This window comes from Paraburkholderia sabiae, from assembly GCF_030412785.1.
Classification (GTDB): Bacteria; Pseudomonadota; Gammaproteobacteria; order Burkholderiales; family Burkholderiaceae; genus Paraburkholderia; species Paraburkholderia sabiae.
The window spans coordinates 5,111,230-5,168,900 of record NZ_CP125295.1 but is presented as its reverse complement, the minus strand read 5'-3'; the positions used below and the strand labels follow the sequence as shown (position 1 = coordinate 5,168,900).

General features: G+C 63.7%; 46 protein-coding genes and 1 pseudogene (1 of these 47 running past the window's edge). 31 read left to right on the top strand and 16 right to left on the bottom strand.

Annotated features, from left to right (window positions below; translation table 11 throughout):
• The first annotated feature begins 2 nt into the window (after nt 1–2).
• A complete protein-coding gene (locus tag QEN71_RS23220) occupies nt 3–2,660 on the top strand; it encodes a mechanosensitive ion channel family protein (RefSeq protein WP_201657409.1) in 2,658 nt (885 codons plus the stop codon).
• A gap of 84 nt (nt 2,661–2,744) precedes the next feature.
• Here QEN71_RS23220 and QEN71_RS23215 read toward each other — a convergent pair whose 3' ends face one another.
• Nucleotides 2,745–3,377, bottom strand: coding sequence for a cysteine dioxygenase family protein (locus QEN71_RS23215; protein ID WP_201657406.1), 633 nt, complete (start codon nt 3,375–3,377; stop codon nt 2,745–2,747).
• 132 nt (nt 3,378–3,509) lie between these two features.
• Between QEN71_RS23215 and QEN71_RS23210 the strand changes: the two genes are divergently transcribed.
• Together QEN71_RS23210 and QEN71_RS23205 are read left to right on the top strand one after the other, a co-directional pair.
• The gene (locus QEN71_RS23210; RefSeq protein WP_201657403.1) at nt 3,510–3,992 is read left to right on the top strand and encodes an Lrp/AsnC family transcriptional regulator; all 483 of its coding nucleotides are present in this window, start codon (nt 3,510–3,512) and stop codon (nt 3,990–3,992) included.
• A gap of 135 nt (nt 3,993–4,127) precedes the next feature.
• Complete coding sequence (locus QEN71_RS23205) at nt 4,128–4,334, top strand: hypothetical protein (RefSeq protein WP_201657400.1); 207 nt, start codon at nt 4,128–4,130, stop codon at nt 4,332–4,334.
• A gap of 22 nt (nt 4,335–4,356) precedes the next feature.
• Here the strand turns inward: QEN71_RS23205 and QEN71_RS23200 are convergent, their stop codons facing one another.
• Entirely contained in the window at nt 4,357–6,783 is a 2,427-nt protein-coding gene (locus QEN71_RS23200) for an FUSC family protein (protein ID WP_201657397.1), read from the bottom strand.
• A gap of 198 nt (nt 6,784–6,981) precedes the next feature.
• Here QEN71_RS23200 and recC point away from each other — a divergent pair, with 198 nt between their 5' ends.
• From recC to recD, 3 genes are read left to right on the top strand one after another with little or no spacing between them, the layout of a single operon-like run.
• Nucleotides 6,982–10,347 (top strand): exodeoxyribonuclease V subunit gamma, encoded by a 3,366-nt coding sequence (gene recC, locus QEN71_RS23195; protein WP_201657394.1) that lies wholly within the window; start codon nt 6,982–6,984, stop codon nt 10,345–10,347.
• Nucleotides 10,344–14,069 (top strand): exodeoxyribonuclease V subunit beta, encoded by a 3,726-nt coding sequence (gene recB / locus QEN71_RS23190; protein ID WP_201657391.1) that lies wholly within the window; start codon nt 10,344–10,346, stop codon nt 14,067–14,069. The genes recC and recB overlap by 4 nt, the downstream gene beginning before the upstream one ends.
• Complete coding sequence (gene recD, locus QEN71_RS23185; protein WP_201657388.1) at nt 14,066–16,111, top strand: exodeoxyribonuclease V subunit alpha; 2,046 nt, start codon at nt 14,066–14,068, stop codon at nt 16,109–16,111. Before recB ends, recD begins: the two co-directional genes overlap by 4 nt.
• A gap of 24 nt (nt 16,112–16,135) precedes the next feature.
• Here the strand turns inward: recD and QEN71_RS23180 are convergent, their stop codons facing one another.
• Nucleotides 16,136–16,795 carry a VC0807 family protein gene (locus QEN71_RS23180; RefSeq protein ID WP_201657516.1) on the bottom strand — a complete coding sequence of 220 codons (660 nt, stop codon included), beginning with the start codon at nt 16,793–16,795 and terminating at the stop codon, nt 16,136–16,138.
• 127 nt (nt 16,796–16,922) lie between these two features.
• On the opposite strand from QEN71_RS23180, the gene arfB reads away from it, so the two are divergent.
• Nucleotides 16,923–17,330, top strand: a complete 408-nt coding sequence (arfB, locus tag QEN71_RS23175) for an alternative ribosome rescue aminoacyl-tRNA hydrolase ArfB (protein ID WP_201657385.1) — start codon at nt 16,923–16,925, stop codon at nt 17,328–17,330.
• A gap of 9 nt (nt 17,331–17,339) precedes the next feature.
• On the opposite strand, the gene QEN71_RS23170 is transcribed toward arfB, so the two are convergent.
• On the bottom strand, nt 17,340–18,614 hold the full coding sequence (locus tag QEN71_RS23170; RefSeq protein WP_201657382.1) for an EAL domain-containing protein: 1,275 nt from the start codon (nt 18,612–18,614) through the stop codon (nt 17,340–17,342).
• A gap of 327 nt (nt 18,615–18,941) precedes the next feature.
• Here QEN71_RS23170 and QEN71_RS23165 point away from each other — a divergent pair, with 327 nt between their 5' ends.
• The gene (locus QEN71_RS23165; RefSeq protein WP_201657380.1) at nt 18,942–19,232 is read left to right on the top strand and encodes a putative quinol monooxygenase; all 291 of its coding nucleotides are present in this window, start codon (nt 18,942–18,944) and stop codon (nt 19,230–19,232) included.
• 88 nt (nt 19,233–19,320) lie between these two features.
• Here the strand turns inward: QEN71_RS23165 and QEN71_RS23160 are convergent, their stop codons facing one another.
• The 3 genes from QEN71_RS23160 to QEN71_RS23150 all read right to left on the bottom strand — a co-directional run bounded on the left by QEN71_RS23160 (nt 19,321) and on the right by QEN71_RS23150 (nt 21,063).
• Nucleotides 19,321–19,578: a DNA-binding protein gene (locus QEN71_RS23160; RefSeq protein WP_201657377.1), complete on the bottom strand. Its 258-nt coding sequence runs from the start codon at nt 19,576–19,578 to the stop codon at nt 19,321–19,323.
• Between the two features lie 220 nt (nt 19,579–19,798).
• Nucleotides 19,799–20,035, bottom strand: coding sequence for a hypothetical protein (locus QEN71_RS23155; RefSeq protein WP_201657373.1), 237 nt, complete (start codon nt 20,033–20,035; stop codon nt 19,799–19,801).
• A gap of 341 nt (nt 20,036–20,376) precedes the next feature.
• Entirely contained in the window at nt 20,377–21,063 is a 687-nt protein-coding gene (locus QEN71_RS23150) for a YdcF family protein (RefSeq protein WP_201657370.1), read from the bottom strand.
• Nucleotides 21,064–21,359: 296 nt separating this feature from the next.
• On the opposite strand from QEN71_RS23150, the gene QEN71_RS23145 reads away from it, so the two are divergent.
• Nucleotides 21,360–21,674: a hypothetical protein gene (locus QEN71_RS23145; protein WP_201657367.1), complete on the top strand. Its 315-nt coding sequence runs from the start codon at nt 21,360–21,362 to the stop codon at nt 21,672–21,674.
• 328 nt (nt 21,675–22,002) lie between these two features.
• Here QEN71_RS23145 and QEN71_RS23140 read toward each other — a convergent pair whose 3' ends face one another.
• Nucleotides 22,003–22,272: a hypothetical protein gene (locus QEN71_RS23140; RefSeq protein WP_201657366.1), complete on the bottom strand. Its 270-nt coding sequence runs from the start codon at nt 22,270–22,272 to the stop codon at nt 22,003–22,005.
• 375 nt (nt 22,273–22,647) lie between these two features.
• Nucleotides 22,648–23,043: pseudogene (locus tag QEN71_RS23135) on the bottom strand (transposase); the annotation flags it as partial.
• Between the two features lie 420 nt (nt 23,044–23,463).
• Between QEN71_RS23135 and QEN71_RS23130 the strand changes: the two are divergent.
• The 9 genes from QEN71_RS23130 to truB all read left to right on the top strand — a co-directional run bounded on the left by QEN71_RS23130 (nt 23,464) and on the right by truB (nt 35,782).
• The gene (locus tag QEN71_RS23130; protein ID WP_201657363.1) at nt 23,464–24,366 is read left to right on the top strand and encodes a LysR family transcriptional regulator; all 903 of its coding nucleotides are present in this window, start codon (nt 23,464–23,466) and stop codon (nt 24,364–24,366) included.
• 101 nt (nt 24,367–24,467) lie between these two features.
• Nucleotides 24,468–25,703 (top strand): pyridoxal phosphate-dependent aminotransferase, encoded by a 1,236-nt coding sequence (locus QEN71_RS23125; protein WP_201657360.1) that lies wholly within the window; start codon nt 24,468–24,470, stop codon nt 25,701–25,703.
• 313 nt (nt 25,704–26,016) lie between these two features.
• Complete coding sequence (scpB, locus tag QEN71_RS23120) at nt 26,017–27,060, top strand: SMC-Scp complex subunit ScpB (protein WP_201657358.1); 1,044 nt, start codon at nt 26,017–26,019, stop codon at nt 27,058–27,060.
• Nucleotides 27,061–27,120: 60 nt separating this feature from the next.
• Entirely contained in the window at nt 27,121–28,950 is a 1,830-nt protein-coding gene (rluB, locus tag QEN71_RS23115; RefSeq protein WP_201657355.1) for a 23S rRNA pseudouridine(2605) synthase RluB, read from the top strand.
• Nucleotides 28,951–29,369: 419 nt separating this feature from the next.
• Nucleotides 29,370–29,828, top strand: coding sequence for a ribosome maturation factor RimP (gene rimP / locus QEN71_RS23110; protein ID WP_012401123.1), 459 nt, complete (start codon nt 29,370–29,372; stop codon nt 29,826–29,828).
• Nucleotides 29,825–31,300, top strand: coding sequence for a transcription termination factor NusA (gene nusA / locus QEN71_RS23105; RefSeq protein ID WP_201657352.1), 1,476 nt, complete (start codon nt 29,825–29,827; stop codon nt 31,298–31,300). Before rimP ends, nusA begins: the two co-directional genes overlap by 4 nt.
• 96 nt (nt 31,301–31,396) lie before the next feature.
• The gene (gene infB / locus QEN71_RS23100; protein WP_201657346.1) at nt 31,397–34,297 is read left to right on the top strand and encodes a translation initiation factor IF-2; all 2,901 of its coding nucleotides are present in this window, start codon (nt 31,397–31,399) and stop codon (nt 34,295–34,297) included.
• A gap of 165 nt (nt 34,298–34,462) precedes the next feature.
• A complete protein-coding gene (gene rbfA / locus QEN71_RS23095) occupies nt 34,463–34,828 on the top strand; it encodes a 30S ribosome-binding factor RbfA (RefSeq protein ID WP_036005647.1) in 366 nt (121 codons plus the stop codon).
• Between the two features lie 24 nt (nt 34,829–34,852).
• Nucleotides 34,853–35,782: a tRNA pseudouridine(55) synthase TruB gene (gene truB, locus QEN71_RS23090; protein WP_201657344.1), complete on the top strand. Its 930-nt coding sequence runs from the start codon at nt 34,853–34,855 to the stop codon at nt 35,780–35,782.
• Between the two features lie 599 nt (nt 35,783–36,381).
• On the opposite strand, the gene QEN71_RS23085 is transcribed toward truB, so the two are convergent.
• From QEN71_RS23085 to QEN71_RS23070, 4 genes are all read right to left on the bottom strand, one after another.
• Entirely contained in the window at nt 36,382–37,947 is a 1,566-nt protein-coding gene (locus QEN71_RS23085; RefSeq protein ID WP_201657343.1) for a DHA2 family efflux MFS transporter permease subunit, read from the bottom strand.
• 36 nt (nt 37,948–37,983) lie between these two features.
• On the bottom strand, nt 37,984–39,204 hold the full coding sequence (locus QEN71_RS23080) for an EmrA/EmrK family multidrug efflux transporter periplasmic adaptor subunit (RefSeq protein ID WP_201657341.1): 1,221 nt from the start codon (nt 39,202–39,204) through the stop codon (nt 37,984–37,986).
• 69 nt (nt 39,205–39,273) lie between these two features.
• The gene (locus QEN71_RS23075; RefSeq protein ID WP_201657339.1) at nt 39,274–40,782 is read right to left on the bottom strand and encodes an efflux transporter outer membrane subunit; all 1,509 of its coding nucleotides are present in this window, start codon (nt 40,780–40,782) and stop codon (nt 39,274–39,276) included.
• A gap of 56 nt (nt 40,783–40,838) precedes the next feature.
• Complete coding sequence (locus QEN71_RS23070) at nt 40,839–41,354, bottom strand: MarR family winged helix-turn-helix transcriptional regulator (RefSeq protein ID WP_201657337.1); 516 nt, start codon at nt 41,352–41,354, stop codon at nt 40,839–40,841.
• Nucleotides 41,355–41,668: 314 nt separating this feature from the next.
• Between QEN71_RS23070 and typA the strand changes: the two genes are divergently transcribed.
• The 6 genes from typA to QEN71_RS23040 all read left to right on the top strand — a co-directional run bounded on the left by typA (nt 41,669) and on the right by QEN71_RS23040 (nt 51,508).
• Nucleotides 41,669–43,495, top strand: coding sequence for a translational GTPase TypA (gene typA / locus QEN71_RS23065; protein WP_201657334.1), 1,827 nt, complete (start codon nt 41,669–41,671; stop codon nt 43,493–43,495).
• 363 nt (nt 43,496–43,858) lie between these two features.
• Complete coding sequence (locus tag QEN71_RS23060; protein ID WP_201657330.1) at nt 43,859–46,714, top strand: 2-oxoglutarate dehydrogenase E1 component; 2,856 nt, start codon at nt 43,859–43,861, stop codon at nt 46,712–46,714.
• A 142-nt stretch (nt 46,715–46,856) separates the two neighbouring features.
• Nucleotides 46,857–48,137 carry a 2-oxoglutarate dehydrogenase complex dihydrolipoyllysine-residue succinyltransferase gene (gene odhB / locus QEN71_RS23055; RefSeq protein WP_201657327.1) on the top strand — a complete coding sequence of 427 codons (1,281 nt, stop codon included), beginning with the start codon at nt 46,857–46,859 and terminating at the stop codon, nt 48,135–48,137.
• A gap of 138 nt (nt 48,138–48,275) precedes the next feature.
• On the top strand, nt 48,276–49,706 hold the full coding sequence (gene lpdA / locus QEN71_RS23050; protein WP_201657324.1) for a dihydrolipoyl dehydrogenase: 1,431 nt from the start codon (nt 48,276–48,278) through the stop codon (nt 49,704–49,706).
• A 97-nt stretch (nt 49,707–49,803) separates the two neighbouring features.
• Nucleotides 49,804–50,901 carry a cell division protein ZapE gene (gene zapE, locus QEN71_RS23045; protein ID WP_201657323.1) on the top strand — a complete coding sequence of 366 codons (1,098 nt, stop codon included), beginning with the start codon at nt 49,804–49,806 and terminating at the stop codon, nt 50,899–50,901.
• Nucleotides 50,902–51,058: 157 nt separating this feature from the next.
• A complete protein-coding gene (locus QEN71_RS23040; protein WP_201657320.1) occupies nt 51,059–51,508 on the top strand; it encodes a transposase in 450 nt (149 codons plus the stop codon).
• A gap of 129 nt (nt 51,509–51,637) precedes the next feature.
• Here QEN71_RS23040 and QEN71_RS23035 read toward each other — a convergent pair whose 3' ends face one another.
• Entirely contained in the window at nt 51,638–52,123 is a 486-nt protein-coding gene (locus QEN71_RS23035; RefSeq protein WP_201657318.1) for a DUF2147 domain-containing protein, read from the bottom strand.
• 347 nt (nt 52,124–52,470) lie between these two features.
• Between QEN71_RS23035 and QEN71_RS23030 the strand changes: the two genes are divergently transcribed.
• Complete coding sequence (locus QEN71_RS23030; RefSeq protein ID WP_201657313.1) at nt 52,471–53,184, top strand: DUF2968 domain-containing protein; 714 nt, start codon at nt 52,471–52,473, stop codon at nt 53,182–53,184.
• A 171-nt stretch (nt 53,185–53,355) separates the two neighbouring features.
• On the opposite strand, the gene QEN71_RS23025 is transcribed toward QEN71_RS23030, so the two are convergent.
• Entirely contained in the window at nt 53,356–53,526 is a 171-nt protein-coding gene (locus QEN71_RS23025) for a hypothetical protein (protein ID WP_201657311.1), read from the bottom strand.
• A gap of 270 nt (nt 53,527–53,796) precedes the next feature.
• Here QEN71_RS23025 and QEN71_RS23020 point away from each other — a divergent pair, with 270 nt between their 5' ends.
• Complete coding sequence (locus QEN71_RS23020; RefSeq protein WP_201657307.1) at nt 53,797–54,033, top strand: hypothetical protein; 237 nt, start codon at nt 53,797–53,799, stop codon at nt 54,031–54,033.
• Between the two features lie 54 nt (nt 54,034–54,087).
• On the opposite strand, the gene hfq is transcribed toward QEN71_RS23020, so the two are convergent.
• Complete coding sequence (hfq, locus tag QEN71_RS23015; RefSeq protein ID WP_201657304.1) at nt 54,088–54,534, bottom strand: RNA chaperone Hfq; 447 nt, start codon at nt 54,532–54,534, stop codon at nt 54,088–54,090.
• Nucleotides 54,535–55,037: 503 nt separating this feature from the next.
• Between hfq and QEN71_RS23010 the strand changes: the two genes are divergently transcribed.
• From QEN71_RS23010 to QEN71_RS22990, 5 genes are all read left to right on the top strand, one after another.
• A complete protein-coding gene (locus QEN71_RS23010; protein WP_201657301.1) occupies nt 55,038–55,187 on the top strand; it encodes a hypothetical protein in 150 nt (49 codons plus the stop codon).
• A 33-nt stretch (nt 55,188–55,220) separates the two neighbouring features.
• The gene (locus tag QEN71_RS23005) at nt 55,221–55,739 is read left to right on the top strand and encodes a sigma-70 family RNA polymerase sigma factor (protein ID WP_201657297.1); all 519 of its coding nucleotides are present in this window, start codon (nt 55,221–55,223) and stop codon (nt 55,737–55,739) included.
• A gap of 31 nt (nt 55,740–55,770) precedes the next feature.
• Nucleotides 55,771–56,565, top strand: a complete 795-nt coding sequence (locus QEN71_RS23000; RefSeq protein ID WP_201657294.1) for an anti-sigma factor family protein — start codon at nt 55,771–55,773, stop codon at nt 56,563–56,565.
• A 238-nt stretch (nt 56,566–56,803) separates the two neighbouring features.
• Nucleotides 56,804–57,307, top strand: coding sequence for a hypothetical protein (locus tag QEN71_RS22995; RefSeq protein WP_201657291.1), 504 nt, complete (start codon nt 56,804–56,806; stop codon nt 57,305–57,307).
• 69 nt (nt 57,308–57,376) lie between these two features.
• Nucleotides 57,377–57,671, top strand: the start of a protein-coding gene (locus QEN71_RS22990) for an FAD-binding oxidoreductase (protein ID WP_201657288.1). It continues 1,286 nt past the right edge of the window; only the first 295 of its 1,581 coding nucleotides appear in the window; the start codon lies at nt 57,377–57,379; its stop codon lies off the right edge, out of view.

Genomic DNA, 57,671 nt, shown 5'->3' with positions numbered 1-57,671 from the left:
CCATGAAGTCATGCCTTGCGCGGCGTGAATCGCGGGCTGCGCCGTCATCCGGCGGGCTTTTGGCGATTGACGCCGTTTTCCATATTGTTTTCGCATTCGTTTTTGCATTTTTTTCGCACGCCCGATCATTGCATCGCGCGGCGTCGGGCGCGTTCGCGCATGCGTTTCGCGTGTCCGTCTGTGTCTCGCTCGTAGTGGCGTGCGCGAGCTTCGGCCTGTCCGGCAGCGCGCATGCCGCCGGCGCCGCCAGCGGCACGCCGATGATTCCCGCGCTGCAAAGCCTGATCAACAGCGCAACGGTGTCGACGCCAGCGGCCGCGTCGGGCGCGTCGGCAGCCGATGCCGCGTCGGCGCCGTCGCCCGCGAGCCAGGCGGAGCTGGAAAAATCGCTCGACAGCGTGATCACCACGCTCGACAACGATCGCCAGCGCACCGCGCTCGTCACGCAGCTCAAGAAGCTGCGCGACGCGACGAAGACGGTCGGGCCGCCCGCGTCCGCGTCCGCGCAGGCGACTCCCGGATCCGGTTTGCTCGGCGCGATCGCGGCGGGCATCGCATCGTTCGAAACGGACGTGCATCAGGGCCGCTCGCCGCTCAACTACTGGTCCGGCCGATTCAACGCGGCGGGCAACGAGATCTACACGATCGTCACGAGCCAGGGGCGCGAGCATTTCGGCCGCGTGCTGCTGAACATGATTGCCGTGCTCGCCGGCTGGGGTGCGTGCGCGGCAGGGCTGATCTATCTGCAGCGCAGGATTCACACGCGCTTTGGCATCGTCGTGCGGCTCGATGCGAATCCGACCACGCGCGATCTTCTGATTTTCGCGCTGCGCCGCGTCGGTCCGTGGATCGTCGCGTTCGTCGCAGCGCTGATGTTCGTGCGCGCGATGCCCGATTCGCTCGGCCGCACGATCGCAATGGTGATCGCGTACGCGATCGTCGCGGGCGCGGTGTTTTCGGCGATCTGCCTGATCATGTTCTCGCTGTTCGGCTCGGGGCATCGGCGCGCGGCTGTGCGCGTGCTGATCGAGCAGGCGCGGCGGCTGCTGTTCGTGATCGGCATTTGCAGCGCGCTCGGCGATGCCGCCGTCAATTACGACGTCGCGCATGAACTCGGCACGAACCTCGCGGCGCTCGTATCGACGGTCTCGAACATGACGGCGGCCGCGCTGACCGCTTACTTCGCGCTGGCGTTCCGGCGTCCCGTCGCGCATCTGATCCGCAATCGCGCGTACGAGCAGCGGCACGACCACAAGGCCGCGACCGATGCGTTCGACGTGCTCGCGTCGCTGTGGCACGTGCCGATGCTGGTGCTCGCGACGGCGTCCGTGATCGCGACGATCGGCGGTATCGGCAGCGGCGAGAACGTGTTGCAGATCTCGGTGGTGACGGCGCTGCTGCTGGTGCTGGCGTTCTTCCTGTCGGCCGTCGTGCTGCGTGTGACGCGTCCGCGCAATGCGCGCCGCCGGCGCCGCTCGCCGTATCTGACGCGGCTGCTGCGTTTCGTCGGCACGCTCGTCACGCTGTTCGTGTGGCTCGCATATTTCGAGTTCGCGGCGCGGCTGTGGGATGTGTCGCTCGCGCAGATCATCGAGGAAAGCGTGACGGCGCGTGGCATCGCGCACGCGTTGACGGCGATCCTGATCACCGTGTTCCTGTCGTGGCTCGTGTGGATTCTGATCGACACGGCCATTCAGGAAGCCGTCAATCCGAGCAGTCCGCGCAACAAGTCGAAGAATCCGAGCATGCGCGCGCGCACGATGCTGCCGCTCGTGCGCAACGTGCTGTTCGTGACGATCCTGACGATTGCGGGCATCGTCACGGCGGCGAATCTCGGCATCAACGTGACGCCGCTGCTGGCGGGCGCGGGCGTGATCGGTCTCGCGATCGGTTTCGGCGCGCAGTCGCTGGTGAGCGATCTGATCACGGGTCTCTTCATCATCATCGAGGACACGATTTCGGTCGGCGACTGGATCGATATCGACGGCGGCCACGCGGGCACGGTCGAATACCTGTCGATCCGCACGGTGCGTCTGCGCGACGGCCAGGGGGCGATCCACGCGATTCCGTTTTCGCAGATCAAGATCGTGAAGAACCTGTCGCGCGATTTCGCGTACGCGGTGTTCGAAGTGCGCGTGCCGTTTTCCGCCGATGTCGACGAGGTGACGCAACTGATTCGCGCCGTCGGTGCGGATCTGATGGCCGACTTCCGTTACCGGCGCGAGATGCTCGGTCCTGTCGAAGTGTGGGGCCTCGATCGCTTTGATCCCAACTGGATGGTCGTCAAAGGACAGATCAAGACGCGGCCGCTGCAGCAATGGAGCGTGGCGCGCGCGTTCAATCTGCGGCTCAAGCGCAAGATGGACGAGGCGGGCATCGAGATTCCCGTGCCGCAGATGCGCGTGCATACGTCGCGCGGCGACGAAGTGGGCGAGGCGCTGATGGACGAAGATGTCGCGCAGCACGACATGGCGCATCACGAGGCGCACGCGCGCGAAGCCGCGACGGGCACGACGACGCCGTTCCGGCCCAAGACGGGCGGCGCGATGCCGCCGGCGCGCGACGTGTCTCACGAGCCGCGTCCGGCGCCACCGTCGACGGGACAAACGGCCTCCGTGCCGCCGCAGATTCCGACGGCGGGCGATGGAGGCAAGACGTGAAGAGGATCGGAGCTTGAAATGAAAAAGGCGTCACGCGTGAATGCGTGACGCCTTTCGTTTGATGCGATTACGACGGATGGGCGCTCAGGCAGGAACGGCTTGCACGTGATCGGCGACGCGTACTACGTCGTTCACATGCGTCGCGATCTGATTGCCCGATACGCCATAGATGTGCAGCGAGACAGCCGCCGCGCCGCTGCCATTGCCGAGCCGGTGAATGCAGTTGCGCCCGGCGCGCGTGAACGACACCGCGCCCGTTTCGCGCGAATGCTCACGCACGGGCACCGCGCAATCGCCGTCCGCCTGCCAGTCGTACAAGGTTTCCGTCAACGCGCCGTCGATCACCGCATAGCCGCACCACGTGTGATGCGCGTGAATCGGACTCGCCTGGCCGGGCATCCACACGAGCGCGGCGATCGCATAGCGGCCGTGCGGGTCGGCGGCGAGCAGATGGCGTCGGTAGCAGGTGGCGGACGGTTCGCGTTGATCGTCCGTGAGAAGCGCGGGATCGGCGGCGGCTTCGGTAAGCGCAGCGCGGACCGCGCGGGCGAAAGACGCATGCAGCGACGGATCGTGCGCCTCGGTGCAGGCATCGAAAGCGACGTCGAGGGCCGAGCAGAGCCGCGTGACAGCAGCCGCTTCGGGCGTCGTACAGAAAAAAGAATGCGTTTCGGCCAATGACGATTCGCTTGTATTGAGGCCGGTTGAAGGGTTCATGGAAGGCTCCGCGGGTGTTGTTCTTAGAGAACGGGACTGCCCTCATTTATACCGATTTGCGCGGAGAAAGAGTTTTCATATAATTCCTCCGTCTTGACGAGAAATAGAATAATTTTCTATCTGGGTGGGAAGATGGGAATGGACATCATTGACCGGCGGCTGCTCGAACTCCTGCAAGAGGACGCGACGATGCCGATCGCGGAACTCGCCGCGCGGGTGAATCTTTCACAGACGCCGTGCTGGAAACGGGTTCAGCGGCTCAAGGAAGCGGGCGTGATCCGCGCGCAGGTCGCGCTGTGCGATCCGCGCAAACTGGGCGTCGGCACGACCGTGTTCGTCGCCGTGCGTACGAACCAGCACACGGAAGCCTGGGCGCAGACTTTCACGCGCGCCGTGCAGGACATTCCCGAGGTGGTGGAGGTGTATCGGATGAGCGGCGAGACGGACTATCTGCTGCGCGTCGTCGTGTCGGACATCGACGACTACGACCGCGTCTACAAACAGCTGATCCGCGCCGTGCCGCTGTACGACGTCAGTTCCAGTTTCGCGATGGAGCAGATCAAGTACTCGACGGCGTTGCCGGTGCGGGCGGCCGTCGTCGCTGAAAGCCGCTGATCCCGGTCATGCTGGGAGCGCAGCTTGCTGCGAACTTGTTGCGGCTGCGCGCGCGGCGGACTGCAAGCCGCGCGCAAGGTGCGTCGGCGTAGAATGCCCGCTCCGCCGAATCAATCCGCCAGCAGAGCCCGACTCATGAACGATCCGCGCAAGAAGAAAAACCCGACGGTTGGCGTCGCTGTGTTTATCGTCGTTGTGGTGTTGCTGGTGATCGCGACGATTCTCTACAACGCGATCACCGAAAAGCACGAATACGAGCGCGACAATTCCGTCGATACGACAGCAACCGCGGCATCGGCAGCGGGCGCTGCCGTGAACGCTGCGAAGGGCGCGTCGCAGTAAGCGAGGCGCCCGCGTTCTCAACTCAGTTCTCCGGCAGGCGGATGATGCCTGCATCCTTGCGGATCTGAAACGACGCCGCCAGCATCTGCTTGCACTGATGCGCGAGCAGTTTCAGTTCATGCACGGCGTCCGGCGCATAGTCGGGCGAGCGTTCCGCTTCGACGACCATCGTGTCGAGTTCGCGCGTCAGCTGCTTTGAAATTTCCACCTGATCGGTGGGCGGCGGATTGCCTTCCTCGGCCTGGGTGAGGTTGTCGCGGATCAGCGTGAGCGCGCGTTGCAGCGGCTGATGCGACGGTCCGCCCAGCTGCTGGGACGACGTGCGCAGCAAAGGCGCAGCCGCCGTGATTTGCGAGGCGAGCACATGCGAACGCACGAGCAGATCGTTGAGTTCCGGCACGAACTTCTGCGCGGACTTGGGCTCGAGCATCATCCGTTGAAACGCCTGACCGAGATTGGCGAACGCGACGTGCACGTTCTTGCGGGCAAGCCGGTAGCGATAGTCGCGATCGAGTGCACTCGCGGCGGCAGCGGCGGCGGGTGTGGGCGCAGGCGGTTTGGCGGCTGCCGTCGCGCTGATCGAAACGCCCGCTGCCGACGCTGCTACTGCCGCTTCCGTCACGCCGTTCGCACCACTTGCCATGACTTCCGCGACGGCTACGGCAGGCGCGAGCGCGGCCGCTTCCGTCAGTGCCGCGGGCGCTGTGACGGAACTGGCGGCGCTGGTGGCCGGCTTGCCGCCCCACCACCAGCTCGCCTCCAGATAGCTGCGCATCGCCGCGATCATGTCGTCGACGAGCTTGCCCATCAGCCGGTATTCCCAGTACGGGAACAGGTGGCTCGCGGCGATCGCGATCGCGCAGCCGACGACGGTATCGATCGCGCGCTCGCCGATGATATGCAAGCTGCCCGGCGCGAGCAGATGGAACATCAGCAGCACATACGACGACGTGAACACGACGCTTGCCGTGTAGTTGAAGAGCAGCAGGCTGTAGCTCATCACCATCGACGCGAACATCACGACGATGAGCAAATGCGGCGACTTCACGCTCATGATCAGTGCGATGCTCGCCGCGCAGCCGATCAGCGTGCCGACGATACGCTGCCCGTTGCGCTGTTTGGTCAGCGAGTAGCCGGGTTTCAGAATGATGACGGTCGTCATCACGATCCAGTAGGCGTTCGTGAGCGGCAGCAGGCGTCCGAGCCAGAAGCCGACTGCGACGGCGATCGTCACGCGCAGCGCATGCCGGAAGCTCGGCGACGCCATCGTCAGATTCGAGAAGATCGAGCCGAACGGCACGCGTCGGCTGGACACGAAACGCGTGAGCGCCTGGTCGATACGCAGATCGGTTTCCTTCGAGCCTTCCTCGTTCGCGAGATTCTTGCGCATCCGGTCGATCAGACGCGTCGCGCTCCACACGCGCCTGAACGAAGCGGAAATGGTCGAATACGCTTCGGGGTTCTTCTTCGGCAGCTCCTGCTTGCGCATCAGCTCGATTTCATATTCGATCGCGCGCAGTTCCGCCTTCACGTTGATCCGCGCGCGCGGCGGCTCGTTCTGCAGCACGGCGAGGCCGATGTCTTCGAGATCGGCCGCGGCCTTGCGGATCAGATCGCGATAAAAGATCAGCAGATCGGAACCGCCGAACGTATTGCGCACGAGCGAGTAGTCGGTATGCGCGCCGACGAACTGTTCGTGCAGGTCGACGATATGAATGAACAGATTGAAGAGCGTCGCCCGGCGCGGCTCGAGCCGTCCGCTCTTCAGCTTGGGCAAGTTGCGCAGCACGATGTCGCGCGCGGCGTCCTGCATGGCCACGGCCGCGATCTGTTTGGCGACGAGGTTGCGATAGCACTCGTCGAGATCGTTGTCGAGATCGAAGAAGTCGGCGCGCGCGAGCAGGTAGTCGGCCAGCGCGAACACGCTTTCGGCGAGCGCCTGCTGCTCGATGCGGTACATCATCCAGTGACTCACGAAGGTCGACCAGTACGTGAACCACAGCCCGCCGACAAGCATCCACGACGCGTTGATGAGCGCCTGCAGCGGCGTGAAATGCTCTTCGAGCGTCATCACCATCATGAAGAGCGTCGCGAAGCTGATCTGCGGCCAGCGGTTGCCGTAGACGACGATCAGCGACAGCACGAACGTGAGCGGCACCACGGCGCACCACAGCGCGACGGGGTTGACCGTCGCGAGACCCGTGGCGAGCGCGGCGAGAAAGCCGATCACGCTGCACGCGAGCATCTCGTTGTGCTTGTACTTGAGCGGACCGGGCATGTCGACGACGCACGCGCCGAGCGCGCCCGTCGCGATGGTGAAGCCGAGTTCCCGGTTATGAAAGACGATCAGGCAAAGAATGGCGGGCAGCGACACGCCCACTGCAATGCGCAAGCCGCCGTAGAAGTACTGGCTATACAGAAACTTTTTGATTTCGACTGAATAGCGCATCGACCGCCTGATGTCTCTTGTCCATATGTTGATGACGCAGTCGGGCCGCTTTAAGGCTCGAACTGCCGTCGAGTCTAACTGATTTGCCCACGCGCGGACCATTGGCCGAACGGCCAGGTGTCGTGGCGGCGCATGCGTTTGCTATGCTGTCGCATCGTTTTTCCTGCACGGCTCGTGCGACGCCGTTCCTGCCGCTTTATGCTCCAGCTTTTCTATTCGAACCGATACGACGTGCTCGTCGGCGCGCTGCTCGACGGACTCGGCGAAACGCCTTCCAGTCCGTGGACGGCGCAACCTGTGATCGTGCCGAGCGCGGCCGTGCGGCGGCGTCTCGAACTCGATATCGCGGCGCGTCAGGGCGTGTGCGCGAATATCCACTTCGGCTATCTCGCGCAATGGCTGTGGACGCAGATCGGCGAGGTCATGGAAGACGTGCCGCAGCGCTCGCCGTTCGCGCCGGACCGGCTCGTGTGGCGCTGCTACCGCCTGCTCGGCGACGCCGACGAGGCGCAGCCGTGGAACGCGTCGCCGCGTCTGCGCAGCTACCTCGATGCCGCCGACGCGCCCATGCGCTACGAACTGGCGCGCCGTGTCGCGACGGTGCTCGACCACTATCTGACCTATCGGCCCGAATGGCTGCTGCAATGGCAGAGGGGCGGTTCGATCTTCGCGAGCGGCGCCGACGACACCGGCCCGCGTCTGACGGGCGCGAGCGCTTCGGAACGTGAAGACGAGCGCTGGCAAAGCGCGCTGTGGCGCACGCTGCTTGGCGAAGTCGCGGGCGGTGCGCAGTCGGCGCACTCGGCCACGCCGCCTGCGTATCGCTTTCTCGACGAAGTGCGTTCGTTCGATCTCGACACGATCGCGCGCGCCGAATGGCCCGAGGCGGTCAGCGTGTTCGCGCTGCCGACCATGCCGCCGCTGCATATCGCGCTGCTGCGCGAACTGTCGCGCTGGATCGACGTGCGCGTGTACGCGATGAATCCGTGCCGCGAATTCTGGTTCGATATCGTCAGCGAAGGGCACGTCGAAGCGCTCGATGCGAAAGGTCAGCGCGACTATCAGGAAGTCGGTCATCCGCTGCTCGCCGAATGGGGCCGGCAGACGCAGGCGCAGTTGCACATGCTGCACGAGCTGACGGAAAGCGCGGCATCGGGTGAGGCGTCGTACTTCGCTGAGAATGCTGCTCCGACCTGGCTTGCCGCCGTGCAGAACGCCATGCTCGATCTGCGCGACGAGCGTGATCTCGACACACAGCCCGACGAGCGCGGCATCGAAGTGCACGTGTGCCATAGCCTCGCGCGCCAGCTCGAAGTGCTGCACGATCGCCTGCTCGGCTGGTTCGACGAATTCGACGACCTGCAGCCTTCCGACGTGCTCGTCACGCTGCCCGATCTCGGCGCGGCCGGTCCGCTGATCGACGCCGTGTTCGGCACGTCGCCCATCGGCGACACGCGCCGCATTCCGTATCGGATCACCGGCTTGCCGCCTTCGCAGGCGAACCCGGTGGCGCGCGTGCTGCTCGACTGGCTCGCGTTGCCGGAGCGCAATGTCGGCGCGCCGGAACTGATCGAGTGGCTGCGCGTGGATTCGATCGCCGCGCGCTACGGCATCGACGCGGCCGCGCTCGAAGACGTGCAGGAATGGCTCGCGGCAGCGGGCGCGCGGCGCGGTCTCGCGCCCGTGCCGACTGACGACAGCGCGGTTCCCGTTGCGCGCCACACGTTCGCCGACGCGCTCACCCGTCTCTTTCTCGGCTACGCGATGCCCGAAGGCGGCGCGCCCGTCGATGCATGGCTGCCCATCGAGGGCGCGGACGGATCGGATGCCGAACTGCTCGGCCGGCTTGCGAGCTTCGTCGACGACGTCGATGCGTTCGCGCGTCGTTGCGCGGACGACATGACGCCCGCCGAGTGGACGCAGCTGTTGCTCGAAGTGCTGGGCCGCTGTTTCGACGGCGGCGTCGATTTCGCGGACAGTCTGTCGACCGTGCGCGATGCCGTCGACGCAATGAGCGAAGCGATGCGCGCGGGCGTGGGCGACGAGCCGCTGCCCGCGGCCGTGGTGCGCACGGCGCTCTCCGAAGCACTCGACGATCCCGCGCGCGGCGGCGTGCCGTGGGGCAGCGTCACGTTTTCGTCGCTGACCAGCCTGCGCGGCTTGCCGTTCAGGGTGGTCTGCATGCTCGGCATGGACGACGGCGTGCTGCCGAGCCTCGCGCGTGCCGACGAGTTCGATCTGATGGCAGGCTTCGGCAAGGCAGGCGATCGCCAGCGCCGCGACGACGAGCGCAATCTGTTTCTCGATCTGCTGCTGGCCGCGCAGGACCGTCTGCTGATCGCATACACGGGGCGCAGCATTCGCGACAACGCGCCGCTGCCGCCTGCCGCGCTCGTCGACGAACTGCTCGATCATCTGGCGCGCGTGTCGTCGGCAGAAGACGCGTCGCCCGCCGACCTCGACGTGGCGCGGCATGCCTTCATCGTCGAGCATCCTCTGCAGCCTTTCGCGTCCGACTACTTCAACGCGAAGAGCGGACTGTTCAGCTACGACGCTGACCGCGCGGAATTGGCCGCGCTGCTCGCCGAGCCGGGGGACGCGCCGGTTGCCCCGTTCTTCGACGCGCCATTGCCCGCGGAGCCGAACGAACCCGTTGCCTTCGACGACTTCCAGCGCTTCTGGCGGCATCCCGCGCGCGCGTTGCTGCGCGACCGTCTCGGTATCGTGCTGTCCGACGCGCAAGGCGAACTGCTCGACATGGAGCCGTTCGAACTCGATTACGCGGGCCGCGATGCACTGGCCGAACGCCTGTTGCCCGCGCTGCTCGACACGGACTTCGACAGCGAAGCATTTGAGCGCGTGCGCCGTGTCGCCGAAGCGAGCCCTGAGTTGCCGGGCGGTGCGACGGGCGCGGTATGGCGCACGCGCGAGCTGTCGGCGTTGCGCGGGCTCGCGGATCGCGTGCGGCGTGAAGTGGCGTCGGGCGTCACGCGCTTGCCGTTCACGCTCGACATCGACGCGCGCTGGCCAGATACGTACGACATCGAGTTCTTCGGCCGCTATGACAAAACGTTGCGCGAACGATCGGAAGGTCCGATGCAATTGCAGGGCACGCTCAATCTGCTGACGCCGACGGGGCAGGTCGTGTTCCGTTACGCCAAACCGACCGCGCGCGACTATCTGTCCGCGTGGCTGTCGCACCTCGTCTACTGCGCGGCACTGCCGGACGGTCCGCGCCGCACCGTATGGCACGCGAGCAGCGAATCGTTCGAACTCACGCCCGTCGAGCGTCCGTTGGATCAACTCGCACCGCTTGCCGCGCTGTTCCGCGCCGGGCGCGCGTTGCCGTTGCGCTTTTTCCCGAAGAGCGCGTGGACGAAGATCAGCGACAGCGATTCCGCAGCACAAGGCGCGTGGATCAGCGACCGCGTGCGCGGCGAGTCCGACGACTCGGCGCTGCGCATCGCGTATCGTGGCGCGCCGATGACGCTCGACGAACCGTTCGGCACATTGGCGACGCTCGTCTTCAAGCCGCTCGTCGCGCATCTGAGGAGCGCATCATGAGCGGCGCAACGTGGATGCATGCGCTCGCCGTGCAGGAACTCGACGTGTTCGCGTGCGAGCTCGATGGCGTCAACCAGATCGAGGCATCGGCGGGGACGGGTAAGACCTGGAACATTTGCGCGCTCTATGTGCGGCTCTTGCTGGAGAAGAATCTGAGCGCCGATCAGATTCTTGTGGTGACCTTTACGAAAGCCGCGACGGCCGAACTGCACGAGCGTATTCGCGGACGTCTCGCCGAAGTGCAGCGCGCGATCGAAACGGGCGACGACGGCGGTGATCCGTTCATCATCCGGCTATTCGAAACGACGCTTTCGGAGGAACGCGGCGTCGATCTCGAAGCGGCTGCGAAGATCGTGCGCCGCGCGTTGCGCACCTTCGATCAGGCAGCGATCCACACGATCCACGCGTTCTGTCAGCGCGCGCTACAGGAAGCGCCATTTGCGGCCGCGATGCCGTTCGCGTTCGAGATGGAAGCGGACGATGCCGCGTTGCGCTTCGAACTCGCCGCCGATTTCTGGCGCGAGCAGGTCGAAGCCGTCGCCGCACAGCATTCGTCGTTCGCGGCGTGGCTGGTCGAGAAACGGGCCAGTCCGGCATCGCTCGATGAACAGCTTGCGCGACGCTTGAAGAAGCCGCTCGCGCAGTTGCGCTGGGGTGACGTCGGTGAACTCGAAGGCGCCTCGCCGGGCGAGATTCAGGCGCGCTTCGATGCGGCATGCGAAATGTGGCGTGCCGAGCGCGACAACATCGTGCGTCTGCTCGAAGCGGCGCAGGAACGGCTGAGCAAGACCTCGCACAAGCCGGAATTCATCAGTGCCGCGATCGATGCGTGGAGCGATTATTTCGCGCAGGAAGACTGTCATGCGCCACCGCCGAAAGCTGCGTTGAAGCTCACGGCAGCGGCATTGACGAAGGGCACGAAGAAGAATTTCGAACCGCCCGCGCACGCGTTTTTCATCGTCGCCGACGAGATTGCAGCGGCCTCGCTTGCCGCCGAAGTTGCGCAGCGTGCGCGTTGGCTCGGCCTCGTGCAGAGGTGGCTCGACCATGCACCGTACGAACTGGCAGCGAGAAAGCGCACGCGCCGCGTCGTGTCGTTCGACGATCTGCTGTCGAACCTGCATCGCGCGCTCGCCACTCACGTTTGGCTCGCGGATGCATTGCGCAAGCGCTATCCCGCTGCACTGATCGACGAGTTCCAGGATACCGACCCGCTACAGTTCGCGATCTTCAACCGCATCTTCGCGCCGCAAGGGCCGCTCTTTCTTGTCGGCGATCCGAAGCAGGCCATCTACAGTTTTCGCGCGGCCGATCTGCATACGTATCTGGCGGCGCGCGCGCAGGCGTCGGCGCGCTATACGCTCGCCGTCAATCAGCGTTCGACGGCGCCTGTCGTCGAAGCCTGCAACCGTTTTTTCGAAGCGAATCCTCGTGCATTCGTGCTTGAAGGACTCGACTATCAGCCGGTGCGGGCGGGCGAGCGGCAACGTCCGCCGCTCGTCGATAAAGACAGCGAGGGCGGCGGCGATTTCCGCGCGTGGATGCTGCCGAAAGGCGACGCGGCGCTGACCAAACGGGATGCACAGCGCGCAGCCAGCGAAGCGTGCGCGGCGGAGATCGTGCGTCTGTTGCGTGGTGCACGCGAGGGCAGCGTCATGATCGGCGACAAGCCGCTCGCGCCCGGCAACATTGCTGTGCTCGTGCAGACGCACAAGCAGGGCAGTCTGATCAAGCGTGTGCTGTCCGCGTGGGGCGTGGGCAGCGTCGAGCTTGCGCAGGCGTCGGTGTTCGAATCGCTCGATGCCGAGCAGATCGAGCGCGTGCTGGCCGCCGTCGATACACCCGGCGACCTGCGCCGTCTGCGCGCCGCGCTCGCAACCGACTGGTTCGGTCTCGACGCGGCGTCGCTGTGGCAGCTCGAACACATCGACGAAGCGATCGTCACGACGGGCAATGCCGCGCCATCCGTCGATGCGATGAGTTGGGTCGAGCGTTTTTCGCGTTACCGGATGCTGTGGCACGAGCGCGGTTTTGCAGTGATGTGGCGCACGCTGATGCGCGAGTTGCGTGTCGCGCAGCGGATCGTCTCGGGCGCCGAGGGCGAGCGGCGGCTCACCAATGTCAATCATCTCGCCGAACTCGTGCAGGCGCGCGCCGCGACGCAGCCGGGCATCGCGCCGACGCTGCGCTGGCTCGCGGCGCAACGCGAAGGCGCGGGAGGCGGCGAAGAGGCGCAACTGCGTCTCGAATCGGACCGCAATCTCGTTCAGATCGTCACGGTTCACAAGTCGAAGGGACTCGAGTATGCCGTCGTGTTCTGTCCGTTTCTCAACGACGGCAATATGCGCGAGCCGCCGTCGTCGGGGCTGCCCGATGCGCGCGAATATCACGACGACGACGGTGCGGCCGTGCTGCACTACGGCTGCGACGAAGAGCAGGCGGATCTTGCCGGCCGGCAGGCCACACGCGAACAGGCCGCCGAGCGCGCGCGGCTGATCTATGTCGCGCTGACGCGCGCGGTGTATCGCTGTTATGTGGTGGCGGGCACGTATCTGTCGGCGCGATCGACGAAGGAGTCGGCGCGCAGCGTGCTCAACTGGCTGGTCGCGGGCAGTGAGCGCGACTTCGACGAGTGGCTTGCCAAGCCGCTCGATGAAGCCGCGATCTATCAGCACTGGCGCGCGCTCGAAGGCGGTCCAATGGCTATCGCCGATTTGCCCGCCGTCGCGCGCCGCGAACCGCTCGAAGGCGTGGCCGACAGCGGTGCCCGTTTGCGCGCGCGCGCAAACCGGCGTTCGCTGCGCGACGCGTGGCGCATGGCCAGCTTCAGTTCGCTGATCGCGGCGGGCTCGCGGGCCGACGAAGCAGCGGCGGCACAGGCGGTCAATGAAGAAGCGCGTCCCGATCACGACGAACTGGCCGATGTATCGTCGGGACCGAACGCGCCTGTGTTCGACATGATCGCCGCGCCCGTCGAACTCGCGGCCGACGATATCCTCGCGTTTCCGCGAGGCCCGGCGGCGGGCGAGTGTCTGCACCGCATGTTCGAGCTCGCCGACTTTTCCGATCGCAGCAAATGGCCCGAAGCGATCCATCAGGCGCTGCGCGAAAGGCCGGCGCCCGCCGAGCCCGAACTCGCGCAACGTCTGCCCGCGATGATGCAGCGTCTGCTCGGCGATGTCGTGAGCACGGAACTCGTGCCCGGCATGACGCTCGCGGCGCTCGATCCGAAGCGACGGCTCAACGAACTGGAGTTTCTGTTTTCGGCGGCATCGCTGGACTTTCCTGCGTTGCGCGCGCTGCTCGCCGAGTATGGCTATCCCGATGTCGCGCTGGAGTCGAACGCGCTGCGCGGCTTCGTTAAAGGCTTCATCGACATGATCGTCGAGCATCAGGGACGTTTCTGGGTGGTCGACTGGAAGTCGAATCATCTCGGCGATACGCGCGACGACTATTCCGCTGCGCCGCTCGACGATGCGATGGCGAGCCACGCCTATCACCTGCAGGCGCTGCTCTATATCGTCGCTCTGCATCGTTATCTGCGCCTGAGGCTTCCGGGCTATGCGTATGAGACGCACATCGGCGGCTATCTGTATCTGTTCGTGCGTGGCGTGCGTCCCGACTGGCGCGACGACAGCCACGCCGCCGGCGTGCACGCGCGACAACCCGACCCTGCGCTCGTCTTCGCGCTCGATGCATTGATGGATGGAGACACGCGATGAGCACGTTCGATCAGCCGTTACCCGACGTCGAGGTCAACGTTCCCGCGCCCGAGGATTTCAGCACCGCGCTTGCCGAAGGTTTTGCACGGCGCGTGAGCGCGCTTGCGCGGCGTGGCGGTGCGTCGGACGATGCCGTGCGCTGGGCCGCGCGCGCCGCGTTCGCGGCAAGCCGTGCAACCTCCGAAGGACACGTGTGCGTGCCGCTCGACGAACTCGCGCAACGATACGAGAGCGAAGTCGCGCATGTGCGCCGCGCGTTGCTCGTAAGCGGCGTGGCAAGCGACGGCATGCAGCCGGCACACGCGCTGCGTCCGCTTGTCGTCGATGGACAGGGGCGGCTTTATCTGGCGCGTTACTACGATTACGAGCGGCGGCTCGCGCAGTCGCTTGTCGATCACGCGCGCGGTGCGCATGACGATGCCGTGTCGGTGGACATGTCGCCGGACGGTTTGCGCGACAGGCTGCTGCGTTACTTCGGGAAGCCGCAGGACGAACAGATCGACTGGCAGCGCGTGGCGGCCGTGATGGCGTTGTCGGGACGGCTTACGATCGTCAGCGGCGGGCCTGGCACGGGTAAGACGACGACGGTCGTCGGCGTGCTCGCGTGTTTGCTGGACGCGCGAGCGGATTTGCGGATCGCGCTCGCCGCGCCGACAGGCAAAGCTGCGCAACGGATGCAGGAGGCGCTGCTCGCGCGCGCCGGTTCGTTGCCGCCCGAACTCGCGGCGCGTCTGCCGCAAACGTCGTTCACATTGCATCGCTTGCTGGGTACGGGGCCGAACGGGCGCTTCCGGCATCATCGCGACAACCCGTTGCCGTACGACGTGATCGTGATCGACGAGGCGTCGATGATCGACGTCGCGATGGCCACGCATCTGTTCGATGCGCTCGCACGCGACACGCATCTCGTGATGCTCGGCGACAAGGATCAGCTCGCCGCCGTCGAAGCGGGTGCCGTGTTCGGCGAACTGAGCGCGCAGCCTTCGTTCACGTCGCGCGGTATCGGTTCGATCGCGGCGGCGCTGGATATCGACGAACGCCGGTTGCGCGATGCGTTGCCGACCGTCGGCAACGATGAGCCTTCGAACCATCCCGAGCCGTTCTTCGACGATCTGTTCGGCATGCCGGCGGACACACCGCCATCATCGACGCAGACGCAATCCGCGCCGCTTGCCGATTGCGTCGTGTGGCTCGAGCGCAATTACCGTTTCGGACTGGAGTCGGCGATCGGCCGTCTGTCGCTCGCAATCCGGCGCGGCGCGGCGCAGGAAGCCCTCGATTTGCTGGTTATCAATGCAACCGCGAATCCCACCGCGGATTCCGCCGCGCCGTGTGCCGCCGCGTTTCACGAAGACGTCGATGCCGCGCCTTCCGAGCGCACGATCCACCGGCTTGCGGCGGGCTTTGCGCCGTACGCCGACGCGCTCGCCACAGCGCTCGCTGATGACGCGGCAAATGCGGCGTCGCATGCGCCCGCGCTTTTCGAAGCGCTCAATCGCTTCCGCATTTTGTGCGCGACGCGTCTCGGCGCACGCGGCGTCGATCAGATGAACACGGCGATGGCTGCGCAGGTGCGCCGTGCCGCGCGCGTGCCGCTCGCGATCGGCGCGCAGTGGTTCGCCGGGCGTCCGATCATGGTCACGCGCAACGACTATGCGCTGGGTCTGTTCAACGGCGATATCGGCATCGCGCTGCCGGGCGCGGACGGCGCGTTGCGAGTGTGGTTTCGCGGCGCGGACGGCGGCTTGCGCGCAGTGTCGCCCGCGGCGTTGCCGCCGCACGATACCGCGTTTGCGCTCACTGTCCACAAGTCGCAGGGCTCGGAGTTCGATCATGCGGTGCTGATGCTGCCGTCCACGTTCAGCCGGGTGCTGTCGCGCGAACTGGTCTATACGGCGGTGACGCGGGCGAGAGAGCGGGTCGAAGTGGTCGGCGCGCGCACGGTCCTGTTGCGCGCCATCGCGACGCCGACGCAGCGCGATTCGGGGCTGGCTGCGCGGATCGTGGAGGCGATGGAGTCGACGGAAGCGGGCTCGCTCTAATTGGCGATGACTGGTTCGCGGCCGTCAGTTGGCCGCCGTCCCACGCGGCGGCTCCGTTTCGGATTCTGTCTGCGATTGCGCGAGATCGCGCAGCGTGCGCCGGTACCAGAGCGTCCAGACCATCAATCCGCCGAAAATGCCGTAGCCGACGAAAGGCGACACCACCAGCACGCGTTCGATCGGCCAGTGCCAGGCCATCCAGCCGCGCAGCGCGGTTTCGCCCGTGAGGCCGAGGCCCCAGGTGGCCGTCAGCACGCGCAGACCGCGCGCGAAGGCAGGACGCTCGCGCCACAGCATATCGATATGCGCGGCGCCGTTGGTCATCTCGCGGGCGACGAACGCACGCGTCAGATAAAAGACGGCGGGGCGCCGCACCAGCAGCGACAGCAGGAACGCAATGCCGATCGCGCCCGACACCAGCGACTCGCGAAACAGCAGCATGCGCGAATCGCCGCCGAGCGCCATCGCGCCGATCGACAGCACGATGCCGAGCAGCACCGTCAGGCTGAGCGCGTCGGCGCGCCTGAAACGCACCAGTTCGACGAGGCTCCATACGACGGGCGGCACGGCGGACGCAATCAGTCCGCCCGTTTCGCCCCAGTACGGCAGAGCGAGGCGATAGGCGACCCAGGGCAACGCCAGGTTGACGACGAGTTCGAGCACCTGCGCACCGCGCATTTTCATCACGATGGTTGCCCTCGGGCTGAAAGTGTCAGTATCGGCGAGATCGGCGGCGAACGGCAAATGCGCCGCCATTCATGCTATCCGGCATAGCCGGTTACACTTGCCGTTCCTCGCACGACTCTTTGACATGACTTCACGCTATCCGATCCCGCCGAACGAAATCGAACTGACGGCCGTGCGCGCGCAGGGTGCCGGCGGGCAGAACGTCAACAAGGTATCGAGCGCGATTCATCTGCGCTTCGACATCCGTGCGTCGTCGCTGCCCGAGGTGCTCAAGATGCGCCTGCTGGCGATGAGCGACCATCGGATCACGCGCGACGGCATCGTCATCATCAAGGCGCAGGAACACCGGACTCAGGACATGAACCGCGAGGCGGCGCTCGCGCGGCTCGATGCGCTGATCGACAGCGTCAGCGTGACCCGCAAGGCGCGCGTGGCGACGCGGCCGACGCGCGCATCGAAAGAACGGCGGCTCGAAGGCAAGGCGAAGCGCAGCGATGTGAAGTCGGGGCGGCAGCGCATCGTCCACGACTAGCGCGGCGCGTCACACGGGGCTTGCGTTGCGCACTTCAGGCAGGAAATCGACGCAGAACACATGCGTCTGACCGTTGCGATCGACGGTCACGGCTGCCGTGTAGCAATCCTGGCCGTCCATCAGCGAACAATGCGGTCCCATCATCGCGACGCGGCCCGGCGCGGCGAGCGCGTGCTTGAAATAGGCGCGCCGCGACCAGTTGTTGCGCGTGTCGGGAAAGAGCGGCGCGAGGCGGGCAGGGGGAGGCGGCGTGCCGCGCGCCGTGATCGACGGCTCCAGCTGTTCGCCGCGGTCGTTCAGCGCGAACACGCGGCGCGCGTCGGGCACGAGGAAGACGGGCTTCGAGGCTTCTTCGAGATCGCCCGTCTGCATGTAGAGCGAAGCGCCCGCGAGCACGGCTTCCGTGAAACCCTCGAACCCAGGGCGCTGATAGCGCGAATGCGAGCGCTCGTAGCTGTCGAAGCGTTGCCACATCTGCCCGATCAGCTCCGGCACGCGCGCGCTCGCCGCCTGTATCGAGCCCTTCGGCTGACCGAACCAGTAACCCTGGATGAAATCGACGTCGGCCTGCATCAGCGTCATCAGTTCGTCTTCCGTCTCGACGCCTTCCGCCAGCACGAGCGTGCCCGACTGATGGAGCATGTTGATCAGATGCCCGATCAGCGAATTGTCGTTGTCCTGGCGGCCCGCGCGCGCGACCAGCGAACGGTCGAGCTTCACGATGTCCGGCCGGAAGCGCCACACGCGGTCGAAGTTCGAAAAGCCGGTGCCGAAGTCGTCGATGGCGATCAGGAATTCGCGCGGCTGCGATGCGGCGAGCATGCTGGCGACCGCCGATTCGTCATCGGCCGGTTGCTCCAGCACTTCGATCACGATGCGTTCCTGCGGCAGTCCGAAATGATCTGACAGTTCGTCGATGAACGGACGCTGCGGCCAGCCCGTTTCGAAGACCTGCGGACGCGTGTTGAGAAACAGCCATCCTGTATCGATGCCTTGCGCCATGAAGTTCGCGACATGCAGGCAGCGCGCGAGGCGGTCGAGCGCGCGTGCGTCGGCCGTCGAGCGGGTGCCGGAGAACAGCACGGCGGGCGAGATCGGATGACCGACGGGATCGAATGCGCGCAGCAGCGCTTCATAGCCCACCACGCGCTGGTGCGTCACGGAGACGACCGGCTGGAAAACGCTGCGCAACGTAATGGTTCGCCACGGCGCAGCCCATCCGGCCTCGTCCTGCACCATGTGCTGCAGAAGGCCGGTGAGCGTCGTATCGTCGACGTTAGGCATGACGGCAGATTGTCCTATGCAGCGTGCGGCGCGCGCCCGGATGCAGCGGCATGCCGGCGGCAGGCATGCCCAACATCGGCGCAATGGAGGTCGGGCCCGAAGGCGATCGGATCGATGCCGTTCACGCGCGACTCCGCTCAATGGTGCAGTTCGGTATGCAGCTCAGCTCATCGAAATCAGTCTAGCAGTTCGTATGCTATTCGAATGTTCGGGTAATCACAGACCGGCCCAAGTGTCTGCGCAGTTATGGCTTGATGTTGGCGAAGTTTGGCGGCGCGTTTATGGCAGCGGCGCTATGCTGCTGGTTTTCGAAAACTGGAGTGCAGAATGTCGGAAATCGCGGTGGTCGCAATCTCGGTAGCAAAGCCGGGACATGAAGAAGAATTGCGTGCGGCGCTCGAAGGAATCGTCGGGCCGACGCGCAAGGAGCGCGGCGCGTTGCAGTACGACTTGCATCGCGACTTGCGCGAGCCGCGCCGCTTCATTTTCTTCGAGCGTTGGGAAAGCGAGGAGGCGCTGGCGGCACACGCGAAGTCCGCGCATATCGAGGCCTACAAGAAGGCGTCGGCTGGCTGGATCGAATCGGCGGAACTGCGCATCGTGTCGAAGATCGCTTGACGAGGCATTGCAGCCGCGATCGCGGATCCAGAAACAGCAAGGCCCGGCAGCGAAGCTGGCCGGGCCCTGGGCAAAGCGTGGACTGCGCTCAGTGCGTCGCTTGCGGCACGTCGAGGATCAGGATGATGGTCCAGTCGGCATCGCCGTCGTGATGATACTGGCGCTCGGCGACGATGAACGGCTGCTGCTTGCCGGTCGGTCCGAGAAACAGCACGTCGCCTTCCATCGGCAGACATTCGACGGGCGGCAGCGCAAGGAATGCATCCTGATTGCCGCGCGGCATGAGTTTTTCGATCTTGCGGGATGCTGCTTCAGTCCATTCGATGTCCAGCTGGATGTTGCTCATTCTGTCCTCCGCACCAAGGGGCGCACGGGTTGGGGTGGATTCGTCGGTGCGCGACTTTAGCATAACGTCGATGGGCATCCTGCGAGATGCGGTTCGTCCGTAGCCGGTAGTTCATTTCTGCCGGCGCAAATAAAAAAAGCCGAGGCCGTGGTGAACGGCTTCGGCTTTTTCACTCATACGACCGATGCGCGAACCGACCTGCGTCGCTCGCGCAGTCTGCTTACTGCGCCGGCGCAGCGGGCTTCTTGTGATGCATGCCCTTGTGATGCTGCTTCATGGGTGCGGGCGGTGCGCTTTCCATTGCCTGCTGCTTGGCCTGCAGATCTTGCGCGCGCTGCTCGACGTCGGCGGCCTTGGCCGGATCGGTGCTCATCTGTACGCCTTGATCCTGCTGCGCGTATGCCGCGCCCGTCAGTGCCGAGAGGGAAACCAGGATTGCCAGGGACACTTTCTTCATCGTTGCCTCCGTAGAGAGTGGTTATGGACCCGAGTATGGCCTGTCCAATGGAACGACAGTGCATTCTAGCCAGCAATGTTCAGTCCAGAGTCTGTTCTGTAACAGAATTCACAGATCGTTACGTCTGGTTACATCCGCGCATGGCTGCCACGAAGCGCCTTCACAGAAGCCATTGCGCATCATCGCTATTGTGCTGCGCTTTGGCCTGCGTGTCGCGACAAGTCATATTTTCCCGCTTTCGCATGACGCGCAGTTGTCTTTCTATCCTGTTCGAAGTGATGGCGTCAATTCCGTCGGAGAGCTAAGCAACTTGCGAAGTGCGTCCGCCGTCCGTCTTGCGATCAGAACCAGCCGATCTGCCGATAGACGTGAAACTGCGCGATGCCGATCAGTTCATGCAGCGCGATTTCCGCATCGAAGAAATTTTCCCGGCGGGGCAAGACGCCGCGTCTCGCGTGCCGCGTATTCGACACGAGCGGCAGCGGCTGCATGCCGAAGCGGTGGAAGTTGAGCAGCGCCCGCGGCATCTGATAGGCGGATGTGACGAGCATCAACGAACCGTAATATCCGTCGGGCAGAATAGCAGCGACGTTGCGGGCGTTTTCGTAGGTCGTCAGGCTGCGGTTCTCGACGATGACGTCCGCGCGCGGCACTTCTTCGCGCAGCAGGTAGGGCAGGTAGGTGTCGGCTTCCGTCGCCTCGTGCTCCTGCGGGTTGCCGCCGCTGAGGATCACGTGACACACGGGACTGACCCGTTTGCAGCGCGCGTAGAGATCGGCGCTCATCGCGATGCGGGCGATCGCGTCGCGCGGCGGGACGAGCTTGCCGCCGCGGTGAACCGTGCCTGTGCCGAGAATCACGATCGCCGTATGGGTCGCGTACGTTGCGGGAGCAACCGTCCGTCCGCCGGGCGGCGCGCCGCGCTGGGCGAGATCGAGCAGAGGCTGGGTGAGCCAGCCTGCGCCGAGCGCCCAGAAAACCACGATGGTCGTCGTGCCGATCAGCGTGCGGGCGTTGCGCAGCAGCATGAAAGCTGCAAAAAAAAGCAGCAATAAAGTTAAGAGAATCAATTTTATTGGGGTAACGTATGGTATTCGGACATTTCCGCGAGCGGATCATCGCGCCGTCAAGGGTGCATCGCCGCCAGCAGGAAGCAGAACGCTAGCACGGCGTTCACACGGGGGCCGAAATAAACGGCGGCCAATGCCAGCATTGGCGGATAAGCACGTGAGATTTGCGCGCCGTCCGCCGCGCGCGCGTCAGAGAGACGCGCCATTGTGTCGCGAACAAATAAGTCATGGCTGCACTTTAAGAAAGAAGTGAGATGACCGCTTATTCCAACGAAGCAGTACTTGAGGCGCTACGACGGGCGCAATACCGTCAGGTGCCATGGGCGAAGCGCCCAGGCGTTTTCCAATATCTGCGTTCGCTTGGCATGATGGACACCGTTCGGCAACGGACGGTCGCGCCCGCGCCGGGTTTCCACGCGCCTGTGGACATCGCGGTGCTGACCGAACGCGGCCGCGCTGAATTTGCGCGGCTCTCCCGCGACGAGCGTGCCCTCGACTGGGACGCGCGCCGCATGTGTCACTACGTTTTCTCCGGCGTCGACGCCGGGGAGCGGGCCGCCGCGCTCTAGGCGCCGGCTCTTGCAGGACGCGCGCACGCGAGGACAGTGTGTGCGCGACAACGCGTCGCCCAAGGCGCGTCGAGGGCGTTTCGCCGCCAATTCCCGGGTTTTTACATTTTCTTTATGCGGGCATTCCGCTCAGGCAGCGGGCTGGGCATTGTGCAGTCCAGACGAAAAAAAAGCCCGTATCGCGAGGATACGGGCATACCGGAATTACTTCTGCCACGCTGTGCTTAATGGCATTGGTGAGACTGCCGACATGCCGGCTGGTTCCCGACATCGCGCATCTTCATCGACATGTCGACGCGGTATCGATCTCAGCCATGAATCGGTGTACTCAATGCGCGTCCGGCCCCCGTCGCTGGGGGGCGTCGTCGCGCTGACCGTCGGGGCGCGCGCGGACATTGCTCGCGATATCGCCCCGCAGATCGCCACGCGGCGTGGGCGGCGTAAAGCTCTGGTTGCGCGTTTCAGCTTGCTGCCACGCCTGCAACGTGGCCGGCTGCTCCGGCCTCCAGTTCCAGCCCTGCGGGCGCTGTTGCGCGGTAGCAGTCGCGGCGAGCAATGAAACGACCAAGCCGCAAACATGCAGTGACATTGGCCTCATGATCGGTTCCCGACAAGCCGGCCGGGACGGGCTTGTTTGCATACTTGTACGGTATGCCGCATTGCGAAAGCATGCTGTAAATAAAAGTAAATGGATGTTTCGCCACGTCACGGCGGGTATGCCGGCCGGGTGAATGCGTGGGGACGGGAAGGGTAGGCGCGGCTTAGGACGTGCTCACGCGGGCCGGTCACGGATGCATCGGCGTCCGTAACGGGTGGAAAAATGAGCAGACGAGGGAAGTCAGCGGCAGACGCCGCCGCGCTCCGCAAGAGAAGGGAGCGCGCGAATTCACATCCAGGAGATCGGGCGGACGTCGCCAGCCTCAGAAACGCGCCGGGCGCCCTGAGGCGCCCGGTAGCGTAGATTGCATCATCAGGCCATCTTGACGGGCGCGCGCCACGATTCCGGATTGGTCCAGAACGCGCCACGCAGACGGTCGCGGCTCGGCGGTGCGGGCGGTTTGGCCGCCGTTGCGCCGATGCGCCCGCGCAGCGAAATCTCACGGCCGCTCGTGCCCAGCCGCTTGACTATCTCCGCGAGCGTGCCGTCCGCCTGCCATTCGTCGAAACGACGACGGCACGTCGGCGGCGACGGGTAGCGGCCCGGCAGCTTGGACCAGCCCTCGCCCGTCGACAAAACCCACAACACGGCGTTCACTACCGCGCGAGCTTCGACGCGTGGTCGACCACGGCGTTCGCTCCGTGCCGGCTCTGCACAGAACAACGCCTCCACCAGCGCCCACTCGTTGTCTCTCAAATCGTCGAACACCATCATGTTTCACCTCAGCGAAGCTAACTCCGGTGCGCTGCCCCGCGCTGCGCACTCTTCATGCGCCCGAATCCGTATCGGGCGCCGGCGGAGAGTCGGCCTGTGCTTCGTCGAACCGTTTTTTCACCAGTCCGAATCGGCGCCGACTCTTGTGCCAAGGGAAATGCACGAAGCGTGCCATCTTTCACCTAACCGCCTCGAAGCCCCGCCGCATCAAGCCGTTACGGGCGTTAGCCTGGCCCGTATGAGAATCCAAAAAACGCATCACGCAAATCGGGACAATCACCAATCTTGTGCAATCAGGCCCGCCCCGCGTGCGTTTGCGCCGTTTTGCTGCGTCGCAGCGAAGTTGGCGAAACAATGCACAGGTGCATTCCAAGGCATAAAATCTGCATCAAACGACATTATTCATGAGGGGAAAGGATGAATGTGACGCTGCGCCAACTGCGCGTCTTCATCGAAGTTGCGCGGCTGCAGAGCTTCAGCCGCGCGGGCAGTGAGATCGGCCTGACGCAGTCGGCTGTGAGCCGCTGCGTGCGCGAACTGGAGGCGGAAATCGGCCTGAAGCTGATCGACCGGACGACGCGCGAAGTCCAGTTGACGGACGTAGGCGGCAACCTGGTCGCGAGCGTGTCTCGGCTGCTCGGCGATCTCGACGACGCGCTGCGCGAGATCCGCGAAATCGGCGAACAGCGGCGCGGCCGCGTGATGGTGGCGGCGAGCCCGACCATCGCGTGCCGGCTGATGCCGGATATCGTCGCCACATGCGGGCGGCAGTTTCCCTACATCACGCTCGGGCTGCGCGACGACGTGCAGGGCGACGTCGTGCGCAAGGTCAAGTCGGGCGAGGTGGATTTCGGCGTCGTGATCGGTCCGCTGACCGCTGACGATCTCTTCACCGAGCCGCTGATGACCGACTCGTTCTGCCTCGTCTCTCGCGACGACCATCCGCTCGCGTCGCGTGCGGAGATCGCGTGGCGCGAACTGGACGGCGAGCGCCTCGTGATGCTCGATCAGGCGTCCGGCAGCCGGCCGATCATCGACGCAGCGCTGGAAGAACATGGCGTGAGCGCCGAGGTCGTGCAGGAGCTTGGCCATCCGTCAACGGTGTTCGGGCTGGTGCAGGCAGGCGTCGGTGTGAGCGTGCTGCCGTGGCTGGCGCTGCCGCTGCCGGCGGGGTCGTCGCTGGTCGCGCGGCCGCTCGTGCCGCGCGCGGAGCGGACGGTCGAACTGGTGAGGCGGCGCGACCGCTCGCTGTCGCCGGCCGCCGATGCCGTCTGGAATCTGATTCATCAGGTTCCGGGGCGCACCGAGGATCTGCGCTGACATGTTGATTGTGATTGCGTCCGTAGTTTGCGTGCTTCGCGCCGTCCGGTAAGGGCGGCACGTTACACTCGCATCTTTCGACAGACCCGCCGGGATTCTCGATGCGCGACACGGACTTGCCCCAGTCTTTGATGCCTGACGCCACAGCCCAAATGAAGAAGCCGGATGCCCGCGACGCCGTGCGCGCACTGCGGCCCTCGCAGATCCGCGAAGTGGCCAACGCCGGCTTCGGCGTCCCGGACGTGCTGCCGTTCTGGTTCGGCGAATCCGATCGCGTGACGCCGGCCTTCATTCGCGATGCCGCGAGCGCCGCGCTGGCATCGGGCGCGACCTTCTACACGCATAACCTCGGTATCGCGCCGCTGCGCGAGACGCTGGCGCGCTACGTGAGCGATCTGCACGGTCCGACGTCCGTCGAACACGTCGCCGTGACGAGCGCGGGTGTCAATGCATTGATGCTGGCGGCACAGCTGGTCGTCGGTGCGGGCGACCGCGTCGTCGCCGTGACGCCGCTGTGGCCGAATCTCGTCGAGATTCCGAAGATCCTCGGCGCGCATGTCGACACGGTATCGCTCGTCTATGGGGCGAGCGGCTGGCAGCTCGACATGGAGCGGCTGCTCGCCGCGCTGACGCCGGATACGAAGCTGCTGATGCTCAACTCGCCGAACAACCCGACCGGCTGGGTGATGACGCGCGACGAGCAGCGCGTCGTGCTCGAGCATTGCCGCCGACACGGCATCTGGATCGTCGCCGACGAAGTCTATGAACGTCTCTACTACGCGGGCGAGGCGGGCGAAAGCGCGCCGTCGTTCCTCGATCTCGCCGCGCGCGACGAGCGCGTGATCTGCGTGAATTCGTTCTCGAAGGCGTGGCTGATGACAGGCTGGCGGCTCGGCTGGATCGTCGCGCCCGCCGCGTTGATGGACGACCTCGGCAAGCTGGTCGAATACAACACGTCCTGTGCGCCGGCGTTCGTGCAACAGGCCGGGATCGCGGCCATCGAGCAGGGCGCCGCGTTCACGCGCGAGCTGGTCGGCGATCTGCGGGCATCTCGCGATCATCTGGTGCGGGTGCTGTCGACGGTGCCGGGTGTCGACGTGAAGGCGCCGCCGGGTGCGATGTATGTGTTCTTCTCGTTGCCGGGCGCGTCGCGGAGTCTCGAGCTGTGCAAGGCGCTGGTGCGCGATGCTCAGCTCGGGCTCGCGCCCGGCAGCGCGTTCGGGCCGGAAGGCGAGGGCTTCGTGCGCTGGTGCTACGCGTGCGATCCGGCGCGGCTCGATGCCGGCGTCGAGCGGCTGCGAACGTGGCTCGATCGGCAAGGCGTCGCACGCGGATAGCGCGAAACCGTCGGCGCGCCCGAAACACACGGCGCGCCGACCCGTTATGCATCGCCGGAAATGTCGATTAAGGTGCAGTCTGGTTTTCGTCTTTACGCACCGATTGTTTTTGCGTAATATGGCAGCCAGTCACGCGGTTCCCTCGCGGAATTTCGCTGCTCCGTCGTCCGGCTGGGTTTGGCTCGATGCCTTTTTCGCCTCCCCCCGGTGCGTGCTCCCATCAATATGACCGATCAGAATCGGGCGAGCGCGTCTTCAGTTCCACATCGTCTGTTTGATCCGGTTCTTTGACCACAGGGTCTGACCTAGCTGCATGAATACCCAAGAGGCGAAGATCGTCCTCGAGACTGCCTTGATCTGCGCGCAGGAGCCGTTGAAGATCGGTGATTTGCGTAAGCTCTTTGCCGACGGCGTATCGGCGGATACCGTCCGCACGTTGCTTGAAGACCTGAAGCAGGATTGGTCCGGACGCGGTGTCGAACTCGTCGGGCTGGCGTCCGGCTGGCGTTTTCAGAGCAAGCCCGCGATGCGCACGTATCTCGATCGTTTGCATCCCGAGAAGCCGCCGAAATATTCGCGCGCGGTACTCGAGACGCTCGCGATCATTGCGTACCGGCAACCCGTCACGCGCGGCGATATCGAGGAAATTCGCGGCGTGACCGTGAATACGCAGGTCGTGAAGCAGCTCGAAGACCGCGGCTGGATCGAAGTGATCGGACATCGCGACGTGCCGGGCCGCCCGGCGCTATACGCGACCACGCGCTCGTTCCTCGATGACCTCGGCCTGAAGTCGCTCGAAGATCTGCCGCCGCTCGACGATCCGTCGGCGCAGTCGAACATGGATCTGCTCGCGCAGCACGCAATCGAGTTCTCCGAGGTCGATGCGGCTCCCGTCGAAGAGCTGGTTGCGGAAGTGGGGGAGGCTGGCGTCGATGGCATGGCTCATGCTGCATTGGAGAGCGAGGCATCGGGCGAAGAGGCGGCACTGCAATCGCACGCAGATGAAGCAGCAGCGCCAGAGGCCGAAGGGACGTCCGCTGCGCCGCAAGCGTCCGCGCCCGACAATGCCGAAACCGGCATTGCGCACGAAGATGCGTTGGCGCACACCGAACACCGCATCGCCGATGAGGCGACGCATGAAACGGAAGCGGCTCAAGAAGCTGCTTCCGACGCGCAGTCCGAAGACGAACACCACGACACGCGCGAATCGCATAACGAGACCGGGCACGCGGCTCACGCCAACCCGGCCGAAACAGACCAGAGTCAAGCGGCGCACGGCGATCATCACGATCGCCGCGACACCGCTCAGGACGCAGGCGAACTCGCCGACGACGAAGCCGAGTCGCGCAGCGCCTGACGTAACCGTACTTTTTGACGCGCCCGCAACGGGCGCGCGACCTGACATTTTGAGGTTGTTTTGACAGACATCCACGACACCGATTCGTCCGAATCCGAGCGCGCCGTCGCTGCCGCGCGCCCCGACGAAACGCGCAACGCACAAGCGTCGGCGGGCGATAACGAACGGACCGGACAAGCACCGGACGCCGAGGGCGACGAGCGCCCGCGCCGCGGCCTGCGGCGTGGTCCGCGTAGCCTGATCGCGCGACGCCGCGCGGGTGCGAAAGCGAAGACGGCCGAGGCCGATGCGACGCAGGCTCCCGCCGCGACGGAAGCGCCGCCCGACGGCGAAGTCGTCGCGCAGGCGCGCGCGCCGCGCAAGGACTCGGGCGCGAAGGCGCAAGGCCAGGGCGGCCGCCGTGCGGGCGGCAAGCAGGGTGGCCAGCAAGGCGCCCAACAGGGTGCACAGCAAGGTGCACGACAAGGCGGTCAGCGCAAAGGCCGTGGTGCTCCGGCCGCTGCCGACGCTGCGCCCGTTGCCGCTTCCGAAGACAGGCAGGACGACCTGTTCGCCTACGTGACGTCGCCCGCGTTCGATGCCGACAACTCGGCGACGGGCGGCGTGCGCGCGCCGATGCTGCGTCGCGGCCGTCCCGCCGCGCCGAAGCGCGTGCTGTCGCCGGACGACGACGCGCCCAAGCTGCACAAGGTTCTCGCCGACGCCGGCATGGGTTCGCGTCGCGATATGGAAGAGCTGATCGTCGCCGGCCGCGTGTCGGTGAACGGCGAGCCGGCACACATCGGCCAGCGCATCCTGCCGACCGACCTCGTGCGCATCAACGGCAAGCCGATCAAGCGCAAGCTGGCAAGCAAGCCGCCGCGCGTTCTGCTGTATCACAAACCGACGGGCGAAATCGTCAGCCATGCTGATCCGGAAGGCCGTCCGTCGGTGTTCGACAAGCTGCCGCCGATGAAGACGGCGAAGTGGCTTGCCGTCGGCCGTCTCGACTTCAATACGGAAGGTCTGCTGATGCTGACCACGTCGGGCGATCTGGCGAACCGGTTCATGCATCCGCGTTACAGCGTCGAGCGTGAATATGCGGTGCGTGTGGTCGGCGAACTGGCTGAAGGCAACCGCCAGAAGCTGCTGCACGGCGTCGAACTCGAAGACGGTCCGGCGAATTTCCTGCGCATCCGCGATGGCGGCGGCGAAGGCACGAACCACTGGTATCACGTCGCGCTCGCCGAAGGGCGCAACCGCGAAGTGCGCCGTATGTTCGAGGCGGTCGGTCTGATGGTCAGCCGCCTGATCCGCACGCGTCACGGCCCGATCGCGTTGCCGCGCGGCCTGAAGCGTGGCCGCTGGGAAGAGCTCGAAGACAATCAGGTGCGCAGCCTGATGGCGTCGGTGGGTCTGAAGGCGCCGACTGAAGAGAAGGGTGGCCGCCGCAGTGAGCCGGAGCGTCGCCAGCCTGATCCGATGCAGACGTCGATGGGCTTCATCAATCGCGAACCCGTGCTGATGTCGCATGGCCGTTTCGATCAACAGCAGCCTCGCGGCGGCGGCCAGGGTCGGCGCGGTGGTGCCGGCGGCGGCAGGGGCCCGGGCGCATTCGGCGCGGTGAACTCCGGCCTGGGCGGCGGTTTCGGCAATTCGAACGGCAATCGCGGCGAAGGCCGTGGCGGCCGGGGTGGTCGCGATGTCGACGGCAACCGCGCGTCTTCGGGCAACCGTGCGGCAGCGGGCGGCAACGCGAAGCGCGCCGGTGGCGGTGCTGCTGGCGGTGGTGGCGGCAATCGCACGCCGAATGGCAATCGTCCGAACAGCGGCAACCGCTCAGGCGGCAATCCCAACGCCGGCGGCAATCGCAGCGGCGGCGCGCAGCGCAACCGCTCCCGCGGACGCTGATCTTCGCGACGCGACGGGCGGCACTGCTTGCCGCCTGTCGTGATCGACGGCACTCGTCGCTGTCGGTCGCCGTGCGCATTCGCGACACGCGTGACAAAAACCCTTCGCAGACTGCACGAAACGGCGCGTTTCGAGCCTTGATTGCGGCAAAACCGGCCGCAAATGGGCTTCAGCGACCGGTTGGCGGTTTGCGTTTGTCGTGAAAAATGGCTACAATCACGAAGTCACTGGGCGTGCGGTTTTATGTGCGGCTCAGGTGCGACCACCGGCAATAAGATGATGGGCGTTTCGCCCATTTTTTTTTGCCGCTCAGTTCTTACGTGGATCGGCATCTCGGGTAGCACGAACGTGCGCCGGCTTGGCGCGCAGCCCGCGGGTGTATCGCAACGGCTTGCGGCGCGAACATCTTAGAGGGCAACGTGCAACTGACGGAACTGATTGAAACCACGGTCGTGGGCCTCGGCTATGAGCTCGTCGATCTCGAGCGCACCGGGCGCGGCATGCTGTGTATTTATATCGACCAGCCCGCCGGCATCGCGATCGAAGACTGCGAAAAAGTTACCCGTCAGCTCCAGCACGTACTGACGGTCGAAAATATCGATTACGAGCGGCTCGAAGTATCGTCGCCAGGTCTCGACCGTCCGCTGAAAAAACTGGCGGACTTCGAACGCTTCGCGGGCAGCGAGGCGGTCATCACATTGAAAAAGCCATTGGACGGACGGAAATCGTACCGGGGCATCCTGCATGCACCCGAAGGCGAAACGATCGGTCTGGAATTTGAAGGGAAGGAAGGCGCCGCGATGCTGGATTTCACGCTCGCGGATATCGACAAGGCACGCCTCGTTCCGAAAGTTGACTTTAGGAGCCGCAAACAATGAGTCGCGAAGTGTTGATGCTGGTGGATGCGCTGGCACGCGAAAAAAATGTCGACAAGGACGTGGTTTTTGCCGCGCTCGAGGCAGCGCTCGCGTCTGCATCCAAGAAACTCTTCGACGAAGACGCGGACATCCGCGTTCATATCGACCGTGAAAGCGGCGAGCACGAAACCTTCCGTCGCTGGAAAGTCGTGCCGGACGAAGCCGGCCTGCAAGAGCCGGATCAGGAAATTCTGTTGTTCGAAGCGCGCGAGCAGAAGGCCGACGCGCAGATCGACGACTTCCTGGAAGAACCCGTTCCGTCCATCGAATTCGGCCGTATCGGCGCGCAGGCCGCCAAGCAGGTGATCCTGCAGAAGGTGCGCGACGCGGAACGCGAGCAGATCCTGAACGACTTCCTCGAGCGCGGCGAAAGCATCATGACGGGCACCGTCAAGCGTCTCGACAAGGGCAACTTCATCGTCGAATCGGGCCGTGTCGAAGCGCTGCTGCGCCGCGACCAGCTGATTCCGAAGGAAAACCTGCGCGTCGGCGACCGTGTGCGCGCTTACATCGGCAAGGTCGATCGCACCGCACGCGGTCCGCAGATCGAGCTGTCGCGTACGGCGCCCGAGTTCCTGATGAAGCTCTTCGAAATGGAAGTGCCGGAAATCGAGCAGGGCCTGTTGGAAATCAAGGCGGCGGCGCGCGATCCCGGCGTGCGCGCGAAGATCGGCGTGGTCGCGTACGACAAGCGTATCGATCCCATCGGCACCTGCGTCGGCATTCGCGGTTCGCGTGTGCAGGCGGTGCGCAATGAGCTCGGTGGCGAAAACGTCGACATCGTGCTATGGTCGGAAGATCCCGCCCAGTTTGTGATCGGCGCGCTCGCGCCGGCAGCTGTCCAGTCGATCGTCGTCGATGAAGAAAAGCATTCGATGGACGTCGTCGTCGACGAAAACGAACTGGCGGTCGCCATCGGCCGCAGCGGCCAGAACGTGCGTCTCGCCAGTGAGCTGACCGGCTGGCAGATCAACATCATGACGCCGGACGAGTCTGCGCAAAAGCAGAACCAGGAACGCAGCGTTCTGCGCGACCTGTTCATGGCGCGTCTCGATGTCGATGAAGAAGTCGCCGACATCCTGATCGACGAAGGTTTCACGAGTCTCGAAGAGATCGCCTATGTGCCGCTCAACGAGATGCTGGAAATCGAAGCATTCGACGAAGACACCGTTCACGAACTGCGCAACCGCGCTCGTGATGCGTTGTTGACGATGGCGATTGCGAACGAGGAGAAGGTCGAGGGCGTTGCGCTCGACCTGAAGAGCCTCGACGGCATGGACGCCGATCTGCTCGCGAAGCTGGCTGAACATCAGATCCAGACGCGCGACGATCTGGCCGAACTGGCTGTGGACGAGCTGGTCGAGATGGCCGGCGTAAGTGAAGACGCCGCCAAGGCGTTGATTATGAAGGCCCGTGAACACTGGTTTCAATGAGATCCAAGACCATGAACCACTGACCTGATCGCGGCCGTAAGGCTGCATGACCCGATGCTAACCGCAAGGAATCGGTCCTTGCATTAAGAGGAATGAATGGCGAGTAACAACGTAGCCCAATTTGCCGCGGAACTGAAAATGCCTGCAGGCGTGCTGCTCGAGCAGCTGCAGGCGGCGGGCGTCCAGAAAGCGAGTGAAGACGATGCTTTGTCCGAGACGGACAAGGCGCGTCTGCTCGACCACTTGCGCAGGTCGCACGGCTCGAACGATGCTGACAAGCGCAAGATCACGCTGACCAAGCGGCATACGTCGGAGATCAAGCAGTCCGACGCGACGGGTAAAGCTCGTACCATTCAGGTCGAGGTGCGCAAGAAGCGTACGTTCGTCCGCCGCGATGAGGCTGTCGATCAGCCCGCGGAAGCAACGGGCAATGGTCAGGAAGCAGCCGCGGAAGATCTCGAACTGCAGCGTCGCGAGGAAGAAGCACGTCACGAAGCCGAGCTGCTCGAAAAGCAGGCTCAGGAGCTGAAGGCGCGCCAGGATCAACTCGCCCTCGAGGAAGCCGAGCGTCAGGCACGCGAACAGGCTGCCGAAGCCGAGCGTCGTCGCGCCGAAGAGGAAGCGGCGAAGAAGCGTGCTGCGGCAGTGGCCGAAGCGGCAGCCGCGGCTCGCGAGCAGGCCGAGCAGGAACGCGCATCGCAGGACGAAGAGCGCGCAGCAGCGGAACGCGCTGCACAGCGCGAAGCGGCGAAGAAGGCCGAAGATGCTGCGCGTGAGCAGGCCGAAAAGGCGCGTCTCGAACAGGAAGAAATCGCGAAGCGTCGTGCGAAGGCGGAAGCCGAAGCGCGCGCAATCCGCGAAATGATGAACACGCCGCGCAAGGCGCAGGTCAAGGCGCCGGAACCGCCGCCGAAGCCGGCCGAGGCGCCAAAGCCCGCGGAAGCGAAGGGTACGCTGCACAAGCCGGCGCGTCCGGCTGGCGAAACGTCGGCACGTCCGGCCGCGAAGAAGCCGGCGCCCGCAGCAGCGGCGCAACCGGCAGCGACTGCGCAGCCGGCTGGTCCCGGCGGCGACAAGAAGAAGGCCGGCGGCAAGGGCGGCTGGCAGGACGACGCAGCGAAGCGCCGTGGTATCAAGACGCGCGGCGACACGAGCGGCGGCGTCGATCGCGGCTGGCGTGGCGGTCCGAAGGGCCGTGGCAAGCATCAGGAATCCACGACCTTCCAGGCGCCGACCGAACCGATCGTGCGTGAAGTGCACGTGCCGGAAACCATCACGGTTGCCGATCTCGCGCACAAGATGTCGGTGAAGGCTTCGGAAGTCATCAAGGTGATGATGAAGCTCGGCCAGATGGTTACGATCAACCAGATGCTGGACCAGGAAACGGCGATGATCGTCGTCGAAGAACTGGGCCACCATGCTGTCGCGGCCAAGCTGGACGATCCGGAAGCGATGCTCGTCGAAGGCGAAATCTCCGACGCGCCGCAGCTGCCGCGTCCGCCTGTCGTCACGGTCATGGGTCACGTCGACCACGGCAAGACCTCGCTGCTGGACTACATCCGTCGCGCGAAGGTTGCGGCGGGCGAAGCGGGCGGCATTACGCAGCACATCGGCGCGTATCACGTCGAAACGCCGCGCGGCGTCATCACGTTCCTCGATACGCCGGGTCACGAAGCGTTCACGGCAATGCGTGCACGCGGTGCGAAGGCAACCGACATCGTGATTCTGGTCGTTGCAGCGGATGATGGCGTCATGCCGCAGACGAAGGAAGCCATCTCGCACGCGAAGGCGGGTGGCGTGCCGCTCGTCGTTGCGATCAACAAGATCGACAAGCCGGATGCGAATCCGGACCGCGTCAAGCAGGAACTCGTCGCGGAAGGCGTCGTGCCGGAAGAGTACGGTGGCGATTCGCCGTTCGTGTCGGTGTCGGCGAAAACGGGCGCGGGTATCGACGATCTGCTCGAAAACGTGCTGCTGCAGGCGGAAGTGCTGGAACTGAAGGCACCTGTCGAAGCACCGGCGAAGGGCCTCGTGATCGAAGCGAAGCTCGACAAGGGTAAGGGTCCGGTTGCAACGATCCTCGTCCAGTCGGGTACGCTCAATCGCGGCGACGTCGTGCTGGCAGGCAGCGCCTACGGCCGTGTGCGTGCAATGCTCGACGAAACGGGCAAGCCGACCAAGTCGGCAGGTCCGTCGATCCCGGTCGAAATTCAAGGTCTGTCGGAAGTGCCGGCGGCGGGCGAAGAAGTCATCGTCATGCCGGACGACCGTAAGGCGCGTGAAGTCGCACTGTTCCGTCAAGGCAAGTTCCGCGACGTGAAGCTGGCGAAGCAGCAGGCCGCGAAGCTCGAAAACATGCTCGAGCAGATGGGCGAAGGCGAAGTGCAATACCTGCCGCTCATCGTCAAGGCGGACGTGCAGGGTTCGCAGGAAGCGCTGGTGCAGTCGCTGCTCAAGCTGTCGAACGACGAAGTGCGCGTGCAGATCGTGCACAGCGCGGTCGGCGGAATCAGCGAGTCGGACGTCAATCTGGCTACGGCATCGAAGGCGGTCATCATCGGCTTCAACACGCGTGCGGATGCGCAGGCTCGCAAGCTGGCCGAGACCAACGGTATCGACATCCGTTACTACAACATCATCTACGACGCAGTGGATGAGGTGAAGGCGGCGATGTCGGGCATGTTGGCGCCGGAAAAGCGCGAAGTCGTTACGGGCATGGTCGAAGTGCGTCAGGTCTTCAAGGTGCCGAAGGTTGGCTCGGTGGCCGGCTGTATGGTCACGGACGGTGTGGTCAAGCGTTCGTCGTCGGTGCGCGTGCTGCGCAACAACGTCGTCATCCACACGGGCGAGCTCGATTCGCTCAAGCGCTTCAAGGACGATGTCAAGGAAGTGCGTCAGGGCTTCGAGTGCGGTATGTCGGTGAAGAACTTCAACGACATCCAGGAAGGCGACCAGTTCGAAGTCTTCGAAGTCACGGAAGTCGCGCGTACGCTGTAATTCCGGCGTCGCGTAGATGAGGGGCGGGGCGGGCGCTGAAGCCCGGTCCCGCCCCTTTGTTTTTGTATCGATTGTTTGTCGTGTTTGCGTTGGATGTGTCCGTGGCTCGCTGCCGCCGAATGCGCGAACACCTTGCTATCCGGCAGCACGGATCACGGATTCACCATGCCTAAGAAACGTACTTCTCCCAATCGCAATGTGCAGATCGCCGATCAGATTCAGCGCGATCTTTCTGATCTGATTCGCGAGGTCAAAGACCCGCGCATCGGTATCGTTACGTTTCAGAGCGTCGAGTTGACGCCTGACTATGCGCACGCGAAGGTCTACTTCACGACGCTGACGGGCGATCCGCATCAGACGCAGGACGCGCTCAATCACGCGGCGGGTCATCTGCACAATCTGCTGTTCAAGCGGCTGCATATCCACACGGTGCCGACGCTGCATTTTCACTACGACAAGACGATCGAGCGTGCCGTCGAGATGTCGCGCCTGATCGACGAGGCGAACGCTTCGCGCGCGAAAGACGACTGATTGCAGGTCGAGGCACGCGCACATATGACTCAGAACCAACGTCCCAAGGTGCCGCGCCGCGCGCTGGATGGCGTGTTGCTGCTCGACAAACCGGTCGGTCTGTCGAGCAATGATGCGCTGATCCGCGCGAAGCGTCTGTATCTCGCAAAGAAGGCAGGGCATACGGGCACGCTCGATCCGCTCGCGTCCGGTCTTTTGCCGCTTTGCTTCGGTGAAGCGACGAAGTTTTCGCAAGATTTGCTCGAAGCGGACAAGACCTACGAAGCGACGATGCGGCTCGGCATTCGCACGACGACGGGCGATGCCGAGGGCGAGGCGATCGACACGCGCGACGTCACGTGCGACGAGCGCGCCGTCGAGCAGGCGCTCGCGCAGTTTCGCGGCGACATCGTTCAGGTGCCGCCGATGTATTCGGCGCTCAAGCGCGACGGCAAGCCACTTTACGAGTACGCGCGCGCTGGGCAGACGGTCGAGCGCGAAGGGCGTCGGGTGACGATTCACGTGCTTGAAATGATCGCGTGCGCGTTGCCTGATGTGACGTTTCGTGTGACGTGCAGCAAGGGCACGTATGTGCGCACGCTGGCGGAGGATATCGGCGAAGCGCTCGGATGTGGCGCGCATCTGGTGATGTTGCGACGTACCGGCGTCGGCGCGTTGACGCTCGCCAATTCTGTGACGCTCAATGCGTTGTCTGATGCTCAGCCAAGTGAGCGTGATGGCTGGCTTCAACCTGTCGATGCTTTGCTTTCTACGTTTCCTTCAGTTCAACTCGATGAAGACGCGACGCGGCGGTTTTTGCATGGGCAGCGATTGAGGTTGGCTGATCTTTCAGTTGATCAGGATGCCTTGCAGGCTGCTGTTCGTGCGCGGGTTTATGGCAGTGAAGGGAAGTTGCTTGGTGTCGCGAGAGCTTCTGAAGGTGTGCTGGCGCCCGAGCGTCTTATAGTGAGTTAGCGCCTGGGCGGCGCGTGCCTTTTTCTTCGCTGGCATCCGCGTTTGCGTATCGGTTTATTAGCGTTGCCCCTGTGCGGGGCGGCACCTACTTTTCTTTGCAGCGGCAAAGAAAAGTAGGCAAAAGAAAGCCGCTTTTGAACCTCCAGTGCCTGCCTGGATAACGCTGCCGCGTGCCGCAGTTGAGCTATTGCCTAGCGACTTCCGCACTCTGTAGAAAGCCCGCAGTCAACCGCGCACGGCGCGAAAAACCAATACAGTTTGGAGCACATACCGCCGTAGTCAGAGCGACGGCAAAGGCAAAAAAAACGTGCTGACCGAATGTGCCCCAGGTGGATGTCATCTTTCGCGCCGCGCGCGCCTGACTGCGGGCTTTCTACGGAGTGTTTGCGTCACTGCGCGACCGCTCAAAGACCGTGTGCCTTGGCGTTATCCTGGCAGGCACCGGAGGTTTGAAGCGGCTTTCTTTTGCCTACTTTTCTTTGCCGCTGCAAAGAAAAGTAGGTGCCGCCCCGCACAGGGGCAACGCATGCAAAACGACATGTCAACGCGGATGCCAGCGAACACCCCAACCCCAAAACCCAACCAGCCGCGGCAAAACCTCAGTGCGCCGCAGAAGCCGCTGCAGCCGAGTCGCCGCTCCCAGCCCGCTCAGGCCGCGTAATCCATATCAACGCGATCAGCGCGACAAAAATCCCTGCCGACACATAGAACAGATCGTTCACACCCAACTGTGCCGCCTGCTGCGTCGCCATCGAGTTGAACAGACCATAAGCCTGCGACTGATTCAACCCAACGCCACCGAGTTGCGTGACCGACTGATCGAACACAGGATTGAAAGCATTCGCGTGCTCGGTCAACTGCGTGTGATGAAGAATCGAACGATGATCCCACGCCGTCTCGAAGATCGACGTGCCGATACCGCCGCACATGATCCGCACAAAGTTCGACAGACCGGATGCAGCCGGAATCCGATTGCCCGGCAAGCCCGACAGCGTGATCGACACAAGCGGAATAAAGAACCCAGCCATACCGATGCCTTGAATCAGCGTCGGCAGCATCAGCGAATACGTGTCGACGCCCGTCGTATAACGCGAGCGCATCCAGAACACCAGCGCGAAAATCAGGAACGACGCCGTCGAGATATAGCGCGGATCGGTGCGTGGCAGGATCTTGCCCGTCACGGGCGACAAAATGATCGCGAACACGCCGACAGGCGCCAGCACGAGACCCGCATCCGTCGCGGTGTAGCCGATATCCGTTTGCAGCCACAGCGGCAGCAGCACCAGATTGCCGAAGTACAAGCCATAGCCGACCGCGAGCGCCACCGTGCCGCCCGTGAAATTACGCAACTTGAACAGCGACAGGTCGACGACAGGATGCTTGTCCGTCAGCTCCCACACGATGAAAAACGCGAGCGCGATCACGGCCGTCAAACCCAGCACGACGATCGTCGTCGACGAGAACCAGTCGAGATCCTTGCCCTTGTCGAGCATCACCTGCAGCGAACCGACCCACGTAATTAGCAGCACGAGGCCGACCATATCGATCGGTGCTTTCTTAATGACGGAATCGCGGTTGCGGAAGATCGCCCACGTTGCAAGCGCGGCAACGATCCCGACCGGGATGTTCACGTAGAAAATCCACGGCCAGGAAATGTTGTCTGAAATCCAGCCACCCAGAATCGGACCCGCGACGGGCGCAATCAGCGTCGTCATCGCCCACATCGACAGCGCCATGGGCGCCTTCGCGCGCGGATAGCTCGCGAGCAGCAGCGTTTGCGACAATGGAATCATCGGGCCGGCCACCGCGCCCTGCAGCACGCGCGACGCGAGCAGGAAGGGGAGGTTCGGCGAGAGTCCACACATCCACGACGAGATCACGAACAGTATGATCGACGCCATGAACAGGCGCACCTGGCCGATGCGATCGGTGAGCCAGCCGGTGAGTGGCACGGAGATCGCGTTGGCGACCGCGAACGACGTGATCACCCACGTGCCCTGATCGGACGATACGCCGAGGTCGCCGGAGATCGACGGAATCGACACGTTCGCGATCGACGTGTCGAGCACGTTCATGAAAACGGCGAGCGACACCGCTATGGTGCCGATCACCAGTTGCGCGCCCTCGAGCGGCGGATGAGGGGCCTGCGCCTGAGACTGAGCCATCTATTGTCGAACCTTCGTTATGCAGACGGATGCCGCTTACATCAGCTTCGCGGCGGCCTTCGAGCCATTTGCCGCCTTCTGCGGCTGACCTGCGTTCGGGCCGGCATTCTCGGCGATGATGCGCGCGATTTCGGCGTCGGCCTGGTCGCCGTACTTGTCGAAGACGTTGGTCTGATAGACGGTGTTCACCGCGCTGCCGAGTTCGCCGCCCGTGTCGTCCTTGATGCTCACGTCGACCTGCATCGACAGGCCGATACGCAGCGGATGCTTCTCGAGTTCCTGCGGATCGAGCGCGATACGCACGGGCAGACGCTGCACGACCTTGATCCAGTTACCCGTCGCGTTCTGCGCCGGCAGCAGCGAAAACGCCGAGCCCGTGCCCGCCGAGAAGCCGACCACCTTGCCCTGATACTTGACCGACGAACCGTACACGTCCGCCGTCAGTTCGACGGTCTGGCCGATACGCATATGCTTCAGCTGCACTTCCTTGAAGTTCGCGTCGACCCACACGCCGTTCAGCGGCACGATCGCCATCAGCGGGTTGCCCGGTGCGACGCGCTGGCCGACTTGCACCGAGCGTTTCGCGACATAGCCCGTCACGGGTGCGGGCAACGTGTTGCGCGCGTTGTTCAGATACGCGTCGCGGACCTTGGCGGCCGCGGCCTGCACGTTCGGATGGCTTGCGATCGTCGTGTTCGCCGTCAGCGCGCGATTGGACGCGAGTTGCTGCTGCGACGCGTCGAGCGCGGCTTGCGCGCTCTTGACGGCGTCGCGTGCGTGCGAGATTTCTTCCTGCGACACGGCGCCCGTCTGCGCGACCTGCATACGACGCTTCAGGTCGTCCTGGGCGCGCGACAGATCCGCCTGACGCACGGCCACCTGCGCCTGATACTGGCTGTCGTCGGCATAGAGGCCGCGCACCTGGCGCACGACCTGGCCGAGATTCGCTTCCGCCGATTGCAGCGCGATACGCGAATCAGCCGGATCGAGCATGACGAGCGGATCGCCCATTTTTACGGTTTGCGTGTCGTCGGCGTTCACGGCGACCACGGTGCCCGTCACCTGCGGCGTGATCTGAACGACGTTGCCGTTCACGTATGCATCGTCGGTCTCCTCATGGAAGCGCGCGACGAGGAAGTAGTAGAGGCCGTACGCGATCGCGGCAATCAGGATCACGATGACGAGCAGCGTCATCATGCGCTTGCGTTTGCCGTTGCTGGCCGGCTGCGCGTTCGCGGGTTGTTGGGGCGTGCTCATGAATAGCTCCGGATTCTGTCAGTTCTGTATCGTTTATTCGGATCGCAATGTGCGTGTGGTCTGCTGCGCTCAGTTCGCCGCGTGGGCAGCCGCTGCCGACGACGCCGGCGCGTCCGTCGGCACGACGAGGCCTGTCTGTGTCGCGTCGAAACCGCCGCCGAGCGCCTTGATCAGCGCGATCTGCAGATCGCGGCGGCGCATCTTCAGGTTCGTCACGGTCTGCTCGGCAGCGAGGCGGTTCTGGTCGGCCGTCAGCACCTGCAGCTGCGGCGACAGCCCCGCCTTGTAGCGGATCACGGCGAGTTCGTACGCTTTCGTCGATGCGTCGAGCGCGCGCTGCGCATCGCCCGTCTGGTTGTCGAGCGAGCGGATCGACGAAATCTGCGTGGCGACGTCGGAGAGCGCGTTGATCAGCGTCTGGTTGTAGTTCGCGACGTCGAGATCGAAGTCGGCGAAGCGGCCCTTGAGCTGCGAACGCAGCGCGCCGGCATCGAAAATCGGCAGATGGATCGCCGGGCCGAACTGGATCTGGCGGCTCGACGACGTCAGAAAACGTCCCCAGCCGAATGCGTCGAAGCCGAAACCGGCCGCGAGATTCACGTCCGGGAAGAATTCGGCCTTCGCTTCCTTGATGTCGTGCATCGCGGCTTCGACCTGCCAGCGCGCGGCGACGATGTCCGGGCGACGCGCGATCAGATCGGCGGGCACGTTGTCGGGCAGCGAGACGGCGCCGCCGGGATTGAACACCGGCTTGGCGATCTGCAGGCCGCGGTCCGGGCCTTTGCCGAGCAGCGCGCCGAGTTCGTAGCGCGTCGCCGTGATCTGACCGTCGAGCTCCGTCAGGTTCGACTGGCTCGTCGCGATATTGCCGTTCGACGTCTGACGCTCGACGTTCGTGTCGAGACCGGCGCGGACGCGGTCATTGGTGATCGAGCCGACGCTCTGGCGATTCTTGATCTCGCGCTCGGCGATGTCGCGCAGCGCGTACTGCTGCGCGAGCGAGTTGTACGTGCGCGCAACCGATGCCGCGAGCGTCACGCGCGCCTGCTGCATGTCTGCCTCGGCGGCTTTTTCCTGCGACACGGCCTGGCCGAGCTTCTGACGATTCTTACCCCACAGATCGAGATCCCAGGACGCGCTCGCGAGCACGTTGTTCTCGCTGTACCACGTGCCGCCGTAGGGCGGCGGGAACAGCGCGTTGGCGGAGTACAGCTCGCGGGTCCACGAATAGCTTCCTTCGACCTTCGGGTACAGCGCCGACTTCGACGTTTCGATATAGGACGACGCCTTCGCGATGCGCGCCTGCGCCTGCGCGATCGACGGATTGCCTTCGAGCGCTTCCGCGATCAGCTTCGGCAGTTGCGGATCGCCGAACTGGTTGGCCCAGTCGAGCGTCGGCCACTGACCGCCTTGCGCGGGCAGACTCTGCGACGCTTCGAACTGCGAGGTCGACGCGATCTGCTTGTCGTCCTTGAGATCGAAATAGTTCGCGCAGCCGGCGAGGGCGAACGCTGCCACGGCGGCAGCGACGGCCGCCCGGCGCGATACGACGGGCGCGGGCCTGGAAAGGAATTTCATCGCTCGACTCTTTGCGTGTAATGACATGTTCTTTAATGGACGATGCAACTAATTTCTTACGATTTGCTATCGGTATTGCTTGCCGAGTCACGCGTTTCGCTGAACGCATCGCAGCTGTTGGCGAGAACACGTCTCAAAAGACTCTTGAGGAATCCCGTTTCCTCAGGAGAAAAGCCCGATAGCAACTTTTCCGTCACGCTGGTGAAGACGGCGGGCATGCGCGCGGCGATCGCGTGACCTTCGGCCGTCAGCGCGAGCCGGACTGCGCGCCGGTCTTCCTCGCTTCGAACGCGTGTGAGGAGCCCGCGCTTTTCCAGCCGGTCGATCAGGCGTGTGACCGCGCTGGCGTCGATGCCGTATTCGCGCGCCAGTTCGGCCGCGAGCAGGCACTTGCCGCTGGCGACCATGAACAGCACGCTCGCCTGCTGGCTGGTGATGCCGAGTTCCGCCATCGTGCGTTGTGTCACGAGGTTGGACATCGTCGACTTCACGCGCGAAATCAGATAGCCGACGCTCTCGCCCAGCTGGTATTCGCTGACTTCGGGCGATGGCGTTTGGGACGGTTCGGTCATGATTCTCATGCGACTGCAATGGTTGACTATGCAGCATTGTAAAGTCGCTTAATTGACGCGGCAAGTGTTATTACGGCTTAGGCAAGGATCTTTCTCTTTCGGTCGGACAGTGCGGCGCGCGTCGCCGCGGCAAGGGGAAGAAGAGGGCGCGCCTGTCGCTTTATCGAGACGGCTGAGGGAGCAATCAGGGAATACCAGAAACGCTTCATCAGCCCGTGCTACAATCGTTGGTTCCCAAAAGTGCGCTTTGGGCTTGGCGAAGGTGGCTGGGCAGGTGGCGCACTCCACTCGTATTCCAGCGTTTCCAGGTTCCTATGTCCCGCGCTCTCCGCAACATCGCCATCATCGCTCACGTCGACCACGGCAAAACCACGCTCGTCGACCAGCTGCTCCGCCAGTCCGGCACCTTCCGCGAAAACCAGCAAATCGCTGAACGCGTGATGGATTCGAACGACATCGAAAAAGAGCGCGGCATCACGATTCTCGCCAAGAATTGCGCCGTTCAATACGAAGGCACGCACATCAACATCGTCGACACCCCGGGCCACGCCGACTTCGGCGGTGAAGTGGAACGCGTGCTGTCGATGGTCGACTCCGTGCTGCTGCTCGTCGACGCCGTCGAGGGCCCGATGCCGCAAACCCGCTTCGTGACGAAGAAGGCGCTCGCGCTGGGTCTGAAGCCGATCGTCGTGATCAACAAGATCGACCGTCCGGGCGCGCGTATCGACTGGGTGATCAACCAGACGTTCGACCTGTTCGACAAACTCGGCGCCACGGAAGACCAGCTCGACTTCCCGATCGTCTACGCGTCGGGCCTGAACGGCTATGCCGGCCTCGATCCGAGCGTGCGCGAAGGCGACATGCGTCCGCTGTTCGAAGCGATTCTGGAGCACGTGCCCGTGCGTCCGGCCGATCCGGACGGTCCGCTGCAGCTGCAGATCACGTCGCTCGATTATTCGACGTACGTCGGTCGTATCGGCGTGGGCCGCATCACGCGTGGCCGTATCAAGCCGGGCCAGCAGGTCGTCCTGCGCTTCGGTCCGGAAGGCGAAATCCTGAACCGCAAGATCAACCAGGTGCTGTCGTTCGAAGGTCTGGAGCGCGTGCAGGTCGCCGAAGCTGAAGCCGGCGACATCGTGCTGATCAACGGTATCGAAGAAGTGGGTATCGGCGCGACGATCTGCGCGCCGGAAGCGCCCGAAGCGCTGCCCATGATCACCGTCGACGAGCCGACGCTGACGATGAACTTCCTCGTCAACTCGTCGCCGCTCGCGGGCAAGGAAGGCAAGTTCGTGACGAGCCGCCAGATCCGCGACCGTCTGATGAAGGAACTGAACCACAACGTCGCGCTGCGCGTGAAGGACACGGGCGACGAAACCGTGTTCGAAGTGTCGGGCCGCGGCGAACTGCACCTGACCATTCTCGTCGAGAACATGCGTCGCGAAGGCTACGAGCTGGCCGTGTCGCGTCCGCGCGTCGTGCTGCATGAAGTCGACGGCGTGAAGCACGAGCCGTACGAACTGCTGACGGTCGACGTCGAAGACGGCCATCAGGGCGGCGTGATGGAAGAACTGGGTCGTCGTAAGGGCGAAATGCTCGACATGGCGTCGGACGGCCGCGGCCGTACGCGTCTCGAGTACCGCATTCCGGCGCGCGGCCTGATCGGCTTCCAGGGCGAGTTCATGACGCTCACGCGTGGCACGGGCCTGATGAGCCACGTGTTCGACGAATACCTCCCGCTCAAGGAAGGCTCGCTCGGCGAGCGCCGCAATGGCGTGCTGATCTCGCAGGACGACGGCGCGGCCGTTGCCTACGCGCTGTGGAAGCTGCAGGATCGCGGCCGCATGTTCGTGAAGCCGGGCGACGCGCTGTACGAAGGCATGATCATCGGCATTCACAGCCGCGACAACGACCTCGTCGTGAACCCGATCAAGGGCAAGCAGCTGACGAACGTGCGCGCATCGGGTACGGACGAAGCCGTGCGTCTCGTGCCGCCGGTTCAGATGTCGCTGGAATACGCGGTCGAATTCATCGACGACGACGAACTCGTCGAAGTGACGCCGCAAAGCATCCGCCTGCGCAAGCGTTACCTGAAGGAACACGAGCGCCGTCGCGCGAGCCGCGAAGCCGCGATCGACTGATCGTCAACGCCTCAGTAAAAAGCCGCCCTCGGGCGGCTTTTTACATTGTGCTCGCGTTGGTTGGTGAGCTTTTTTGTGGGTTTCGCTGCAGACCTTCCGATAAGCGCCTAAAGTATTCTTCCTGCACGCCGCAAACACTGTTGCGCAAGCATAAAACTTGCCGCAAAGCCCCGTGCCACGGTGTTTGCAATAGGGAGCTGTCCTATGTCAACTATGGGTTATGTGATATGCTCCCGCGAATGCAAGTTTTAGGTCCTTCCAAGCAAGACTTGATTCGCGCAATCCGCTAAACGGTCAGGCCGTGTCGCGGAAGGTTCAGTAACCCGCTATTTCTCGAGAAGCTCGAAGAAAGGTGAGCGTAAAATGATGAAGCAATTCCAGTCGAACTCGTATCTGTTCGGCGGCAATGCTCCGTACGTAGAAGAGTTGTACGAAGCATATCTCGACAATCCCGCGTCAGTGCCCGAGACCTGGCGCAACTATTTCGACGCACTGCAGAACGTCCCTGCATCGGATGGCACCAGTGCCAACGACGTGGCTCATGGCCCGATCGTCGAATCCTTCGCTCAGCGCGCAAAGGCGAATGCCTTCCTGCCGCGCACCGGCGGTGAAGATCTCACCACCGCGCGAAAGCAAGTCTATGTGCAGTCCCTCATCGGCGCATATCGCTTCCTCGGCTCGCAATGGGCTAACCTCGATCCCCTGAAGCGCCGCGAACGTCCCGCTATTCCCGAACTCGAACCCGCGTTCTACGACTTCACTGAAGCCGACATGGACCAGGTGTTCAACACGAACAACCTGTACTTCGGTTTCGAACAGGCTTCGCTGCGGGATATCGTCAAGGCGTTGCGCGACACGTACTGCGGCACGATCGGCGCCGAGTACATGTACCTCAGCGATCCGGAACAGAAGCGCTGGTGGAAAGAGAAGCTCGAATCGATCCGTTCGACGCCGAACTTCTCGAACGACAAGAAGAAGCACATCCTGAACCGTCTGACGGCAGCAGAAGGCCTCGAGCGCTTCCTGCACACCAAGTACGTCGGTCAGAAGCGCTTCTCGCTGGAAGGCGGCGAAAGCTTCATCGCGTCGATGGACGAAGTCGTGCATCACGCCGGCAAGAACGGCGTGGCAGAAATCGTCATCGGCATGGCGCACCGCGGCCGTCTGAACGTGCTGGTCAACACGCTGGGCAAGATGCCTGCTGACCTCTTCGCCGAATTCGAAGGCAAGCACGTCGACGATCTGCCCGCAGGCGACGTCAAGTATCACAAGGGCTTCTCGTCGGATATCGCGACGGAAGGCGGCCCGGTTCACCTGTCGCTCGCGTTCAACCCGTCGCACCTCGAAATCGTGAACCCGGTGGTCGAAGGTTCCGCGAAGGCGCGTATGGACCGCCGCGGCGACGAGCAGGGCCTGCAAGTGCTGCCCGTGCAGATCCACGGCGACGCTGCGTTCGCAGGTCAGGGCGTCGTGATGGAAACGCTAAACCTCGCGCAGACGCGCGGTTACGGCACGCACGGCACGCTGCACATCGTCATCAACAACCAGATCGGCTTCACGACGTCGGATCCGCGCGATGCGCGCTCGACGCTGTACTGCTCGGACGTCGTCAAGATGATCGAGGCACCCGTTCTGCACGTGAACGGCGACGATCCCGAAGCAGTCGTGCTGGCTACGCAGCTGGCCATCGACTACCGGATGCAGTTCCACAAGGATGTCGTGCTCGACATCATCTGCTTCCGCAAGCTGGGTCACAACGAGCAGGACACGCCGGCTGTCACGCAGCCGCTGATGTACAAGACGATCGCCAAGCACCCGGGCACGCGCGCGCTGTACGCTGAAAAGCTGGTGCAGCAGGGCGTCATCACGGCGGAACAAGGCGACGAATTCGTCAAGGCATTCCGCAAGGCGATGGACGAAGGTCACCACACGGTCGACCCGGTTCTGTCGAACTACAAGAGCAAGTACGCCGTCGACTGGGTCCCGTTCCTGAACCGCAAGTGGACGGATGCAGCCGACACGGCAGTGCCGCTCGCCGAACTCAAGCGTCTGGCCGAGCGCATCACGACGGTTCCGGAGAACTTCAAGGTTCACCCGCTGGTCGAGCGCGTCATCAACGACCGCCGTGCAATGGGCCGTGGCGAAGCAGCGCTGGACTGGGGCATGGGCGAGCATCTGGCGTTCGCGTCGTTGGTCGCATCGGGCTACGCCGTGCGTCTGACGGGCCAGGACTCGGGCCGCGGCACGTTCACGCACCGTCACGCGGTGCTGCACGACCAGAACCGCGAGCGCTGGAACGACGGCACGTACATCCCGCTGCAGAACATCGCTGAAAACCAGGCGAAGTTCACGGTGATCGACTCGGTGCTGTCCGAAGAAGCCGTGCTCGGTTTCGAATACGGTTATTCGACAGCTGAGCCGAACACGTTCGTCGCGTGGGAAGCGCAGTTCGGCGACTTCGTCAACGGCGCGCAGGTCGTGATCGACCAGTTCATCTCGTCGGGCGAAGTGAAGTGGGGCCGCGTGTCGGGCCTGACGATGCTGCTGCCGCACGGCTACGAAGGCCAGGGTCCGGAGCACTCGTCGGCGCGTATCGAGCGCTTCCTGCAGCTGTGCGCTGACCACAACATGCAGGTCGTTCAGCCGACCACGCCGGCGCAGATTTTCCATCTGCTGCGCCGTCAGATGATCCGCCTGTTCCGCAAGCCGCTCATCGTCTTCACGCCGAAGTCGCTGCTGCGTCACAAGGAAGCCGTGTCGGATCTGTCGGAACTCGCGAAGGGCTCGTTCCAGCCGGTGATCGGTGAAGTGGACGACACGATCGACGCGAAGAAGGTCAAGCGCGTGGTGGCCTGCTCGGGCCGCGTGTACTACGACCTCGTCGCGCATCGCCGCGAAGCGAAGGCGCAAGACGTCGCGATCGTGCGTATCGAACAGCTGTATCCGTTCGCGCACAAGCAGTTCGAAGCCGAACTGAAGAAGTACGACAACGCAACCGAAGTGGTGTGGGTGCAGGACGAGCCGCAGAATCAGGGCCCGTGGTTCTACATCGAACATCACCTGCGCGAAGGCATGAAGGAAGGACAAAAGCTGGCGTACAGCGGCCGTCCCGCTTCGGCTTCGCCCGCTGTCGGCTACTACGCGAAGCACTACGAGCAGCAGAAGGCGCTGATCGAAGGCGCGTTTGGCCGTCTCAAAGGCGCGTCCATCGTTAAATAACCACAGAGAGCGAACCGGGAAAGCGCTGAGCGCTTTCCCGCCCCGCGTCTGAACATCCCATGCAAGCGCGTCGCTACGCGCAAACATCGGACGCGGCTCGCACAAGGTTCGTTGTCACCCGATACGTATTCAGAGAAATCAAATGGCTATTGTTGAAGTCAAGGTTCCCCAGCTGTCCGAGTCGGTCTCGGAAGCCACGATGCTGCAGTGGAAGAAGAAGCCGGGCGAAGCTGTCGCCCAGGACGAAATCCTGATCGAAATCGAAACCGACAAGGTCGTGCTCGAAGTGCCGGCTCCGTCGGCAGGCGTGCTCGCGCAAGTCATCAAGAACGATGGCGACATCGTGACGGCTGACGAAGTGATCGCGAAGATCGACACGGAAGGCAAGGCTGGCGAAGCGGCTGTCGAAGCCGAAGTGAAGCCCGCTCCGCAAGCCGAACCGGCAGCCGCTGCCGCTCCGGCGCAAGCGGCCGCTGTGGCAGGCGCGAGCAACATCGCATCGCCCGCTGCAACGAAGATTCTGGCTGAGAAGGGCGTTGCCGCTGGCGACGTCGCCGGCACGGGCCGCGACGGCCGCGTGACGAAGCAGGACGCGCTCGGCGCAGGCGCTTCTTCGGCTGCACCGGCACCGAAGGCCGCACCGGCACCGGCAGCAGCGCGCGCTGCGAAGCCCGCGCTGCCGCAAGTCGGCGCACCGGCATCGGCCGACCAGTGGCTGAAGGACCGTCCGGAACAGCGCGTGCCGATGTCGCGTCTGCGTGCGCGTATCGCCGAGCGTCTGCTCGAGTCGCAACAGACCAACGCCATCCTCACGACGTTCAACGAAGTGAACATGGCCCCGGTCATGGATCTGCGCAACAAGTACAAGGACAAGTTCGAGAAGGAACATGGCGTGAAGCTCGGCTTCATGTCGTTCTTCGTGAAGGCGGCTGTCCACGCGCTGAAGAAGTTCCCGCTGGTGAACGCGTCGATCGACGGTAACGACATCGTCTATCACGGCTACTTCGACATCGGTATCGCTGTCGGTTCGCCGCGCGGTCTGGTGGTGCCGATCCTGCGCAATGCAGACCAGATGAGCCTCGCGGACATCGAGAAGAAGATTGCCGAATTCGGCCAGAAGGCTAAGGACGGCAAGCTGTCGATCGAAGAAATGACGGGCGGCACGTTCTCGATCTCGAACGGCGGTGTGTTCGGCTCGATGCTGTCGACGCCGATCATCAACCCGCCGCAGTCGGCGATTCTCGGCGTGCATGCAACGAAGGAACGCGCAGTCGTCGAGAACGGCCAGATCGTGATCCGCCCGATGAACTATCTGGCGCTGTCGTACGACCACCGTATCATCGACGGCCGCGAAGCCGTGCTGTCGCTGGTCGCGATGAAGGATGCGCTGGAAGATCCGGCCCGTCTGCTGCTCGACCTGTAATTGCCCGTACGCGACGGCGGCTTGAAATCAAAAGCCGCCGTCGCGATATAGGCAGCAGGTGTCTCTCGCATTTCCGCAGTATCTGAAGCCACGCGCGCCGCGAAGCGCGGCCGCGTCGGTTAGCCAAAAAGGATAGTCATGTCCAAAGAATTTGACGTCGTCGTGATCGGTGCCGGTCCCGGCGGCTACATCGCGGCCATTCGCGCTGCGCAGCTCGGCAAGACGGTTGCCTGTATCGAAAAGTGGAAGAACCCGGCAGGCGCGCTGAAGCTCGGCGGCACGTGCCTGAACGTCGGCTGCATTCCGTCGAAAGCGCTGCTCGCGTCGTCGGAAGAGTTCGAAAACGCATCGCATCACCTCGCGGACCACGGCATCAGCGTGGAAAACGTGAAGGTCGACATCGCGAAGATGCTGGCCCGCAAGGAAGGCATCGTCGAAAAGATGACGAAGGGCATCGAGTTCCTGTTCCGCAAGAACAAGATCACGTGGCTCAAGGGTCACGGCAAGTTCACGGGCAAGACGGACGCCGGCGTGCAGATCGAAGTGTCGGGCGAAGGCGAAACGGAAGTGGTCACGGCGAAGAACGTGATCATCGCGACGGGCTCGAAGGCGCGTCACCTGCCGAACGTCCCCGTCGACAACAAGATCGTCGCGGATAACGAAGGCGCGCTGTCGTTCACCGAAGTGCCGAAGAAGCTCGCCGTGATCGGCGCTGGCGTGATCGGCCTGGAGCTGGGCTCGGTGTGGCGCCGTCTGGGCGCGGAAGTGACCGTGCTGGAAGCGCTGCCCGAATTCCTCGGCGCCGCCGACCAGGCGCTCGCGAAGGAAGCCGCGAAGCAGTTCAAGAAGCAGGGTCTCGACATCCACGTCGGCGTGAAGGTCGGCGAAGTGAAGACGACCGACAACAGCGTGTCGATCTCGTACACGGACAAGGACGGCAACGCGAAGACGCTCGACGCGGACCGCCTGATCGTGTCGATCGGCCGCGTGCCGAACACCGACAACCTCGGCCTCGAAGCGATCGGCCTGAAGGCGAACGAGCGCGGCTTCATCGACGTCGACGACCACTGCGCGACCTCGGTGCCGAACGTGTACGCGATCGGCGACGTGGTGCGCGGCCCGATGCTCGCGCACAAGGCGGAAGACGAAGGCGTGCTGGTGGCCGAGATCATCGACGGCCAGAAGCCGCACATCGATTACAACTGCGTGCCGTGGGTCATCTACACGGAACCGGAAATCGCGTGGGTCGGCAAGACGGAACAGCAGCTCAAGGCGGAAGGCCGCGAGATCAAGTCCGGCCAGTTCCCGTTCATGGCGAACGGCCGCGCGCTCGGCATCAACAAGGCGGATGGTTTCGTCAAGATGATTGCCGACGCGAAGACGGACGAACTGCTCGGCGTGCACATCATCTCGGCAAACGCATCGGATCTGATCGCCGAAGCCGTGGTCGCGATGGAATTTAAGGCTGCGTCGGAAGACCTCGGCCGTATCTGCCATCCGCACCCGTCGCTGTCTGAAGTGATGCGTGAAGCGGCGCTCGCCGTCGACAAGCGCGCGCTGAACATGTAAGACGCCTCTGCCCGGATTCTTAGCCGGGCTGAAAGCGAGACTCGACGAAGGCGGGTGGGTTGACTCCCTCCCGCCTTCTTCATTGCTGCCTCACAAAATGAACGTCACCGAATACTACGAACAGGAACTGCAGACACGGGGATACGAATCCGATCCGGCACAACGTGCGGCCGTCGATCGTCTGCAGCGGTGCTATGAAGAGTGGTCTGCGTATAAGGCGCGTCGTCCGAACGCCTTTATGAAGCTGATCATGCACCCTGATCTGCCTAAGGGCGTCTATATGTGGGGCGGGGTGGGGCGCGGCAAGAGCTTCCTGATGGACAGCTTTTACGCAGTCGTGCCGCTCGTGCGTAAGACACGTCTGCATTTTCACGAGTTCATGCGAGAGGTGCATCGCGAACTCGAAGAACTCAAAGGTCAGGCCGATCCGCTCGACGAACTCGCGCGACGCATTGCGAAGCGCTACCGGCTGATCTGCTTCGACGAATTCCACGTGTCCGATATCGCGGACGCGATGATTCTGTATCGCCTGCTGGACCGGTTGTTCACGAATGGCGTGCAATTCGTGATGACGTCCAACTACGATCCCGACACGCTGTATCCCGACGGCTTGCACCGCGACCGCCTGCTGCCCGCCATCGAGCTGATCAAGAGCAAGCTCGATGTGGTCAACGTCGACGCGGGCATCGACTACCGCCGTCGTACGCTGGCGCAGGTCGAGGTGTATCACACGCCGCTCAGCGCGGCCGCCGACAAGTCGCTGCGCGACGCGTTCGCGAAGCTCGCCGCGGTGCCGGACGAGAGCCCGCTGCTGCATATCGAGAAGCGCGAACTGAAGGCGCTGCGTCGCGCGGACGGCGTGGTGTGGTTCGACTTCGCGACGCTCTGCGGCGGCCCGCGTTCGCAGAACGACTATCTCGAACTCGCGAGCCGCTTTCATGCCGTGATCCTGTCCGGCATTCCGCAGATGACGCCTCGTATGCAGTCCGAAGCGCGACGCTTCACGTGGCTCATCGACGTGTTCTACGATCACAAGGTCAAGCTGCTGATGTCGGCCGCCGTGCCGCCAGAAGAGCTGTACACGGAAGGTCCGATGGCGAACGAGTTCACGCGCACGGTGTCGCGGATCGTCGAGATGCAGTCGCAGGAATATCTGGATGCGCCGCGACGGATCGTCGATACATCGCTAACCTGATCGATTTCGCGCCGACGCCCGTCGAGTTTGGGATAGCGCGATGCGCGCCGAACCTTGCAGCGAGGGCTGGCGCTGCATTTTCAAGATTCGGACTGGTCTGATATCGGCTAGTGGAGTGACTCTATATCGTCGAGTACATCTTGACGAAGGAGTACTCATGACCCCCTATCGCGATATCACCGATGAAGAATGGCAGCGCGTCGCGCCGCTGCTGCCGGAACTGCGTCCGCGTTCCGAACTGCGCGGCAGGCCGCTCGCCAACACCCGTTCCGTGCTCAACGGCGTGCTCTGGGTGATCTATAGCGGCGCGACCTGGTCCGCGATGCCGCGCAAATACCCGTCGTATCAAACCTGTCACCGCCGCTTCAAATCGTGGCATCAGGCCGGCGTCTTGCAGCGTGTGATGGACGAACTGTTCGGCGAAGCCGGCAATGAGTTGTGCAGCACGATGGAAGCCCGCATGCGCATGCACGCGCCGAATGCGGCCGCCGCGAACGACGCTGCGCAACCGTCCGTGCCTGCGACGCCGCTCTTTACGCCGCCGTCCGCTGCGCCCGCTACGCCGCTGGTGTTCAACTACATCAGTCCTTTCAAGAACGCGGCATGACGGATCGAACGAATTGAGCGCACGCAATAACAAAAAGCCGGCCTGGCGAACTGAATGCCAGGCCGGCTTTTTTGTGTCCTTCTTTCGTCGAGTGCGTGCGACATATCGCAGTCACGCAACGCAATCATCTCAGTTCTGACGAACCCACGTCTGCGATCGCCCGAGCAGCGATACGCCGATATATCCACGTACCACCAGCTTCTGTCCGCCGTCCTCGACGTGCATCTTGCACTTGTAGAGCTTGCCGTTCTCCGGGTCGAGAATCTGCCCGCCGTCCCAGTTGTCGCCGTCCTTTTTCATATCGCTGATGATCGTCATGCCGAGAATCGGCTGATCCTTGCGTGCGTCCGTGCAGGCCGTGCAGCGGCGATCGGGTTGGTCGTTGGCGCCCAGTCCCTTGATGACCTTTCCGCTGAGTGCGCCGTTGGCGTCCTGCGAAATCTGCACGAGCGCCTTCGGTTGGCCCGTGTGATCGTCGATGGTTTGCCATGTGCCGACGGGCGTGTCGGCCTGCGCAAAAGCCGATGCTGCACCCGCCAGCAGCAGGCCGGCGACAAGCGCCTGTTTGACCGGTTTGCCGAACGCGCCGCGCGCGCGTTGTGTGAGCGATGTCATTGTCTTCCTCCTTGTTTGAAAGTCGTCGCGATGCGTGTCGCGCGGCGCCGTGTGAAGGTCGTGCGAGGCGGCGCCATGCCTGTTGCCTGCTGATTCGGAGAGATTTGGAGAGGGCAGAATACGTGAAAGTGTCTGCATCGTTTGATAGTGAAGCCTCTAATTGAGACCCGTTTCAGAGGCGTAGAGAACGTCGTGTCGACACGCGGATTGCGCGCTGCTGTCACCGAGCCAGTCACAGGAAAAGAGGCGTAAGCAGCAAATTTTCGACGAGGAACCCGTAACCCGCGAAAGTGAGTAATAATTAGACGGTTTTGCAAAAATTAAAACACGACACGAGCAGAAATTACATGGACCAGAAGTCGAAAGTGCGACACATCGTGATGTCGGCAATGATCGTTTTCGGGGGCGTTCAAGGGGTCTACGCGCAGAGTTCTGCCTCTAACGGCACGGATGCTTCGGCGAGCGCAATCGTCGCGCAGACGACGCCTGCCGCGGCTCCTCTCAGCGCCGCGAGCCAAACGATTGCGCTCACGCCTGACGAAGCGAAGCAGTCGGCGACAGGCAATGTCGCGGAACTGCAACAGATGATTCACAGCAACGATCTGACCGAACTGCGCACGAGCTACAACGGCAGTTACGGCGCGAGCCTGATGTTCTACGGCAAGGACATGACGTACTACGTCGCGCTCTTCCAGCAGAAGAACTTCTGGCGCGTGATCAAGACGCAGGACGAAGCCCGCGCCGAACTGATCTATCGCGACTTTGCGCGTCAGACGGTGCAACTGTCCGACGTCGAGATTCGCCGCACGAAACTCGAAGCGCAAAAGGCGTACACCGATCGTCTCGTCGCATTGTCGCAGGAACGCGCGAGCCGTCTGCAGGCCGACCTGAACATTGCGCACGAGCAGCAGACTATCGTCAACAGCATGCAGCAGCAGACCCGCGCAGAAGCGGCAGCGCTCGCGCAGCAGAAGGCGCAATCGCAGGAGCAGTTGCGTGCGACGCAGCGTCAGGTGCGCGATCTGCAGCGTCAGCTCGAAAGCGGCTTGACGGCGCACTGATGCTGTCCGAGCCGCGCAAGCCCTCGCGGGCTGCGCGGCTTCGCTCATTCACTCGATCCGAACCTCGTTCGTCCGCATAGCTGGCGGGCGAGCGTTCGGCTTGCTCCACGCGCCTGGCAATTCGCGTGCGTCACACGCATCTCGCGCGGCTTCGTCCCGCCATCAAAGTTATCAACGCGATTTCTTCTGCTTGCCTTGCTGGCGGTCGTCGTCATCCTCATCGGGATCGACCGCAATGGGATCGCTCGCGGGAAAGGTTTCGTCGAGCGCCTCGTCGAGACGTTCGTCGCTGGACGGGTGTTCGTCAGGTGTCTTCGGGGTGTGCTGTTTCGACGTGGACATGACTGGCTCCGCTACGAAGTTGGACAGGATCGATAACCCAGCATAGCGCAATCGCGCGAACGAAGCTGATCAGGCCAATGGCATAGGACGGAAGCACTTCCACCGTGACGCGAATCGTACGGTTGCGTCGACGCGGCTTGAAGATCGCGAAAGCATGTTGTAGGTTCCATGCAGGCCGATGGAATTTTTCGCGAGATCGTTCGTTATTACGTTGTCACATGACGCCGGCGCATACGTAGCGCCGTGCGCGGCTGGCTTACGAGGGCGACCATGCAACCGAACGGATATGGCAGCGGACAACGCTTGAACGCGTCGCATGTTGTCGAATCGGAACTGGAGCATCTGGAGTGGGCGATGCGTCAACCGATGATGCATCTGCTGAACGCCCGCTACTGGCAGCGCCGGGTGCTCGAAGTGAAGTGTGGATACGAACTGACGGCCCAGCAGGGCGTGCGGATCGAGAGGATGCTGAAGCAGCTGGCTAATACAGCTAATCGCCCCGGGTAGCCAGCCCACGGGCGATAAGCGGGCGCACCGGCAGCGCGCCCGCAACGGCAATACTTATTCGTGACCGCCGTTGTTGCCCTGGTCGTTGCCGTTGCCTGCGCCATACAGGCGCCGACGGCGCGTAACGACGACGGGGCCATCCGACGACGAAGAAGACGAACGGTCGGACGAGCCTTGCGATCCGCCATACGGCTCGCGCGGTTCACGCGGCTCGCGATGTTCGCGCGAACCGTGCGGTCCACGTGCGGAATGATCGCCGTGCGACGGACGACCTGCGCGCGGCGCCGGACGCGTGCCCGTGTCGAGCTGGATCGTCGAAATGGCGCGCTTGTAGATGCCTTGCAGCCCGACGGGCGTGCGCAGCATCACCAGATACTGGTCGAACGACTCGATGCAACCCGTCAGGCGGATGCCGTTGACGAGATAAATCTCGACGCGCTTACGTTCTTTGCGCGCAGCGTTCATAAAGTCGTTTTGCGGATGCGATTCTGCGGAAGGCATGGACAATTGTGTAGAGAGAAACGGTTGTTCAGCGGGATTTTACCCGTTGTCGCTCTGCGCCGACATGAAGGGCCTCAAACGCTGAACCGGCTGACGCCCACTATAACCACTTGTGGGCGCGGAAGCATCCTTTAAAGACCAAGTGTAACGTTGAGTTACGAAATCCTGCGCCGCTATGCGGGCCATCCCACGTTCGCGATGCGGCGCAAACTGCGGGCCACGTCGACGGCTACTCTTTAGTTGAGCGATTTGTGCCGTCCACACGCAATACAGCGGAATAAATCGCGCACCGTGAGCGTTTATTGGTCAGGCATCGCATGCAATTCAGCGAAGCCGTGAAACCCGGAACGGATACATCGCGGTCGATGCCCGTTCTCGCAACAGGTTTCCCATGTTCGCAATCGGTCACCGGCGTCGCGGCATGTGCCGCACGCGCGTGCGCATCGCCGGTTCAACGCATGGCCGCGCGATCCGTCGCGCCGGACCGTGCAGGAGGGTTCTACATGAAAGTGTCCAGACTGGTATCGGCTGTATTCGTCGTGCTCGCATTAGGGGTGGCGTCGCTGTCGCTGACGGCATGCCAATCGACGGGCGACATGAGTTCGGGAGGCGCCAGCAGCAGCGGCACGAGCGGCAGCAGCGGCGGCTATTGATGACGCCTGCGCTCGCATGACGGCAAACGCCGGGTGAACTTCGAAGCTGAAGTGATTTCGTGGCTCCCGCAGTTGCGGCGCTATGCGCGCGCACTGACGGGGGACCCCGCATGGGCGGACGACCTGGTTCAGGATACGGCCGAGCGTGCGCTCGCGCGCTGGAAAGGTTTCCGACCTGACAGCAATCTGCGCGCGTGGCTGCTGACCATCCTGCGGCATCTGTATATCGACCAGTTGCGGGTGCGCCGCGAAATCGCCGTCGATGACGAGAGCGCGCCGTGGCGCAATCTCGAAGCGCCGCGCGGCGAAGTCGACGGTCTGGTGTTGCGCGATGTGCAGCGCGCGCTTTATTGTCTGCCCGTCGAGCAGCGCGAAGTGATGCTGCTTATCTGTGTGGAGGAATTGAGCTATCAGGAGGCATCCGTGGCGCTCGGCGTGCCCATCGGCACGGTGATGTCGCGGCTGTCCCGCGCCCGCGAGCATATGCGGGCACTGTTGACGGAGGGGCCCGTGCACAAGTCGCCGGCGCTGAAAGTGGTGAAGGGCAGGTGACGGCAGGTGACGAACGGGTGAAAACGGCGCAATGAACAACGACGAAAACACTACCGGTTCCGCGAACGCGCCCGACCTGCGCGCGCTGTCGGCGTTCGTCGATAACGAACTGCCCGAGAGCGAACGCGCCGCGGTGCGCGAGCATCTGGCGCACGACCCGCAGGCGGCTGCGCAGGTCGCGTCGTGGCGCGCGCAGAAGGCCGCGCTGCAGACGCTGTGCGGCACGCCCGAGCGCGAGGAGCCGCCGTTCATCGTGTTGCGCGCGCGCGTGCCATGGTGGCGGCGCGTGGCCGCCGCCGCGTGCTGGCTGGCCGTCGGCGCGGGGCTCGCGCTGGTGCTCGGTCCGCTGGTGCCGCGTCTCGGCGGCGGCGCCAATGGCGACGTGATGTCGTTTGCGCGGCGCGCCGATATCGCCTACGCCGTCTATACGCCGGAGCGTCGTCATCCCGTCGAAGTTGCGGCCGCCGAAGAAGAGCATCTGATCAACTGGCTGTCCAAACGGCTGAACCGTCATCTGTCCGTGCCGTCGCTGCAGGAGTACGGCTATACGCTCGTCGGCGGACGGCTGTTGCCGGGCGAAGCAGGACCCGCCGCGCAGTTCATGTACGAGAACCAGAGCGGTGCGCGCCTCACGCTCTACGTCACGGGTATCCCGAAGGACGAGACGGCGTTCCGTCTGTTCCGCGACGGCAATCGCCGCACGTTCTACTGGATCAGCGATCACATGGGCTACGCGCTGTCGGGCCCGATCGAAGAAGCGAAACTGCGCTCGATCGCGATCGAAGTGTGTGGCGAACTCGGCGGACGTCCGGAGACGTGGCAGTAGTCGCGTGCGTCGGCTTCGGCCGGAAACATCGCGTAACACAATGTCCTTCGCCGCGCGGCGTGCATCAGGAATAGCGCACGGCACACACGCGTTCTGTTAATGCAGACGCGTGTTCGGTCATTCGTGGCAAACGGAAGCGGCTTCGCGCCGCACGCGTCCTGCGAGGCGAATCGATGGCGTCTTCACGGCGACGGCACGCACAGGTGCCGCGACGCCGCACCGTCGGGCAGGACAGATCATGCGTACTTTGCCTGGATTTGGCGCGACGCTGTGCGTGTGCGCCGGATGCGCCGTGCCGGCTTCACCGCCCGTCGCCGCGCAGGAGCCGCTCAACGATCAGATGACATGCCGCACCGTCGTCGGTCAGGCGGAGATCGACGGCACGATGCAGCAAATAAGCGGCGTCGCGTGCCAGCAGCCGGACGGGACGTGGCAGATCGAACAGGGCAGCGACGCCGCCGATGCCGCCGTCGTCTATCCGATTCCCGCCTATCCTTACTATGACCCGTGGTACTGGGGACCGCCCGTTGCAGTGGGGTTCGGCGCGTCGTTCGTGTTCGTCGACCGGTTTCATCACTTCCATCACATGAACCATGTGCATTGGGGACAGCCGGGCGGCGGCATGATGGGCCACGGCGGATTTCATGGCGGATTTCATGGCGGATTCCACGGTAACGGCGGCACGCATACGTGGGGCGGCATGGGCAGCATGGGCAGCATGGGCGGCGGGCATCGACGTTGATGCATGCGGCGGTGCGTGTTGCGCTAACGCTAACGGTCCTGTAGTGCAGTCGAAACATGAGGGAGCACCTTGACACGCATCCTGCCGCCCGACGTTTCCGCCGCGACGTTCGATCGCGCGCTCGCCGCCTTCGAAGCGATCGTCGGCGCCACGCAGGTCGCGTCGTCGGCGGCGAGCCTTGCGCCTTATGTCGATCCGTTCGCGCCGGGGCCGCTCGCGGCCTCGTTCGTGCCGTCGGCGGCGCTGTTGCCCGCGAACGTCGACGAAATCCGCGCGATCCTGCGCGTGGCGAACGAGTACCGCATTCCGCTGTGGACAGTCTCGACGGGGCGCAACTTCGCGTACGGCGGCGCGGCGCCGCGTC

Bases quoted from the DNA above. Each gene is read 5' to 3' on its own strand.
- QEN71_RS23040 (WP_201657320.1), top strand. From the start codon at position 51,059: ATGACCCCCTATCGCGATATCACCGATGAAGAATGGCAGCGCGTCGCG.
- nusA (WP_201657352.1), top strand. From the start codon at position 29,825: ATGAGTCGCGAAGTGTTGATGCTGGTGGATGCGCTGGCACGCGAAAAA.
- QEN71_RS23025 (WP_201657311.1), bottom strand. From the start codon at position 53,526: ATGTCCACGTCGAAACAGCACACCCCGAAGACACCTGACGAACACCCG.
- QEN71_RS23140 (WP_201657366.1), bottom strand. From the start codon at position 22,272: ATGAGGCCAATGTCACTGCATGTTTGCGGCTTGGTCGTTTCATTGCTC.
- infB (WP_201657346.1), top strand. From the start codon at position 31,397: ATGGCGAGTAACAACGTAGCCCAATTTGCCGCGGAACTGAAAATGCCT.
- QEN71_RS23200 (WP_201657397.1), bottom strand. From the start codon at position 6,783: ATGCGCTATTCAGTCGAAATCAAAAAGTTTCTGTATAGCCAGTACTTC.
- scpB (WP_201657358.1), top strand. From the start codon at position 26,017: ATGAATACCCAAGAGGCGAAGATCGTCCTCGAGACTGCCTTGATCTGC.
- recD (WP_201657388.1), top strand. From the start codon at position 14,066: ATGAGCACGTTCGATCAGCCGTTACCCGACGTCGAGGTCAACGTTCCC.
- QEN71_RS23205 (WP_201657400.1), top strand. From the start codon at position 4,128: ATGAACGATCCGCGCAAGAAGAAAAACCCGACGGTTGGCGTCGCTGTG.
- QEN71_RS23160 (WP_201657377.1), bottom strand. From the start codon at position 19,578: ATGAGCAACATCCAGCTGGACATCGAATGGACTGAAGCAGCATCCCGC.
- QEN71_RS23070 (WP_201657337.1), bottom strand. From the start codon at position 41,354: ATGACCGAACCGTCCCAAACGCCATCGCCCGAAGTCAGCGAATACCAG.
- QEN71_RS23085 (WP_201657343.1), bottom strand. From the start codon at position 37,947: ATGGCTCAGTCTCAGGCGCAGGCCCCTCATCCGCCGCTCGAGGGCGCG.
- QEN71_RS23010 (WP_201657301.1), top strand. From the start codon at position 55,038: ATGAAAGTGTCCAGACTGGTATCGGCTGTATTCGTCGTGCTCGCATTA.
- QEN71_RS23155 (WP_201657373.1), bottom strand. From the start codon at position 20,035: ATGAAGAAAGTGTCCCTGGCAATCCTGGTTTCCCTCTCGGCACTGACG.
- typA (WP_201657334.1), top strand. From the start codon at position 41,669: ATGTCCCGCGCTCTCCGCAACATCGCCATCATCGCTCACGTCGACCAC.
- recC (WP_201657394.1), top strand. From the start codon at position 6,982: ATGCTCCAGCTTTTCTATTCGAACCGATACGACGTGCTCGTCGGCGCG.
- QEN71_RS22995 (WP_201657291.1), top strand. From the start codon at position 56,804: ATGCGTACTTTGCCTGGATTTGGCGCGACGCTGTGCGTGTGCGCCGGA.
- rbfA (WP_036005647.1), top strand. From the start codon at position 34,463: ATGCCTAAGAAACGTACTTCTCCCAATCGCAATGTGCAGATCGCCGAT.
- odhB (WP_201657327.1), top strand. From the start codon at position 46,857: ATGGCTATTGTTGAAGTCAAGGTTCCCCAGCTGTCCGAGTCGGTCTCG.
- QEN71_RS23030 (WP_201657313.1), top strand. From the start codon at position 52,471: ATGGACCAGAAGTCGAAAGTGCGACACATCGTGATGTCGGCAATGATC.
- QEN71_RS23210 (WP_201657403.1), top strand. From the start codon at position 3,510: ATGGGAATGGACATCATTGACCGGCGGCTGCTCGAACTCCTGCAAGAG.
- QEN71_RS23060 (WP_201657330.1), top strand. From the start codon at position 43,859: ATGATGAAGCAATTCCAGTCGAACTCGTATCTGTTCGGCGGCAATGCT.
- QEN71_RS23150 (WP_201657370.1), bottom strand. From the start codon at position 21,063: ATGCTGCTGCGCAACGCCCGCACGCTGATCGGCACGACGACCATCGTG.
- QEN71_RS23215 (WP_201657406.1), bottom strand. From the start codon at position 3,377: ATGAACCCTTCAACCGGCCTCAATACAAGCGAATCGTCATTGGCCGAA.
- QEN71_RS23220 (WP_201657409.1), top strand. From the start codon at position 3: ATGAAGTCATGCCTTGCGCGGCGTGAATCGCGGGCTGCGCCGTCATCC.
- QEN71_RS23180 (WP_201657516.1), bottom strand. From the start codon at position 16,795: ATGAAAATGCGCGGTGCGCAGGTGCTCGAACTCGTCGTCAACCTGGCG.
- QEN71_RS23020 (WP_201657307.1), top strand. From the start codon at position 53,797: ATGCAACCGAACGGATATGGCAGCGGACAACGCTTGAACGCGTCGCAT.
- QEN71_RS23000 (WP_201657294.1), top strand. From the start codon at position 55,771: ATGAACAACGACGAAAACACTACCGGTTCCGCGAACGCGCCCGACCTG.
- truB (WP_201657344.1), top strand. From the start codon at position 34,853: ATGACTCAGAACCAACGTCCCAAGGTGCCGCGCCGCGCGCTGGATGGC.
- QEN71_RS23080 (WP_201657341.1), bottom strand. From the start codon at position 39,204: ATGAGCACGCCCCAACAACCCGCGAACGCGCAGCCGGCCAGCAACGGC.
- QEN71_RS23125 (WP_201657360.1), top strand. From the start codon at position 24,468: ATGCGCGACACGGACTTGCCCCAGTCTTTGATGCCTGACGCCACAGCC.
- zapE (WP_201657323.1), top strand. From the start codon at position 49,804: ATGAACGTCACCGAATACTACGAACAGGAACTGCAGACACGGGGATAC.
- QEN71_RS23035 (WP_201657318.1), bottom strand. From the start codon at position 52,123: ATGACATCGCTCACACAACGCGCGCGCGGCGCGTTCGGCAAACCGGTC.
- hfq (WP_201657304.1), bottom strand. From the start codon at position 54,534: ATGCCTTCCGCAGAATCGCATCCGCAAAACGACTTTATGAACGCTGCG.
- QEN71_RS23145 (WP_201657367.1), top strand. From the start codon at position 21,360: ATGACCGCTTATTCCAACGAAGCAGTACTTGAGGCGCTACGACGGGCG.
- QEN71_RS23170 (WP_201657382.1), bottom strand. From the start codon at position 18,614: ATGCCTAACGTCGACGATACGACGCTCACCGGCCTTCTGCAGCACATG.
- lpdA (WP_201657324.1), top strand. From the start codon at position 48,276: ATGTCCAAAGAATTTGACGTCGTCGTGATCGGTGCCGGTCCCGGCGGC.
- QEN71_RS23075 (WP_201657339.1), bottom strand. From the start codon at position 40,782: ATGAAATTCCTTTCCAGGCCCGCGCCCGTCGTATCGCGCCGGGCGGCC.
- QEN71_RS23165 (WP_201657380.1), top strand. From the start codon at position 18,942: ATGTCGGAAATCGCGGTGGTCGCAATCTCGGTAGCAAAGCCGGGACAT.
- arfB (WP_201657385.1), top strand. From the start codon at position 16,923: ATGACTTCACGCTATCCGATCCCGCCGAACGAAATCGAACTGACGGCC.
- QEN71_RS23130 (WP_201657363.1), top strand. From the start codon at position 23,464: ATGAATGTGACGCTGCGCCAACTGCGCGTCTTCATCGAAGTTGCGCGG.
- recB (WP_201657391.1), top strand. From the start codon at position 10,344: ATGAGCGGCGCAACGTGGATGCATGCGCTCGCCGTGCAGGAACTCGAC.